Origin of the sequence: Caulobacter segnis (assembly GCF_031454995.1) — a bacterium.
Taxonomy (GTDB): domain Bacteria; phylum Pseudomonadota; class Alphaproteobacteria; order Caulobacterales; family Caulobacteraceae; genus Caulobacter; species Caulobacter segnis_E.
The window spans coordinates 1,018,372-1,073,804 of record NZ_JAVDRV010000001.1; the positions used below are offsets into that span (position 1 = coordinate 1,018,372).

Genomic DNA, 55,433 nt, shown 5'->3' on the forward strand with positions numbered 1-55,433 from the left:
CCGAAGGGCTGCAGCAGGACCATCAGCGGACTCTTCGGCCCCAAGGCGATCAGCAGATAGAAGCCCAGAACCGTCGGCGGCAGCACGATCGGCAGCGCGACCAAGGCGGTGATCGACGTCCGCAGGCTGGATCGCCCCCGCGCCAGCCACCAGGACAACGGCGTCGCCAGGACCAGCAGCAGGATCGTGGTGATCCCCGCCAGCTTCGCCGTCAGCCACAGCACCTCGGCCATGCTCAGCGGACCTCGTAGCCGTAGCGGCGGATGATCGCCTTGGCCTCGCCGCTCTTCAGGAACGCGACGAAGGCCTTGGCGGCCACGCTGTTCTGGCCGGTCTTCAGCAGCACGGCCTGCTGATCGATCGGCGTGTGGTCGGCGGTGGGCACGATCCAGCGCGAACCGCCCTTCTCGTCGATCACTTGGGAAAGCGCCACGAAGCCCAGCTCCGCCGCGCCGGTCTGGACGTACTGGAAGGTTTGGGTGATCGAGGCGCCGGTGACGATCTTGGACTTCAGGGCGTCATGGAGTTTCAACGTGGTCAGGGTCTCGACCGCCGCCTGGCCGTAGGGCGCGGCCTTGGGATCGGCGATCGCCAGCTTGTCGAACCCGCCCTTAGCCAGCACCGCGCCTTTCGGGTCGACGAGCCCGGGAGTTCTGCTGAACAGCACCAGCCGGCCCGTGGCGTAGGTGAAACGCGAGCCGGGAACCGCCAGCCCCTCGGCCTCGGCCTTCCGGGGCCGTTCGACATCGGCGGACAGGAAGACCTCGTACGGCGCGCCATTGGCGATCTGGGCGTAGAACTGCCCGGACGACCCGAAGCTGAGTGTCGCGTCGTGCCCTGTGCGGACCTTGAATCGGGTGGCGATCTCGCGCGCGGCTTCCGTGAAGTTGGCGGCGACGGCGACCTTGGTCTCGCCGGCCAGGGCCGCGCCGCCCAGCATCAGCGACACGCCCGCCATGGCGGCGATCAGCATCGGACGACGGGCGCTCATCTGACAGTCCTGGGTCTGGCGCGACGGCAAGGCCGCCAGACTACATAGCGGCGATGTTCGGAGCGGACTAGGCCAGCGCCCTCAGCCCCGCGCGCAGCTCCTCGATCCCGCCGCCCAGATCCTCGTCCAGCTTGCCGTGCTCGCGGGTCCAGATCGGCAGGGCCTGGGCCAGCAAGGTGCGGCCGTTGGGGGTGAGGCTCAGCACCCGGGCGCGGCGGTCCTTGGGATCGGGGGCGATCGTCAGCAGGCCGCGCCGCTCCAGCGGCTTCAGCGCGGCGGTCAGGGTCGTGCGGTCCATGGCCAAAAGGTTGGCGACGCCGCCCATGCCGACCGGCTCGGGCCGGTTCAGCGACATCAGCAGCGAGAACTGGCCGTTGGTCAGGCCCAGCGGCCGCAGGGCTTCGTCGAAACGTCGCGCCAGGGCCCGGGCGGCGCGCTGGACGTGCAGGCACAGGCAAGTGTCGCGGACATGGATCGTCGTCTCGAAAGGAATCACGACCGGCTTTGACATGCTCGATTTATGTTGATATCAACGTTATTAGTCAAGCGAAAACAGCTCAGCTTACGGAGGACGTAATGCCGCACGCCGTGGTCTCCCGCGAAGAATGGCTGGACGCGCGCCGCGCCCTGCTGATCAAGGAAAAGGCTCACACCCGCGCCCGTGACGCCCTGAACGCCGAACGCCTGGCTCTGCCCTGGGTGAAGCTGGACAAGACCTACGCCTTCGACACCGAGCGCGGCCGCGAGACCCTGGACGACCTGTTCGACGGCCGCGGCCAGCTGATCGTCTACCACTTCATGCTGGGCCCGGATTGGGACGCGGGTTGCGAGGGCTGCTCGTTCATGGCCGACCACTTCGATGGGACGCTGCCGCACCTGAACCACCACGACGTGACCCTGGTCGCCATGTCCCGCGCGCCTCTGACCAAGATCCAGGCCTACAAGCGGCGGATGGGCTGGAAGTTTCCGTGGGTGTCGTCGCACGGCGGCGACTTCAACCGCGACTTCCATGTCTCGTTCACGCCGGAGGAACTGGCCAACGAAACGATCAACTACAACTTCACCGACCTCCCGTCGGCCCAAGGCCACGACGAACTGCCGGGGCTCTCGGCCTTCTATCGCGACGCCGATGGAGCGGTGTTCCACACCTATTCAACCTATGCCCGAGGTTTGGAGGAGGCGATCGGGACCCTGATGCTCCTCGACCGCGCGCCCCTAGGCCGCAACGAGGGCGAGACGATGAACTTCGTCCGCCGTCACGACGAGTACGAGGACGCTCAGCCGAAGTCCGCCTGCTGCGCCGGCGCCGCCTGACGCCCCGCCGCATGATCCGTTCCTGGAACGCCCTCGTCGAGGCCATGCCCCCGGCTGGTCTTTCAACGCCATCGCCACCGCCCAAGGAAACTCAAATGGCTAGCGATTTTGTCTGGTTCGAACTGGTCACGCCCGACGCCAAGGCGGCCGAGGCGTTCTACACGGCCGTCGTCGGATGGAAGACCGAGGCGTCGTCAGGCCCCGCCGGGCCCTACACGATCTTCAAGGCCGGCGACTTCCACGTCGGTGGCATGCTGGAGATGAAGGACGTCCCGGCGGGCTGGCTGGGCTATCTCGGGGTCGATGACGTCGACGCCTTCGCCAAGAAGGTCGAGGCCGCCGGCGGCGCCATCCGCAGGCCGCCGGAGGACATTCCCAACGTCGGCCGCTTCGCCGTCGTCGCCGACCCGCAAGGCGCGATGTTCGTCCTGTTCCGCGGCGAAACCGACGACGCCCCGCCGCGACCCGCGCCGATGTCGCCGGGCTCCCTGGGCTGGTCGGAGCTGCACGCGGCCGACTGGGAGAAGCTCTTCGACTTCTACGCCCCTCTGTTCGGCTGGGTGAAACACGACACCGTGCCGATGGGCGAGATGGGCGTCTATCAGACCTTCGGTCCCCAGGCGGCGGCGATCGGCGGCATGTTCAGCAACCACGCGCCCGCGCCGGCCCCCTATTGGCTCTACTATTTCGGCGTCGAGGGCGTCGATTCCGCGATCGAGCGGGTCAAGGCCAACGGCGGCCAGGTCCTGATGGGTCCGGTGGAGGTCCCCGGCGGCGCCTGGGTGGTCAACGCCCAGGATCCGCAAGGCGGGCTGTTCGCCCTCCTGGGCATGCGCGGATGATCACCGTCTTCGGAGAAGGCCGGGGCTTCCGCGTCGTCTGGTTGCTGGAGGAGATGCGGCTGCCCTACCGGCTCCGGGACGTCGACATGCTGGCCGGGGTCGAGAACGACCCCGAGTTCCTGGCGATCAATCCCGCCGGCTTCATCCCCGCGATCCGCGACGGCGACGTCGTCATGGTCGAGTCGATCGCGATCATGGAGTACCTGTTGGGCCGCTACGGCCCTTCGCCTCTGGCGCCAGATCCGCAAGACGCGACCTTCCCCGCCTACCAGCAGTTCCTGCATCTCGGGGAAGCGGGACTGGCGGCCTCGGTCTTCTTCCTCACGGGCGCCCTACACTTCGCCCCCGAGACCGACCGCGACAACTGGACCGTTCGCCAGGCCATGCACGTGTTCACCAGCCGCCTGGGCTTGGTGACGCGCCGGCTGGCCGAGGCGCCCTACATGGCCGGAGGAGTCTTCACCGCGGCCGACATCTCGGTGGGCTACGCGCTGGAGATGGCGCGCAAGAACATCGACTTCGCGCTCGGCGAGGCCGAGCAGGCGTATCTGGGCCGGCTGCGCCAGCGCGACGGCTATCGGCGAGCGCTCGACGCCTGCCCCGCCACGCGGGGCTGGTGGAGCAGCTAGCCCACGCAGTCGGCGAGGCCGTCCCGACGCACGGCGCCCGAGGCCTTGCCGATCTTCTGGGTGCGCTTGGCGACGTACTTGCCCGGCTTGATCACCCGCCACTTCAGCGGGCTGGGAAGGATCGCCGCAAGCCGCGAGGCCTGGGCCTGGGTCAGCTTGTCGGCCCCGACGCCGAAATAGCGGCGCGAGGCGGACTCGGCGCCATAGATGCCCGGCCCGAACTCGATGGAGTTCAGATAGACCTCCATGATCCGCTTCTTGCCCCAGCCGATCTCGATCAGCACCGTGAACCAGGCTTCCAGGCCCTTGCGGACATAGGAGCGGCCCGGCCACAGGAAGACGTTCTTGGCCGTCTGCTGGCTGATCGTCGAACCGCCGCGGATCTTCTTGCCAGCCTCGTTATTGGCGTAGGCCTTCTGCAGGGCGTCGAAGTCAAAGCCGTGGTGCTCGCAGAACCGCGCGTCCTCGGCGGCGATCAGCGCGCGCGGCAGGGCGGGGGCGACCTCGTCGATCGGCCGCCAGCGGTGGTCCAGGCCCTTCCCCTCGACCGCCCGGATCACCATCAGCGGAGTGACCGGCGGCGGGACGAAGCGGAACAGAATCACCGCCACGACCGGTCCCGCGACCAGGATGATGAACAAAGCCAACGCGATGTTGCGCAGAAGCCGTCGCAAGGAACGCCCCCAAAAGAATCCAGACAGACTTGTCTTTACGCTGCGGCGGGATGCTAGCCAAAGTCGCGGTCGCTCGGATAGCCGCCAAGCCTAGGGAGCCCTCGATGGACGTGATCGACGCCGTCAACCGCCGCATGTCGGTGCGCGCCTTCAAGCCGGATCCCGTCGACGGCGCCCTGGTGCGGGAGCTGCTGGAAGCCGCCGCCCGCGCGCCCTCCGGCGGCAATCTCCAGCCCTGGCGGGTCCAGGTCGTGTCGGGCGCGCCGCTGAAGGCCCTGACCGACGCCATGCTGACCCGCGTCGCCTCGCCCGATCCGACCGAATACGACGTCTATCCCGCCAACCTGTGGGAGCCGCTGCGGAGCCGCCGCTTCCAGGTGGGCGAGGACATGTACGGGGCGCTGGGCATCCCGCGCGAAGACAAGCTACAGCGTCTTCAGTGGTTCTCGACCAACGGCCAGGGCTTCGGCGCGCCGGCGCAGCTGTTCTTCTCGATCGATCGCCGCTGCGGCCCGCCGCAGTGGAGCGACGTCGGCATGTTCATGCAGACCTTCATGCTGCTGGCCGTCGAGCGCGGCCTCGACACCTGCCCGCAGGAGTTCTGGTCGCACTACAACAAGCTGGTCGACGAGCACGTCGGCCTGCCCGAGGGCCACATGCTCTTCTCCGGCATGGCCCTGGGCTATCGCGACGAAGCCGCCCCGGTGAACAACTTCCGTTCGCGACGCGCTCCGTTCGAGGAGTGGGGTGAGTTGAAGGGGTTCGTCTAAGAGCACAGAATAAGCGGATTCACCCTAGGAGATGCATGGTGGCCAACGCTTGGTTCTCAGTAGCGGGACTAGCATTTGACTTCGCAGGCGTCGCGCTTCTGGGCTTCGATCTTGTTAGACTCCAAATCCGACTTCGCAGCCAAGCTCGCAAAAGCCGCGAGTTCCTCGATGAAATTTCAAGCGATTATGGTGGAACTTATTCTTGGGCGCAGGAGATCAAAAAAAGCGCAACTTGGTATCCGGAATCCTCGTACTCCGACTACCATGCCGAGGATGAAACCTCTTTCAACGCCCGAAACACAGTCGAGCAAGTCAGAGAAATTTCCGAATGCACCAGCGGCCTAGCTGAGCACATATCGAAGATCACCACATATTTGGACCAAGGAGCCAGTGAAAATAACCAGACAGCCTTTATGTCGTTCTGGTTAAGTATTGCCGGCCTTTTTATGATCCTAATAGGCTTCGTACTCCAAGTCATAGGCACCTACCCCCAATAATCTAGAGGGATCAGACCTACCCCGCGAACTGGCGAGGGCCGCTGATGTCGGGGATTTCGAGCACCCCGGCCTCGCCGCTCTCGTCGCCCCAGGCCATCAGCTTGCCGTCGGCGCTGACGGCCAGGGCGCTGATCGGGGCGCCCTTCTCGGCCTTCAGGGTCTCGATGCGGCCGTTGCGCATGTGGGCGGCCCAGATCTTGCCGTTGTCCTGGGCGGCCAGGCAGACCGGGTGGGTGTCGATCCCCGCCACCCGCACGACCATGGAATCGCGGGAGAAGCCGATCTCGGCCGCTTCCTTGCCCATCGGCCCGCTGGCGCCGGCGAACGGCCAGATGACCGCGCCATTGGCGCCGGCCGTGACCAGGAGGTTGCCCTTGTCGAAGAAGGCCAGGCTCTTGATCTTGGCCGGATAGCCGCCCATCCGCATGTCCTTGCCGTCCGACAGGCGCCAGCCATGCAGTTGGTTCTCCTGCATCGACGAGATCAGGAACTTGCCGTCGGGGCTGAAAGCCACGGCGATGTGACTGCCGGCCCACTTCAGGAGCTGCGGCTTCTGGTCGGCGATCCGCGCGTACCAGAGATAGGCGCCGCCATAGGTGGCCGAGGCCAGGCGTCGGCCCTTGGGCTCGAAGGCCAGGCCCGACACCGTCTTCTCGTGCGCGAACACGCGCGCGAAGGCCGGATCGGCGGCGTCTCGGACATGGACCTCCTTGCCGGCGGTGAAGGCGATCAGGCCCGAGGCGGCGCTGGTCGCCACGTGCTCGATCCACTTGTTCTTCACCTCGGCCAGCACGGTCGCGGCCACCTCGCCGTTCTCGATTCGAGTCCAGACCACGCGGCCGTCGTCACCGCCGGTGACGATTCCCGCGCCGCTCGGGTGGGCGGCGGCGGCGAGAACGGCGCCGCCGAGCGGACCGCCATGGGCTTCCACGGTGACGAAACCGTCCTCGGTTTGAACGCGCACGGTGCCGTCGCCCAGAGCGAAGGCGGCCCGGCCGGAACGGTCGAAAAGGACGTCGGTGACGAAGGCGTCGAAGGAAAAGATCATGCGCGGGACTTAATGCGCCGAGGCCTCCGGGGCCAGACTCTTTCAAGGCGATGCGTTTCCAGGCGCGTTTGGCCCCAGGCGCCCGTTCGAACGGCGTTCGGCGAAAAGTCGCAAAAAGGGGCTTGCTATTGCGCCGCGTCGTCGGGCTTTACTTCCGCGCCCGTCTGCGCCAGACGTGGCGCGGTAATGACATTTTCAGGCGCGCGCGGGGCGCGTGGCCTTCTGGGAGACAGTCAGGCATGGCGGCTAAACTTGCTGGCGGCGGCGGTGGCCGTTATTCGCTGGGCCAAAATTCCGAAATCAACGTCACGCCCTTCGTGGACATCCTTCTGGTGCTGCTGATCATCTTCATGGTCGCCGTGCCGATGGCCGTGACGTCCATCAAGATCGATCTGCCGCCGGCCTCGCCGCCGCCGCCGAACGCTCCGAAGCCCAAGGAGCCGGTCTTCATCTCGATCCAGAAGTCGGGCGCGGTTTTCATTGCCGACAAGCAAACCAGCCTGGATGGCCTGGAAGCCGACCTGAACGCCAAGTTCGCCGCCAACGGCCAAGCCGGCCCGAAGGACGACCAGCGCGTCATGATCCGCGCCGACGCGGACGTGATGTACGCCGACTTCATGGGCGTGCTGAACCAGCTGCAGACCGCCGGCTGGTACAAGGTCGGCCTGATCAACGAAGACATCCACTAAGGATCGTCCTCGGCGACAGCCAAAACACGAAAGCCCCGGCGCTTCAGGCTCCGGGGCTTTTTTGTTGTCCGGCCCGCCGTCCTCGATCCCGGCGCGATCCTTGCATCACCGTCGTCATCGTTTTCGACGGAGATCAGGCCCATGACCACGATCAGCGGCGGCGCGCTCACTCAGCAGCTTTATGGCAAGCTTTTTGACCGCCTGGATGTCGATGCAAGCCTGGGCCTGACCCAAGACGAACTGAAAGCGGCGGATTCGAGCCGCTCGGACGAGGCCTTCGCCGCGGCGTTCGAGCATCTGGACGCCGACAAGGACGGCAAGATCAGCCGCGCGGAAATATCCGCCGGCCCGGCGCTGTCGCTGGGGGCCGACGCGCTGCTGACCACGTCCGGCGCCGACAACGCGGTGGCTGATCTGATCGCGCGCGCGGATACCGACGGCGACGGCAAGCTGTCGGCCAGCGAGAACGAAGCCGAGGCGGCCTTGCGGCGCGCCAACAACCTGGACAGCGGCTACGTGGGCGGCCCCGTTTTCATGCTTCGGGATCGCGACGGCGATGGCCTCTACGCCGCCAACGAAATCTCGGCGGCGCGGCCCCTGTCTTTGAAAGGTTTGGCGGTGACGTTCCCGGACGAGCTGCCCGACGAGCTGCGCGCCGCCTTGCACGACCTGGACGGCGCCCCGCGCGGCGACGCCCCCAGCCCCGCCAAGACGTACACCGCGGAAGAAAAGCAGGCGATCCGCGACCAAATGGCGGCCGACATGGCCGAGCGGGCCTCGGGCCCGGAAGGAACAATCAAGTTCCTGGATCGCGAAATCACCGGCCTTCGGGAACAGGCGGCCGGCGACTTCGCGAAGCTTGAAATCAGCAAGACGCTGTCCAGCCGCCTGCTAGCGCAGATCCTGGGCCATCTCGACCAGACGGCCTAGGCTCTAGAGCGCCGCCTCAGGCCGCGGTCGCCTCGAAGCCCGCGCGCAGCTCGGCCTCGTCCAGGTCGCGGCCGATGAAGACCATGCGGCTGTAGCGCTTGTCCTTGTCGGTCCACTCGCGCTGGAAGTCGCCCTCCAGGATCATGTGCACGGCCTGGAAGACGAGACGCTTGTTCTCGCCCTTCACGTCGATAATGCCCTTGGCGCGCAGGATGTCCGGGCCGCGCTTGGCCAGGAGGTCGTTGAGCCAGGCGGTGATCTTCTGGCCGTCGACCGGCTTGTCCAAGGTCAGAGAGATCCCCTTCACGCCGTCGTCATGGATGTCGCTTGCGTGGTCATGGTGGTGATGGTGGTGATCGTGGCCGCAGTGCTCGTCATGCACATGACCGTGGTCGTGATGATGGTGATCGTGGCCGCAATGCTCGTCGTGCACGTGGCCCGGTTCCCCGTGGGCGGGATTGAGGAAGTCCGGCTCCAGCTCGGTGATGCGGTCCAGGTCGAAGCTGTGCTTGCCCAGGATCGCCTCCAGCGGGACGTTCGAGCGCTGAGCGCGGTGGATGGGGGCCAGCGGGTTGATCCGGCGGATACGCGCCTCGACGTGGCGCAGGTCGTCCTCGGAGACGAGGTCGGTCTTATTCAGCACGATCTGGTCGGCGAAGGCGATCTGCTCGACGGCCTCCTTGCTGTCCGACAGGCGCAGCAGGATGTGCTTGGCGTCGACGACGGCCGTCACCGAGTCGAGGGCCGTGCGCGCCTTGACGTCCTCGTCGACGAAGAAGGTCTGGGCCACCGGGCCCGGATCGGCCAGGCCCGTGGTTTCGACGATGATGGCGTCGAAGCCGCCCTTTCTCTTCATCAAGCCCTGCAGAACCCGGATCAGGTCGCCGCGCACCGTGCAGCAGACGCAGCCGTTGTTCATCTCGAACACTTCCTCGTCCGCGCCGACCACCAGGTCGTTGTCGATGCCGACCTCGCCGAACTCGTTGACGATCACGGCGTAGCGCTTGCCGTGCTCCTCGGTGAGGATGCGGTTGAGCAGGGTGGTCTTGCCGGCGCCGAGATAGCCGGTCAGCACGGTGACGGGGATCTTGCCGGAAGCGGCGGAGGAAGCTTGGGTCATGGAGCGCTATTTAGGCGCTCGCCCCGGCAAACAAAAGCCGGACGTCCTTAGAGATCCAGGAACGCGACCCCAATGCCCATGGCGATCAGGGCGACGCCCAGGATCGTCGACTCGTAGCGGGCGATCCGCTCCAGCCCTAGGCGCTTGACGCCGGCGAGGCTGAGGGTGGTGAACAGCAGCATGCCGGCGGTCGTCGCGGCCATCAGCACGGCGCTCAGCGCCATGAAGCCGGTCCACCCGTGCTTCACGCCCGCCAGATAGATGGGCAGGAACGCCTCGCAGGGCGAGAGGGTCAGCAGCACCACCAGGGCGACGATCGCCGCGCGATCGGAAGCGTAGCGACGGGTGGTGATGTCGCCTTCGCCGTGCTCGTGGCGGCCGCGCCATAGATAGAAGAGTCCAAGGCCGCCCATCAGCGCCCCGACCACCCATCCGAACACCGCGCCCATATGCGGCTGCACGGCGAGGCCCGCGCCGACCAGGACGACACCCAGCAGGATGGTGAAGGCCACGTGCCCCAGGCCCGCCAAGGCGGTGACACTCAGGGTCTTGCCCGCCGACCAGTGCTGTCCGCGGCCAACGAGGACGAACGGCAGCCAATGGGTCGGCAGGGCCGCGTGCAGGAAAGCGACGGCGAAGCCGGTGGCGGCGATGGGGGCGAGAAGCGACGGATCCACGGGAAGCCCTATATCGTGTTATAAAATAACACACCAGGGGGTAATCGAGAACTTGTCGCATTTGAAGGATTCAGGGCCGGATTCCCGTGGCGACGCCGTTGACTCTCGGGCTCGCGGCTGTATAAGTCGCGCCCTCTTCGCCCGCCGGGTTTCCGAGCGGGCGTTCCCTATTTTGCGAACGCACGTTTTTAAGGCGCTAACCTATGTACGCGGTGATCAAAACCGGCGGCAAGCAGTACCGGGTTCAAGCCGGCGACCTGCTGGTGGTCGAAAAGCTCGAAGGTGAACCCGGCGCTGCCGTGGCCTTTGGCGAAGTCCTGATGCTTGGCGAAGGCGAGGCCGTGACGGTCGGCGCCCCCACCGTGGACGGCGCTGTCGTCTCCGGCACCCTGATCGAAACCCGCAAGGGTGAGAAGGTGAAGATCTTCAAGAAGATCCGCCGCCAGGGCTACCGCCGCACCCGCGGTCACCGCCAGCTGGAATCGGTCGTGCGCGTCACGTCCGTCGCCGGCGCCGGCAAGGAAGCCAAGTGGGAAGGGTCGATCGACCTGACCCCGAAGGTCATCCTGGACGCCCGCGCTCGCGGCCTCGGCGACGCCGCCGTGCCGTTCACGGTTCCGGCCGCGACCGACGCCGCTCCGGCTCCGAAGAAGGCCAAGGCTCCGAAGGCTGCCGAAGCCGCCGCCGAGCCGGCCGCCGAAGCCGCCCCGAAGAAGAAGGCCGCCCCTAAGAAGGCCGCCGCCAAGACGGAGGAAGGCGAAGCCTAAGGGCGACGCCTTCTAAAGGTAGGAGAGCAAGATGGCTCACAAGAAATCAGGCGGCTCGTCCAGCAACGGTCGCGACTCAGAGTCGAAGCGCCTTGGCGTGAAGAAGTTCGGCGGCGAGAAGGTTCTCGCCGGCAACATCCTCGTGCGTCAGCGCGGCACCAAGTTCTACCCGGGTTCGGGCGTGGGCATTGGCAAGGATCACACCCTCTTCGCGCTCGTGCAGGGCGCTGTGGGCTTCGTGACCAAGAAGCACAATCGCACTTACGTGACCGTGACCCCGGCCGCTCAGCCGGCCGAGTAAGCACGAACCAGAGTTTCTTCGGATCGTGCTTCTCCTTCAGAAGACGATCCGGACAGACGATCTCTAGCGGGGAGTCCGGAACGCCGGGCTCCCCGCTTTTGTTTTGTCTCGTCGCCGCAACGGATATCGCCACGGCGGCGTCACGGTCCCGAAAGAAAAGAGGACCGGAGGAACTCTGGGAGGCGCCGATGTGCGTCATCGAAGAAAGACCCGTCATCGAAACCCAGCGGCTGACGCTGCGCGTCCCGGCCAAGGCCGATGTCGAGCGCGTGGCGGCCTTCTGCGTCGATCATGACGTGGCGCGCATGACCACGCGCATGCCCTCGCCCTACACGCGCGGTCACGCCGAGGACTTCGTGGCCCGCTGCGGAACCCAGGATCGGTCGCGCGACAACACCTTCGCCATCGAGCTGGCGGACGAGGGGCTGATCGGCGTCGTGGGTCTGTTCACCAACCCGAACGGTCCGGTCGAGCTCGGCTACTGGATCGGCCGGCCCTACTGGGGCCGCGGCTACGCGACCGAGGCGACCAAGGGCGCCTTGGACTGGGCGCGCGGCGTCTGGAACAAGCGCTACGTGACGGCTGGCCATTTCGCCGACAACGACGCCTCGGGGCGGGTGCTGGTCAAGGCGGGGTTCCTCTACACCGGCGTCGTCGAGCACAAGCCGTCGATCGCGCGCGGCGCCGCGGCGGCCACGCGGATGATGGTCTGGCTGGCCTAGGCGCGGGCTCTAGGCCGCGCGGTGGGTGTGGATCACCTTCTGCGGACCTTCGCGGAAGCGCTTCTCGGCCGTGATGATCCGCTCGCACAGGGCGTCGAGGTCGCTCAGCAGCGAATAGGTGGCGTAGATGGGGATCTCCATCATCGCCACCTGAGCGCGCGGCATGAACTCGGTGTACTTCTTCCACGACGGGTGGCTATCGCGGGCGTTCAGGGCGCGCTGACCCAGCGGGTTCCAAAGGTCCAGATCGACCAAGTCGTCGCGGCACTGCTTCATCACCGGCAGGGCGATGTAGAGGAACAGGAAGGTCGGGGTCGCGGCCTTGGCGAATTGCGGCTGCACCTGCAGGTGCCAGATGCGATAGGCCTCGAAGAAGCCCGCCTTGCGGACCGGATCCGGCGGCAGCCACGAGGCGCTCTCATTGATCAGTTCGCTGGCGGTCGCGGACCGCTTGATCAGTTCGTCGGCGCTGGCGCCAGGGGGCATGGTCTTGGACAGCGCCACGACTGGGATGGCCAGCTTCTTGGCGACGTCGGTATAGGCGACCTGCTTGCCGGCCATCGGCGTCCATTGGCCAAACGATGGCGCGCCCGGCGTGCTGGCGCGCTTGGTCGCGGCGGCCTTGTGCAGCAGCAGCTGCTCCTCGCGCTGCTGTTCGGCGCGCAGGCGGTCGAATTCTTCCTCGTGCGCGGCTTGCTCCTCGGCCGTCATCCAACGGGCGCGGCCAGGACCATAGGTCCGCTCGTAGCGGTTCAAGAGGACAAGGGTGTGATCCGTCGAGGGGCGCCGTCCCACCTCACCGAGGAACGTCTTGAAGTCGCGCCATTGCGGCGCGACGCCGGTCCCGCGTCCGATCAGGATATTGCGGTGTACGGAGGCCTCGGCGCTGTACTTGCGATGAATGTCCTGGGTCGACAGCTCGACCAGGTCCTTCGCCAGGGGTTCGTCGACTTCTACTTCGGTCGCCAAGGTCAGCCTCCCGTTCCGCCGGCGAGAAACACCGCGGTTCGCTAGCCATGACTCTTTGTCGCACAACGTGTTTTAACATTTCGTCACGACGCCGGGCACCCGTCACGCTCTTCTTGAGGTTAACGACCGTGGCCAAGCGTCACGGCGAAAACGGGGTTTTGGCTCGACGCGCGGGACGCCTTGGGACAAAAGGACCGCATGAAATTCTTGGACCAATGCAAGATCTACATCCGCTCCGGTAACGGCGGCGGCGGATCGGTGTCGTTCCGCCGCGAGAAGTACATCGAGTACGGCGGCCCGGACGGCGGCGACGGCGGTCGCGGCGGCGACGTGTGGATCGAGGCCGTCGAAGGCCTCAACACCCTGATCGACTATCGCTACCAGCAGCACTTCAAGGCCGGCACGGGCGTGCACGGCATGGGCCGCGCGCGCCATGGCGCGGCCGGAGATGACGTCGTCCTGAAGGTCCCCGTCGGCACCGAGGTGCTGGAGGAGGACAAGGAGACCCTGATCGCCGACCTCGACCACGCCGGGATGCGCATCCTGCTGGCCAAGGGCGGCAATGGCGGCTGGGGCAACCTGCACTTCAAGGGCCCGGTCAATCAGGCGCCCAAGTACGCCAATCCGGGACAGGAGGGCGAGGAGCGCTGGATCTGGCTGCGGCTGAAGCTGATCGCCGACGTCGGCCTCGTTGGCCTACCCAACGCCGGCAAGTCGACCTTCCTGGCCGCGGCCAGCGCCGCCAAGCCCAAGATCGCCGACTATCCGTTCACCACCCTGACCCCGAACCTCGGCGTCGTGGACCTGTCTAGCAGCGAGCGCTTCGTGCTGGCCGACATCCCCGGGTTGATCGAGGGCGCCAGCGAGGGCGCGGGCTTGGGCACGCGGTTCCTGGGCCACGTCGAGCGCTCGGCCACCCTGATCCACCTGATCGACGCCACCCAGGACGACGTCGCCGGCGCCTACGAGACCATCCGGGGCGAGCTGGAAGCCTATGGCGACGAGCTGGCCGACAAGGCCGAGATCCTGGCGCTCAACAAGATCGACGCGCTCGACGAGGAGACCCTCGCCGAGAAGATCGCCGAGGTTGAAGCCGTGGCCGGCGTCAAGCCGCGCCTTGTTTCGGGCGTCTCGGGCCAGGGCGTGACCGAACTGCTTCGCGCCGCCTACCGGCAGGTTCGTATCCGTCGCGGCGATCTCGAGGAAGAAATCGCCGAGGACGAGGACCACGTCGACGAGACCCCCGGGGGCTGGACGCCGTGAGCCAAGCCGCCGAGGCGTACCGAGCCGCCCGTCGCATCGTCTTCAAGGTCGGCTCGGCCCTGCTGGTCGACGACGCGACCGGCGCGGCCGACCGCGCCTGGCTCGAGGCGTTCTGCGCCGACGCCGCGGCCCTGCGCGACGCCGGCAAGCAGGTGCTGGTCGTCTCGTCCGGCGCCGTCGCGCTGGGTCGCCGGCGCCTGGGCCTGAGCGGCAAGAAGGCGACCCTGCCCGAGAAGCAGGCCGCCGCCGCGGCCGGCCAGTCGCTGCTGATGCGCGCCTGGGAGGAGGCCTTCGAGCCGCACGGCCTGAGCGTCGCCCAGATCCTGCTGACCCGCGACGACACCGAGACCCGGCGTCGCTGGCTGAACGCCCGCGCCACGACCGAAACCCTGATGGGCCTGGGCGTCGTTCCGGTGGTCAACGAGAACGACACCGTCGTCACCGAGGAAATCCGCTACGGCGACAATGACCGCCTGGCAGCGCGGGTGGCCCAGATGGCGGGGGCCGACCTCCTGGTGCTGCTATCGGACATCGACGGCCTCTACACCGCCGACCCGCGCAAGAACCCCAAGGCCCAGCACATCCCGCTGGTGAGCGAGATCACGGCCGAGATCGCCGGCATGGCCGAGGGCGCCAACGCCGCCGCCGGAGTCGGCACCGGCGGCATGGCCACCAAGATCGCCGCCGCCCGCATCGCCCGCGCCGCCGGCTGCGCCACCCTGATCACCCTGGGCTCGCGCCCACGGCCGCTGGCCGCCATCGCCGCCGGCGAGAAGGCCACGCTGATCGAGGCCGGGGCCAGCCCCGCCGCCGCCTACAAGGCCTGGATCGCCGGCTCGCTGGCGCCGCAGGGCTGGGTCACGGTCGACGCCGGCGCGGCCAAGGCGCTGGCGTCCGGAAAGAGTCTGCTGTCGGCCGGCGTCCGCGCCATCGAGGGTCCTTTCGAGAAGGGCGACGCCGTCCGCGTCCGCGACGAGACCGGCCGCGAGGTCGCGCGCGGCATCGTCCGCTACGACAGCGCCGACGCCCAGCGCATCGCCGGCCTGCGCTCGGACGCCATCGAGGCCGAGCTCGGTTTCACCGAGGGCCCGATGATCCACGCCGACGACCTGGCCGTAGCCCACTAGACGTTTCCAAGTACGAGCATCCCCATGGCCTACAGATCCCTCCGCGAGTTCATCGACGTCCTGGAGGCCAAGGGCGAGCTGGTCCGGGTCAAGGAGCCCGTCTCCAGCGTGCTGGAAATGACCGAGATCCAGACGCGCCTCTTGGCGACCGGCGGGCCGGCGGTGCTGTTCGAGCACGTGCTGCTGCCCGACGGCTCGCGCTCGGAGATGCCGGCGCTCGCCAACCTGTTCGGCACGGTCAAGCGCGTGGCCATGGGCGTCACCCTGGGCGGCGAGCCGCGCGAGACGGCCGGCGAGTTGCGCGAGGTGGGCGAACTGCTGGCCTTCCTGCGCCAGCCCCAACCGCCCAAGGGGATCAAGGATGCGCTGGACATGCTGCCCCTGGCCAAGACGGTCATGAGCATGCGTCCCGGCACGGTGAAGAAGGCCCCCGTGCAGGAGGTCGTCCTGACCGGCGACCAGATCGATCTCTCCAAGCTCCCCGTCCAGACCTGCTGGCCGGGCGAGCCCGCGCCGCTGATCACCTGGCCGCTGGTCGTGACCAAGGGTCCCGGCAAGGACCGCGAGGACGACTTCAACCTCGGCATCTACCGCATGCAGGTCCTGTCGAAGGACAAGTGCATCATGCGCTGGCTGGCCCATCGCGGCGGCGCCCAGCACTACGCTCGCCACAAGAAGGCGGGCAACAAGGAACCCCTGCCCGCCTGCGCCGTCCTGGGCGCGGATCCGGGCACCATCCTGGCGGCGGTGACGCCGGTGCCCGACACCCTGTCGGAGTATCAGTTCGCGGGCCTACTGCGCGGCGCCAAGGTCGATCTCGTGCCGGCCAAGACCGTGCCGCTGATGGTCCCCGCCCATGCCGAGATCGTCATCGAGGGCCATGTCCTGTTGGACGAGTTCGCCGACGAGGGCCCCTACGGCGACCACACCGGCTACTACAACAGCGTCGAGAAGTTCCCGGTCTTCCAGGTGACGGCGATCACCATGCGCAAGGACCCGATCTACCTGACCACCTTCACCGGCCGGCCGCCGGACGAGCCCTCGGTCCTAGGCGAGGCGCTGAACGAGGTGTTCATTCCCCTCATTCGCCAGCAGTTCCCCGAGATCGTCGACTTCTGGCTGCCGCCCGAGGGCTGCAGCTACCGCATCGCCGTGGTGTCGATGAAGAAGGCCTATCCGGGCCACGCCAAGCGCGTGATGCTGGGCGTCTGGAGCTACCTGCGCCAGTTCATGTACACCAAGTGGGTGATCGTCGTGGACCACGACATCAACGCCCGCGACTGGAAGGACGTGATGTGGGCGATCAGCACCAAGATGGACCCCGCGCGGGACATCACGGTGATCGAGCACACCCCGATCGACTATCTGGACTTCGCCAGCCCCGAGAGCGGCCTCGGCTCCAAGATCGGCCTCGACGCCACCGACAAGTGGCCGCCCGAGACCAAGCGCGAATGGGGCGAGGAGATTCGGATGGACCAGTCCGTGGTCGACGCCGTCAGCGAGAAGTGGTCGCGCCTTGGCCTGCCTGGGGACGGGACGCCGATCTGGAAGGCGAAATGAACGAACATCCCGACGAGGCGCGGAGCAAGCCGAGTTTGGACCGCCCGAGAGGCTAGGTTCGCGGCGCCGTCGGCTCAGCTTCGCCGAGGCCGGGATGACAAAGGAAAGTCGATGAGAGTCCTCACCCTGGCGGCCCTGGCCGTCACCCTGACCGCGAGCACCAGCATGGCCCAGATCAAAGCGCCTTGGGATGAAGCCTTCCTGCCACCGGCCCCGCATTGGCAGGGCGCCAGCCAGGCGCTGATCCGCGACAAGGCCGATCCGTGGGTGACGCCGTTCGAGGCCGACGCCGAGCACGACTTCTCGCCAACCTACGCCGACACCCGCGCCTGGTTCGATCGCCTGGACAAGGCCAGCAAGCTGATCCGCGTCGAGGACTTCGGCGTCTCGCCACAGGGCCGCGAGATCTTCGCGGTAATCGCGTCGAAGGACGGCGACAAGCTCGATCCCAAGAAGCCGCTGCTGCTGGTCCAGGCGGGCATCCACCCCGGCGAGATCGACGGCAAGGACGCCGGCATGATGCTGCTGCGGGATATGGCGTTCCACGGCAAGGACGGCCTGCTGGACAAGGTGAACCTCGTTTTGATCCCGATCCTGTCGGTAGACGGCCACGAGCGTTCGGGCCCCTATTCGCGTCCGAACCAGCGCGGCCCCCGCATCCAGGGCTGGCGCAACACCGCCACCAACCAGAACCTTAACCGCGACTTCATGAAGCTGGACCAGCCGGAGATGCGGGCGCTGAAGCGCCTGCAGGCCAAGTACAAGGCCGATCTCTATGTCGACGTCCACGTGACCGACGGCATGGACTACCAGTACGACGTCACCTACGGCTTCAATGGCGAGAACGGCGTCTGGAACCGCTCCCCCGCGATCGCCAAGTGGCTGGACGCGGTGCTCAAGCCGGTCATGAACAAGAGCCTGGAGGCCGAGGGCCACATCCCGGGCGAGCTGGTGTTCGGGATCGACGAGCACAATCCCAAGGCCGGCTTCTCGGACGGCGGCCTGGGCGAACGCTTCTCGAACGGCTGGGGCGCGGCCGCCCACGTCCCGACCATCCTGATCGAGAACCATAGCCTCAAGCCCCACGCCCAGCGCGTGCTGGGGACCTACGTGTTCATCGAGACGGCCCTGAAGCTGCTGGCCGACAAGGGCGGAGACCTGCGCACGGCCATCGCCGCCGACAGCGCCCTGCGCCCCGCCGAGATCCCGGCCAATTTCGTGTCCGACGACAAGCCCGCCTACACGCGCGCCTTCAAGGGTATCAAGTACGCGTACTACGACAGCCCCGCCTCGGGCCGGAAGGAAGTGCGCTGGCTGGGCGAGGCCGATCCGGAAATCTGGAACGTCCCGTTCTATGGCTCAAAGCCCTCGCTGACGCTCAAGCGCCCGACCGCCTACTATGTGCCCAGCTACCGCGCCGACCTCATCGAGCGCCTGAAGCTGCACGGCGTGGCGCTGGAGACCCTGCCCGCCAACAAGACCGTCAAGGTCGAGATGATCCGCCTGGTCGATCCCAAGATCGCGACGCGCGCCAACGAAGGCCACGTGCAGATCAGCGTCAACAACGTCACCACCGAGACCCGCGACTGGACCTTCCCCAAGGGCTCGGTCCGCGTGCCGACCGACCAGCCGCTGGGCGACCTCGTGGTGTTGCTGCTAGAGCCGCAGTCCAACGAGAGCGTCTTCGCCTGGGGCATGGTCCCCGAGGTGCTGAGCCGCGTCGAATATATCGAGCCCTACGCCATCGCCCCGCTGGCCGAGAAGATGCTGGCGGCCGATCCGAAACTAAAGGCCGAGTTCGAGGCCAAGCTGGCCGCGGAGCCGAAGTTCGCCGCCGATCCCGACGCGCGCCTGGCTTGGTTCTACAAGCGCACGCCGTTCTACGACGACCACCACCTGCTGTATCCGATCGCCCGCGAGATCGCGAAATAGCGTTGGGTTGCCGTTCCCGGGCGAAAGGTCTCATATGGCCGGCCGCTCGGGGGCGGGCGGCGTCATAGGGTTTTTGAGTCATGGATACGATCGTTTCCGGCCACGCGGCCGCCCTCTGGGCCGGCCTGCACCTCTTCCTTCTGCTGATCCTGTCGGTGCTGGTCGTGCGCCTGCGCCAGAAGCACAAGGTGGCCCTGGGCGACGAGGGCATCCCCGAGCTGGCGCGCGCCATCCGCGCCTTCGGCAACGCCACCGAATATGTCCCGACGGGCATCGCCGCCCTGGCCGTCCTGGCCGTCGCCGGCGCCTCGGCCCTGACCATCCACGTCGTCGGCTTCCTGCTGTTCGCTGGCCGCGTCACCCACGCCGTCGGCCTGTCCAATAGCGGCGGCGTCTCGATCCCGCGCGCGGCGGGCATGATCGCCACCTGGCTGGCCTATATCTTCGCCGGCGTCGCGCTGCTGATTTCGGCCATCGCCTAGACCCCTCACCGCTTGCCCCGGCCCATGCGCGTCGTCCATAAGACCGCATGGACGAAAACCTGTTGCATGACGTGGTCGCCGCCGCGCGCAAGGCCGGGGCCGACGCGGCCGAGGCTGTCTTCGCCGAGCGCCAGTCGCTCTCCGTCAGCGTCCGCTTGGGCGAGCTGGAAGAGGTTGAGCGCGAGGAGGCCCGCGACCTGGGCCTGCGCGTCTTCATCGGCCAGCGCAGCGCGACGGTATCCGGCTCGGACATCTCGGCCGAGGCGCGCGCCAAGCTGGTCGAGCGCGCCGTGGCCATGGCCCGCCTGGCGCCCGAGGATCCTTACGCCAGCCTGGCGCCGGCCGACCGACTGGCCCGCGCGCCCTATCCCGAACTCGACCTCGTCGACCCCTACGAGCCGACCGCCGAGACCCTCGAGACCCAAGCCCGCCAGGCCGAGGAGCATGCCCGCGCCGTCAAGGGCGTGACCAACTCCGACGGCGGTTCGGCGACCTGGTCGTCGTCCCGCTGGGCCATGGTCACCAGCGAGGGCTTCCACGCCAGCCACGCGGCCACCGGCCACTCGGTCTCCGCCTCGGCCATCGCCGGCGAGGGCGCGGGCATGGAGCGCGGTGGCGAGGGCCGCTCGACCCGTCACTTCGGCGACCTGCCGGCCGCCGGCGACATCGGCATGGAGGCCGGCCGCCAGGCGGTGGCGCGGCTGAACCCGCGCAAGATCGCCTCGACCACCGCCCCGGTGATCTTCGAGAACCGCCTGGCCATGAGCCTGATCGGCCCGCTGCTGGGCGCGATCTCGGGCCCCTCGATCGCCCGGGGCACCTCGTTCCTGAAGGACAAGCTGGGTCAGCGGATCTTCGCGCGCGGCGTCCATCTGCTGGAGGACCCGCACCGGGTGCGCGGACTCGGCTCGGCGCCGTTCGACGACGAGGGCGTGGCGACGGAAGCGCGCGCCCTGATCGACGACGGCGTGCTGACCACCTGGCTGCTGAACACCAGCTCGGCCAAGCAGCTGGGTCTCGTCACCACCGGCCACGCCTCGCGAGGCCTCGCCGGCCCCTCCGGCGTCTCGACCCACAACCTGACGCTCCAGCCGGGCGAGAAGGACATCCAGGGCCTGATGAAGGACGCCGGGACCGGCCTCGTCGTCACCTCGATGTTCGGTCCTTCGCTGAACGGCAACACCGGCGACTGGTCGGTTGGGTGCGCTGGGTTCTGGTTCGAGAACGGCGAGAGCACCGGCCCTGTCACCGAGATCACCGTGGCCGGCAATCTGATCGACATCTACGCGCGTCTCGTTCCCGGCTCGGACCTTCAGCTTCGCGGGGCCAGCAACAGTCCGTCGCTGCTGGTCGACGCCCTGGCCATCGCGGGCAAATGAGCGACCTGGACCTGATCCTCGACGCCGCGCGCAAGGCCGGAGAGCTGGCGCTCTCGGCCCGCGAAAGCGGCCTGAAGATCTGGTCCAAGACAGGCGGCTCGCCGGTCACCGACGCCGACCTGGCGGTCGACACCCTGCTGAAGCTGGAGCTGAAATCGGCGCGACCCGACTATGGCTGGCTGTCGGAGGAGACCGCCGACGATCCGGCGCGCCTGACCACCCGCCGCCAGTTCGTCGTGGACCCGATCGACGGCACCGCGGCCTTCATGAAGAACAAGCCGTGGTTCGCGGTCTCGATCGCCGTGGTCGAGGACGGCCAGCCGATCGCGGGGGTGGTTCACGCGCCGGCGCTCTCCGAGACCTACGCCGCCACGCTGGAAGGCCCCGCGACCCTGAACGGCGCCTCGATCGCGCCCAGCGCCACCGACCAGCTGCTTGGCGCGGCGATGCTGGGCGACGCCAAGATGTTCGCCCACCCCGCCTGGCGCGAGCCCTGGCCGGAGATGCGCATCGAAAGCCGCAATTCGATCGCCTACCGCATGTGCCTGGTGGCGTCAGGGGCCTTCGACGCCGCCGTGGCCTTGTCGCCCAAGAGCGAGTGGGACCTCGCGGCCGCCGACCTGATCCTCCGCCGCGCCGGCGCCACGCTCAGCGACCATAAAGGTCAAGGCTTCGCCTATAATCGCCCCGTTCCGCAGGTTCCGAGCCTGGTTTGCGCCAATCGGGCGCTTGCGCCATTGATCCTTAACCGCGTCGGGCATATCGAGCTGCCATAAAACCAATTCCTCGCAGGAACTTGCTCCAAATGCCCGATAAGCAGCTTCTTCATATCGTCATCGGCGGTGAACTGAAGGACGTCGCCGGCATCGAATTCCGCGACCTGTCGAAGGTCGAATTCGTCGGCGCCTATCCGAATTACGACGAGGCCCACAAGGCCTGGAAGGCCAAGGCCCAGGCCACGGTCGACAACGCCCACGCCCGCTACTTCATCATCCACGCCCACAAGCTGCTGGATCCGAGCAGCGAGGGCTGAGCCGCCTAAGTTCCTCCCCCGCGATGCGGGGGAGGTGGCCCGGAGGGCCGGAGGGGGCCAACTCGGCCAAATTCCAGCTTGCCCCCTCAGTCGCTCCGCGACAGCTCCCCCGTGTCACGGGGGAGCATCTTCACTCCCGCCGCAGGATCTTGTCCGTCAGCACCTTGCCCAGCATCCCGGCGCGGAAGGTCTTCTTCATCGCGACCGGATCGTAGTCCTCGCTTTCGACCCACTCGCTGAAGGTCATCCCCTTCGGCTCGCCCCGCTCCAGATACTGCTCGAACACGTAGTCCAGCACGCCGGTGTTGCCGTGCTTGATGTGCAGGTAGCGCGGTCCCAGCTGCTTCATCGCCTCGCGGATCGGCTGGCCCAGGCGATAGTGAGCGTAAAAGACGCTCATGATCCCCGCCCGGTCAGCGCCCGACTTGCAGTGCATCAGGGCCGGATATTCGATCGTCTCGAACAGTTCCTTCGCCCCCCGCACCCGCTCGCGGATCGGGACCTCGCGCGAGGTGATGGTGAAGTCGACGAAGTTCAGGCCCAGGCGCTGGCAGGCGTCCTTCTCCAGCGCGTAAAAGCTGCCGTCGAAGCCGCCGCGCAGGTTCACGATCGTCTTGATCCCCTGCTTCTTCCACCAGGCCAGCTGGAACGGCCAGGGCTGGTTGGCGCGCACCATCTCGGGGCTGATCCAGTGGGCGTTGGAGAAGCCGAGGCGCAGGTAAGCGTGGTCGTTCCACAGATAGTGGAGATAGGTCTTGAACCGGCCCCAGGGCGTGGTGAGGTCGAACTTGGCCAAGCGGGGCGATCCTTGCGAAATGCGCGGTCTAAGTAGGATAGAGCGGTCCGAAAGGCAAAACCGGCCCTTATGCTGTCGCTTTTACGGGCGAGTGCGTCCCGCAGAGCCTACCGGGTTCAGATGGACCATCTGAACCCGATGAGCAGGCTCTGAAACAAAAACACTGGAGCGCAAGCGCTCCAGGGTCCTTGACAGCCTCCGCGCGAAATCCGACCCCTCCCCCATGACCGCCCAGGACACCCCTGAACTCTCGAACCGCGTCATCGCCGCGCGGATCTGGCGCGAGTACCTACAGCCCCGTCGCAACCGGCTGGCCGCCGCCTTGCTCTGCGCCGTCGCGGTCGCCGGACTGAGCGCCGCCCTCGCCTACGTTCTGAAGCCGGCCGTCGATCATCTGATTTCGCATCCGCAGCCCGGCGCGCTGTGGCGCATCCCGCTGCTGATCGCCGTCATCGCGGTCAGCCGAGGCGTGTTCCAGGTGTTGCAGACCACCTCGATCAACCGCATCGGCAACGGCGTGGTCGGCGACATGCAGCTGCGGCTGTTCGGCCGGCTGATGCGCTCGGATCTCGCCCGCCTGCGCGGCGCGCACTCGGGCTCGTACGTCTCGTCGATGCTGTACGACGCGACCCTGATCCGCGAGGCGGCCACCAGCGGCGTGGTCAACTACACCCGCGAATTCCTGACCGTCGTCGGTGCGCTGGTGGTCATGTTCCAGCTGGACTGGCCGCTGGCCTGCGGCGTCCTGATCATCGGCCCCGTCTCCAGCCTGTTCATTCGGCGCTTCTCGAAGAAGACCACCAAGGCGGCCAAGGGCGCCATGGGCGAGACCTCCAACCTCTCCACCGCGATCATGGAGAGTCTGGACGGGGTCAAGATCGTCAAGATGGAGAACCGCGAGGCCTACGAGGAAGGCCGCGTGGCCGCCGTGATCGAGCGCCGCCAGCGACACCTGGTCAAGGGCTCGAACGCCAAGGCCATGGCCGCCCCGGCCACCGAAACCTTCGGCGCCCTGATCACCGCCGGCGTGCTGGCCTATGCCGGCTGGCGCGCGACGATGGGCCAGATGAGCGCGGGGGACTTCTCGGCCTTCCTGGCGGCCCTGGCGATGGCCCTGCAGTCGCTGCGTCAGGTGGCCAACCTGCAGACGGTGTTCAGCGAGGGCTTCACCGGCGCGCGCCGGCTGTTCGCCGCGCTCGACGTCGAACCGACCATCGTCGATCCGGCCGACGCCAAGCCGCTGCCAGCCGGCGACAGCGCGATCGCCTTGAGCCACGTCACCTTCTCCTATGGCGCCGACATTCCGGCCCTGTCGGACGTCTCGATCGAAGCGCGCCAGGGCGAGACCGTGGCCCTGGTCGGCCCGTCCGGCGGCGGTAAGAGCTCGATCCTGAACCTGATCCCGCGCTTCCACGACGTGAACGGCGGAGCTGTGACCATCGACGGCCACGACGTGCGGACGGTGACCCTGTCGTCCCTGCGCGACCGCATCGCCCTGGTCACCCAGGAGCCGTTCCTGTTCGACGACACCGTCCGCGCCAACATCGCCTACGCCCGCCCCGGCGCCAGCCAGCTGGAGATCGAGGCCGCCGCCCGCCAGGCCGCCGCCCACGACTTCATCCTGGCCCTGCCCGAGGGCTACGACACCCCCGTCGGCGAGGCCGGAACCCGCCTGTCCGGCGGCCAGCGCCAGCGCATCGCCATCGCCCGCGCCTTCCTGAAGAACGCCCCGATCCTGCTGCTGGACGAAGCCACCAGCGCCCTCGACACGGAGAGCGAGGCCCAGGTGCAGGCGGCGCTGGAACGGCTGATGGCGGGCCGCACGACGATCCTGATCGCCCACCGCCTATCGACGGTAAAGAACGCCGACCGCATCTACGTCATCGACAAGGGCCGCGTGGTCGAGACCGGCCCCCACGCCGACCTCGTTCGGGCCGGCGGGCTCTATGCTCGCCTGGCCAAGGCCCAGGACCTCGACCACGTTCCAGAGACGCCGGCGCTGGAGGGCGACGCTTGAGGCCCCTGCGTTCGCCGTTCGTGATCTGGCTACTGTCCTCGATCTTCGCCGGCTACTCCAAGCTCGTGTTCCGCACGCTGCGCATGACCGAGGAAGGTCGCGAGCAGGCGGAAACCGTATGGGCGCAAGGCCGCGAGACCGGCGTCGGGGCGATCCTGTGCTTCTGGCACTCGCGCATCCCGATGTCGCCGCTCAGCTGGCCGCAAAGCCCCGAGCGCCAGGACATGCGCGCCCTGATCTCGCGTTCCAACGACGGCGAGTTCATCGCCCGGACGGTCGAGAAGCTGGGCTTTCCGTCGATCCGCGGCTCCTCGGCCAAAAAGACCGATCTGGCCAAGAACAAGCACGGCGAGCAGGCCTTCCGCGACATGGTCAAGTGGGTGAAGGACGGCGGCGGGATCGCCATCACGCCCGACGGCCCGCGCGGCCCCGCCGAGCACATGGAGAAGGGCACGCCATCTCTGGCCCGGGTCACCGGCGCGCCGGTGATCTTCGTCGGGCTCGCCGCCAAGCCCTGTATCCGTCTAGGCTCGTGGGACCAGACCATGATCCCCCTACCCTTCGCCAAGGCCGCCATGGTCTGGGACGGGCCGACCGGCGCGGGACGCGGCGACGACCCCGACCAGTTGGCCGAGGACTGGGCCGCGCGCCTCTCCGCGGTCACCCGCCGGGCCGAAGCCCTGGTCGAAGATTGATCCGGCTCATGCTTGGTGGGATGTAGAGCCATGGCTCACGATCACGCCCGACACGCGCACGACGACAAAGAACATGGGCACGACCATGATCACCACGATCATGATCACGCGCACGGTCACGACCACCATCACCACGACCACGGCCATCACGGCCACAGCCACGCGCCCAAGGACTTCGGCCGCGCCTTCGCGATCGGCACCGCGCTGAACCTGGGCTTCGTGGTCGTCGAGGCGGCCGCCGGCCTGATCACCGGCTCCCTCGCCCTGCTGGCCGACGCCGGCCACAACCTGTCGGACGTGCTGGGTCTGCTGATGGCCTGGGGCGCGGCGGTGCTGGCCAAGCGCGCCCCCAGCCTTCGCCGCACCTATGGCCTGCGCAAGGGAACGATTCTGGCCTCGCTGGCCAACGCGGCCCTGCTGCTGGTCGCCGTCGGCGCGATCGCCTGGGAGGCCGTCCGCCGGTTCGCCGATCCGGAGCCGATCGAGACCGGACCGGTCATGATCGTCGCGGCCGTCGGCATCGCCATCAACACCGCCACGGCCCTGATGTTCATGAAGGGCTCGAAGGAAGACCTGAACGTCCGGGGCGCCTTCCTGCACATGGCCGCCGACGCCGCCGTGTCGGCCGGGGTCGTGGTCGCCGCCTTCGCCATGAGCCTGACAAGCTGGCTGTGGCTGGACCCCGTCGTCAGCCTGGCCATCGTCGCCGTCATCGTGCTGGGCACCTGGGGCCTGCTACGCGACTCGCTGGATCTCGCCCTCGACGCCGCGCCGCGCGGCATCGATCCCGCCAAGGTGCGCGCGTGGCTCGCCGCCCGCCCGGGCGTGTCCGAGGTCCACGACCTGCACATCTGGGCGATGAGCACGACCGAGAACGCCATGACCGCCCACGTCGTCCGGCCGCTGGACGAGGGCCACGACCAGTTCCTGCACGAGGCCTGCGCCGAGCTGGCCAGCAAGTTCAACATCGGCCACGTGACCATCCAGGTCGAGACCAGCCACGGGGCGCACGCCTGCCGCCTGGCGCCAGAAGGCGTGGTGTGACCCTGTCCCTGGGCCTCTACCGGGCCGCCACTGGCCTGCTGGAACCGATCGCGCCCGCGCTGCTGGCCCGCCGCGCCCGCCAAGGCAAGGAAGACCCCGCGCGCCTCGCCGAGCGTCTGGGACGCGGCGAGACCGCGCGTCCCACCGGCGCTCTGGTCTGGCTGCACGGCGCCAGCGTCGGCGAGAGCCTGTCGATCCTGCCGCTGGTGGAACGCCTGCGGCTTGAGCGGCCGGACGTCACGGTCCTGGTCACCTCCGGCACCACAACCTCGGCCGCCCTGCTGGCCAAGCGCCTGCCCGCCGACGCGATCCACCAATACGTCCCCGTCGACGCCCCTGGCGCGGCGCGGCGCTTCATCGCCCGCTGGAAGCCCGACCTCGCCGTCTTCGTCGAGAGCGAGCTGTGGCCTAACCTCTTGCTGGAGGCCAAGGCCGCCGGGACGCGCCTGGCCCTCGTCTCGGCCAAGCTGTCGGACCGCAGTTTCGCCCGCTGGAGCCGGCGTCCGGACGCCGCGAGCCAGTTGCTGTCGAGCTTCGACCTGATCCTGGCCCAGGACGCGCGCGCCCATCGGCGCTTCGAGTCCCTGGGCGGCAAGGTCGCCGGCGAGGCCGACCTGAAGTTCGGCGCGGCGCCCCCGCCCGTCGACGAACCGGCGCTCGCCGTCGAGCGCGCCCGCTTCCCGCGGCCGCCCCTGCTGATCGCCAGCACCCATCCCGGCGAGGACGAGATCGCCCTGGACGCCCTCGCCCTCCTTTCCGACCGGCCGCCGATCGTGCTGGCGCCGCGCCATGTCGAGCGAGGGCCGGCGATCGTCGCCGTGGCTCGGGCGCGGGGCCTCTCCGCCGTCCTGCGAAGCCAGGCCCCAGGCGAAAGCGCCGACGTCGTGGTGGCCGACACCCTGGGCGAAATGGGTCTGTGGTTCCGCCTAGCCGGGACCGCCGTCATCGCCGGCAGCCTGGTCCCCGACATCGGCGGGCATAATCCGCTGGAAGCCGCGCGGCTGGACTGCCCCGTGATCAGCGGCCCGTTCGTCGAGAACTGGGCTTCGGCCTTCGCGGGACTGGAGGCGGCGGAAGGCGTGGTGATGACCCCGCCGGAAGGTCTCGGGGCCGCCATCGCCGCCGACCTCGGCGCGCCCGCCGCCGCTCGCGAACGCGCCGCCCGCGCTCGTCGCTTCGTCGACACCCGCGACGCCGAAGCGCGCGCGGGGCTTTCCCGCATCCTCGAGCTGGTCCCCAAGATAGCCTCATGAAACTCGGCACCCCCCGCTGGTGGTACGTGAGGAGCGGCGGCCCCGCCCCGCTGACCCGCGCCCTACTCACTCCGATCTCGTGGCTTTGGGCGGCCTCGACCGCGCGCCGGATCGCCAAGGCCATACCCACCGAGGTCGGCGCGCCGGTGATCTGCGTCGGCAACGTCACCATGGGCGGCGCGGGCAAAACGCCGATCGTCCGCGAGCTGCTGCTAACCCTGAACCGTCGCGGCGTCGAGGCCCACGGCCTCTCGCGTGGCTATGGTGGCAAGCTGAAGGGGCCGGTCCGCGTCGACCCCACGCGCCACACGGCGGCCGAGGTCGGCGACGAGCCGCTGATGCTGGCTCAGGACTTTCCGATGTGGGTGGCCCGCGACCGCGCGGCCGGCGCGATCGCCGCCTCGGCCGCCGGGGCGGGCGCGATCGTCATGGACGACGGCCACCAGAACCCCAGCGTCCGCAAGGCGCTGTCCCTCGTGGTGGTCGACGGCGAGACGCGCGGCGGCGAGTGGCCGTTTGGCGACGGCCGGGTCTTCCCCGCCGGGCCGATGCGCGAGCCGCTGAAGGTGGGCCTGGCCCGCGCTGACGCGGTGATCGTGCTGCTGCCCGTGGACATGCCGCAACCCGACTTCGATCTCTTGGTGGAGTTCGGCGACATGCCGGTGCTGGTCGCGCGGCTGGAGCCCGCCGCGCCTGTACCCGAAGGTCCTCAGGTCGGCTTCGCCGGCGTCGGCAAGCCCTGGAAGGTGGAAAAGGCCCTGACCGCCGCTGGCTGCCAGCTGGTGGACTTCGCGCCCTTTCCCGATCACGGCGCCTATGACGAGGCGACGCTGAAGATGCTGGCCGATCGCGCCAAGGCCTATGACGCGGGCCTGGTCACCACCGAAAAGGACTGGATCCGCCTGCCGCCCGCCTGGCGCGCCCGGGTGACCCCCTGGCCCGTCCGCGCCCGCTTCGACGACGAGGCGGCGCTGGAGGAGCTGTTGGGGAAGGCGGGGCTCTAAAAATCCTCCCCCCAAGGGGGAGGAGGCCGAAGGCCGGAGGGGGAAGTCCTATTGAGCTTGCCTCTTCCCCCTCCGTCGACTGCGTCGACACCTCCCCCGCTGGGGGAGGATTTTGGGCGTCGCCTACCCCCTTACTTATAAACCACCCCGCCCTTGATCACCGACGTCACCCGCTGGAGCTCGGTGACGTCCTTCAGCGGGTCGCCCTTCACGGCGATCAGGTCGGCGGCCTTGCCAGGCGCCAGGCTGCCGATCTCGTTCGACAGCGAAAAGTGGTCGGCGGCGTTGACGGTGGCGGCCTGGATCGCCTCCAGCGGCGTCAGGCCCGCCTTGACCAGCAGGGCGAACTCGCCGGCGTTGTCGCCGTGGGCGGACACGCCGGTGTCGGTGCCGAACGCGATCTTGACCCCGCCCTCGTGGGCGCGGCGCGCCATGGCCAGCATCTTCGGGCCGGCGTCCAGCGCCTTGGCGGTCTGGGCGGGGGTCAGGAAGTTGTTGGGCCCCGAGGCGATCCGATAGACGAAGTCGCCGGCCATCAGGGTCGGGATCAGATAGCCGCCATTCTTCTTGAACAGCGCCATGCTCTCGGCGTCGAGATAGGTGCCGTGCTCGATCGAGTCGCCGCCGGCCCGCAGGAAGCTGTTGATGCCGTCGACGCCGTGGGCGTGGGCGGTGACCTTGCGGCCCATCTTGTGGGCGGCGTCGACGATGGCCTTCAGCTCGTCGTCCGAGAACTGTTGGGAAAGGCCTGCGGCGGTGTTGGAGAGCACGCCGCCAGTGGCGGTGATCTTGATGATGTCGGCGCCGTGCCAGACCTGCTCGCGCGTCGCCCGGCGGCAGTCGTCGGCGCCCGAGCAGACCGAGGTCGGCCGCAGCACGTGCATGACCTCGTCGGAGAAACCGTTGACGTCGCCATGGCCGCCGTGGATCGACACCGCCGAGCCGGCGGCGAGGACACGCGGGCCGATCACGTCGCCGCGCTTGATCCCCTCGCGCAGGGCGAAGATCGCCTGGTTCTCGGCGCCGAGGTCCGCGACCGTGGTGAAGCCCGCCATCAGCGTCTTGCGCGCATAGCCGGCCCCGATCATCGCCTGGTCGGCGGATGATTGGGTCACCTCGTCGAGGCGCGAGGTCGGGCCCTGCTGTCCGGTCAGGTGGACGTGGCTGTCGATCAGGCCGGGCAGGACGAAGCCGTCCTTCAGGTCGACCACGTTGCCGCCAGGTTCGGCGACATAGCCATCGACGACGCGGGCGACCTTGCCGTTTTCCAGGACCAGGGTCTTGGCCGTCTCGACCTTGCCCGTGGCCGGATCGGCCAGCAGTCGGCCAGCCTGGACGAAGACCGTTTCAGCATACGCGACCCCGCCCAGCGCCCCGGTCAGAGCCAGGACGCACGCGCCAGCCAGAAGTCGTTTCATTTAGCCCCTCAAGCCCCCGCCTTGCGCGCGAAGTCCCAGGCCCCCTTGGCCAGGACCGGCACGCGCGCCTCCATCAGCTGCGCATGGGCGCTGGCGGCGGTGCCGTCGCGGACGCGGCCGACGATGCCCTGGCAGATGCCGGCCAATCTGAAGAGGTTGTAGCTGAAATACCAGTCCAGCTCCGGCAGGCCGTCGCGGCCGGTGGCCTCGCAATAGCGCGCCACCGCCTGGGGGATGGTCGGAATGCCGTAGGTCTCCAGATCCTTGATCTCGGCCAAACCCCCGCGCTGGTCGGACGGCATCACCCAGTTCATCAGGAAGTAGCTGAAGTCGGCCAGCGGATTGCCCAGGGTCGACAGCTCCCAGTCCAGCACCGCGATCACCCGAGGCTCGGTCGGGTGTAGGATCATGTTGTCGAGGCGATAGTCGCCATGGACGATCGAGGTCTGGTCGTCGGCCGGCACGGTCTTGGCCAGCCAGTCGATCAGTCGGTCCATCTCTGGGATCGGCTTGGTCTCGGAGGCCTTGTACTGCTTGGTCCAGCGGTCGATCTGGCGGGTGAAATAGTTGCCGGGCTTGCCGTAGTCAGAAAGGCCCACCGCCGCGTAGTCGACGTTGTGCAGGGCCGCCAGAGTGTCGATCTGCGCCTCGTAGATCGCGCGCCGCTCGGCCGGCTGATAGTCCGGCAAGGTCCCGTCCCACAGGATGCGGCCCTCGACGTTCTCCATCACGTAGAAGATCGTGCCGATGACGTCCTCGTCCATGCAGAGGGCGTAGGCCTTGGCGACCGGGAAGTCGGCCTTGTTCAGGCTGGAGATCACCTTGTATTCGCGGTCGACCGCGTGGGCGCTGGGCAGCAGCTTGCCAGGCGGCTTGCGGCGCAGGACGTATTTCCGCGACGGCGTGACCAGCTGATAGGTCGGGTTCGACTGGCCGCCCTTGAACTGACGCACCTCGAGCGGCCCGGCGTAGCCCTCGACGTTGGCTTCCAGCCAGGCGGCCAGCTTGACCTCGTCGATCGCGTGGCGCGGGTCGACCGGCTTGGTGCCGGAGTTCAAGTCCTGGGCGGACTGTTCGGCGGCTTCAGCCATGGCGCGCTTCTCCCCAACGCTTGTTTGAAAGGGAGTTTAGAGGGTGGCGCGGCGTGTGCAAGACACTTACCCGTCACCCGCGAGGCGTCACGGGCATGAACAGCTCTGGATGTTGCCGCTTGAGATTGGCGCCGACGCGGCGAGAACCCTCGAGCGTGAAGTGGCTTCCGTCGAAGAACAGATACTTGCCGTCATTGGAGATGAGCGGACAGGTCCCGCCACCACATTGGGCGTCCATCGTGCTGATATAGTGGACCTCGGGCATGGACTTGGCGGCGAAGTGGGCCTTCAGAGCCGCGTCGTAAGCAGCCCTCTCCTCGACGCGATAGGCAGTGGCGAACCGGTTGATCCCCGAGACGCTGGCATGACGCCGCGCCTGGGCCGCCTTGGCGATGTTCAAGGCGTTCTCGGAGAATGACATCTTCGGCCCGAAGACATAGATCGGCGCGGCGGTGAGGGCGCGTAGACAGACGATCATGTCGTCTAGACCCGCGAGATCCAGACCGCCCCAGTTGTCATGCAGATAGATGGCGCTGGCGAGCTTCACATCGCTGCTGGTCAGAACCGTCCGCAGGCGCTCCGCGCACACGTCGGTGTCGGCCGGCTTTCCGGCGTCGTGGCCGAAATTGAAGCACTGGTAGTTGGTTTCGATCAGCTTGATCTTGCCCGGATAGCCGTTCTCCATCAGGGCATAGGCCAGATCATAGGCGTGAGAATTACCGACGATCAGGAGCTGGGCTCCCGCGCCCGGCTCGTCGAAGCGTGTGTTCAAGGCTGGCAGTTCGCGCCAGTACCGCCCACGTTCCGCCATCAGTTGATCCTGGGTCAGCATGGCGTAGGGGAAGCGCTCGGGCAGACCCTGCTTGCCCCAGACGTAGCCAGCCCCACCCACCAGCGCGACGGTCACGGCCAGCATGGCTCCCCAGGCGATCCTGTCCTTCTTCTCTAGTCTCGCTCGGAAGAGGCGCTCGATAAGCCACCAGCTGATGAAGCCGGCGACCAGGGCCGCCAGGACCAAGCCAATCTTGGCCCACCGCGTGAATTCGACGTCCGATTGCTTCAGATAGGCGACCATCGGCCAGTGCCACAGGTAGATCGAATACGAGGCCAGGCCGACCGCGACCAGAGGTCCAACGCCCAGGAGGCGCGAACCCAGGCTGGGTCCAAACCGGGGGGCGGCGATGATCAGGGCCGCGGCGAGGCAGGGCAGCAGGGCATTGAGGCCCGGAAAGCCCGAGCGCTCGTCCAGCAACAGGAATGAGGCCAACACCCCCAGCAGACCTAGCCCAGAGCAAAGGTTGGCCAAGAGAGGACTTGGCGCGGACCGTTCGCGCCACAGCAGGTGCACTAGAGCCCCGATTAGAAACTCGAAGGCGCGGGCTGGAGCCAGGAAATAGGCGCCGCCCCAGTTCCTTGCCACGCCGTACTGGCTGGCGAGGAGCGAGACGAGAGCCAGAAGGCAGATCAAGCTGATACGCGCGATCGGAGACTTCAATCGCAGGATCAGAATGAACGCGGCCGGCCAGACGAGGTAAAACTGCTCTTCGACCGACAGCGACCACACGTGCAGCAGCGGAAAAGCCGACGCATCCGGCGAGAAATAGCCCCCTGTGTTGTGCCAAAAGAAATGGTTCGAGAAGAGACCGACGGCCGCCAGGATGCTTTGGCCCATCAGGCTGTAGTCCGCCGGGGTTAGAACCCAGTACCCGCCCACGAGGGTCGTCAGCATCATCGCGTAGAGGGCTGGAAGCAGCCGCTTGGCGCGCCGAAAATAAAAGTCGCCGAACCGGAAGCTGGACGCCGTGACGCCAGCTTGAATGATGCGGGTGATCAGGAAGCCCGAAATCACGAAAAAGACGTCGACGCCGACGAACCCGCCCGAGGCGAGGCCCAGGCCCGCATGGTGTAACACCACCATCAAGACCGCGATGGCCCGAAGGCCGTCTATGTCGCGTCGGTAGTCCAGGCCAGCTGTACCGGGGGTCGGCCTGTGTAAGGCCGATGCGCCCATGTCACTCAACATCTTCACGCCTGGAGCAAAGCATCACAATGCCCGGCTGGTATCCGAAACCTACGTCAGGTTGCAACCCTCGGCGCTTCTAGCTCGTGATTATCGGCGAAATCAGGCCTGCCCCAGCGCCCGCCAGCCGATGTCGCGCCGATAGAAGCCGCCTTCCAGGCTAATGCTTCCCAGCGCGGCGTAGGCGAGGTCGCGGGCCTCGCCCAGGGTCACGCCGAGGGCGCAGACATTCAGCACTCGGCCGCCCGAGGCGACGAGCCGGCCCTCGAACTCGCGCGTCGTGCCCGCGTGGAAGACCACGACCTCGCCGCCGAAGTCCGCGTCGGCGCCCTGGATGCGGCCGCCGGTCTTGGGGGCGTCGGGATAGCCCTCCGCCGCCAGCACCACGCAGATCGCCGCCTCGTCGCGCCACTTCGGCGGTTCGGCCGAGGCCAGCTCGCCCTTGGCCGCCGCCAGCAGGATCGGCACGATGTCGCTTTCCAGGCGCAGCATCAGGGTCTGGCACTCGGGATCGCCGAAGCGGGCGTTGTATTCCACGAGCTTCGGCCCCGTGGGCGTCAGCATCAGGCCGGCGTAGAGCACGCCGACATACGGATTTCCCTCGGCGGCCATGCCCTCGACCGTGGGGACGATGAGCTCGCGCCAGGCCTGGTCGATCAAAGCCTCTGTCAGCACGGGGGGCGGCGAATAGGTGCCCATGCCGCCGGTGTTGGGGCCCTCGTCGCCGTCATAGGCGCGCTTGTGGTCCTGGGCCGCGCCGAACAGCACGGCGGTCTTGCCGTCGGAAATGGCGAACAGCGAGGCCTCCTCGCCGTGCATGAACTCCTCGATCACGACCCGCGCGCCGGCCGAGCCGAAGCGTCCGCCCAGCATGTCCAGCACCGCCGCGTCGGCCTCGGCCCGGGTCGCGGCGATCACCACGCCCTTGCCCGCCGCCAGGCCATCGGCCTTGATCACGAACGGCGCTTCCAGCGTGTCGAGAAAGGCGCCGGCCGAGACCGCGTCCTCGAACACGCCGTAGGCCGCCGTCGGCAGGCCGTGGCGCTGGCAGAAGTCCTTGGTGAAGGCCTTGGAGGTTTCCAGCTGAGCCGCGCGTTGGCTGCCGCCGAAGCAGGGGATGCCGACATCCGCCAGCTTGTCGGCGAGGCCGACCTCCAGCGCCGATTCAGGGCCGACCACCACCAGGTCCGCGCCGATCTCCTGGGCAAGGGCCGTCAGGCCATCGGCGTCGGTCGCCTTGACCGCCTTGAGCTCGGCGACCTTGCCGATGCCGGGATTGCCAGGGGCGGCGACGAGGCGGCCGCACAGCGGCGACTGGGCGATCTTCCAGGCCAGGGCGTGCTCGCGGCCGCCGGACCCGACGAGGAGGATGGTCAGCTTTTCCATGAGCGCGGGGTGTGACGCGCGGGCGACGGCGGGTCAAGCCATGCCTCGCCCCCGCCAGCCGTCATTCGCCCAAATCCTATAGCGAGAGGTGTCGCGCTGTTCGCCATGGATCGCGCCGTTTCTCTCCCGCGCGCGCTTTCTCTGGTAACTTCCTCGTCTTCTTGCCAGCCCCATGGAGCCAGCTCTGGCCGACCTTGATCTTTCAACCGATAGCCGCGGTGTGGATCGTGGTCCCGGCGCGCCGGGAAAGACGCAAGGACTCGCCGCGGCGCGACCGAGGCGGGATCGGACGCGCCTCTGGATTCTGGCGTTCACGGCCTACGGCTGGCTGGCCACCACCGTGTGCGCCGCGTGGTTCGCGCGGCGGTTCGCGGCCGCGCGGCATCAAGCGCTGAGCGTTTGGGACTCCCTGGCCTGGCAGGGATCGATCTACGCCGCCTGGCTGCCGGTCGCCCTCGTCGTGTGGCTGCTGCTGCGTCGGTTCGGTTCAGGATTGATCGGACTGCTCGCCCTCTACCTGGCCGGCGGGCTGATCGTACCGTTGGAAGCGCTGATCTCGGCGCTCATCAACACCACGCACGCCCCCGGTCCGGGGCTCGCGGTAAGCCTGATCGCGCGCCTCCCGATCTGCCTGCTGCTCTACACGGCGATCGTCGCCGTGGGCCTGGCGGCGGCGGAACATCGGCGAGCCCGCGAGGAGAAAGAGCGGTCGCTCGGGCTGGAGGTCGCGCTGGAGGTCGCGCGCCGAGCGCTCGCCCGAGCCGCCAGCCCCGGCGCGGCGCCGGACGAAAGGCTTACCGTGATGAGCGGCTCCCGACGGGTGCCGGTCAGGATCGGCGAGGTCGAATGGTTCGGCGGCGCCGACAACTACGTGGTTGTCCACTGGTCGGACCGGGAAGGGCTGCTGCGCGGCACGCTTCGGACGCTCGAAAAGCGCCTGGATCCCACGCTCTTCGCGCGCTGCCATCGCTCGGCGCTGGTCAATCTGGGGCGTGTCAGGTCCTTCGCCCCGCTGTCCGACGGCTCATGGCGCCTGACGATGGAAAGCGGAGCGGAGGTCGTGACCAGCCGCGCCTATCGACGGGAGCTGCAGGAACGGTTCGGCGCGTGAGGGCTCAGGCCGCGTCCAGGTCCAGCGAATAGCCGGCCGACCGCACGGTGCGGATCGGGTCGCCGTCGGACGAGCCGTTCAGCGCCTTGCGCAGGCGTCCGATGTGGACGTCGACGGTGCGGGCCTCGACATAGACGTCCGACCCCCAGACGGCGTCCAGCAGCTGCTCGCGGCTGAACACCCGGCCCGGATGCTGCATCAGGTAGTCGAGCAGGCGGAACTCGGTCGGGCCGAGGTGAATCTCCTTGCCGTTCCGCTTCACGCGGTGGGCGACGCGGTCGATCACGATGTCCCCGACGGTGATGCGGTCGTCGGCCAGGCCCGGACGGATGCGGCGCATCACGGCGCGGACACGCGCGGTCAGTTCGACCATCGAGAACGGCTTGACCACATAGTCGTCTGCGCCGGTGTCGAGGCCGCGGATACGATCGCTCTCCTCGCCGCGCGCCGTCAGCATGATGATCGGCACGTTGCGGGTCTCGGCGCGGCCGCGCAGGCGGCGGCAGACCTCGATGCCAGACACCTTGGGCAGCATCCAGTCGAGGATCACGAGGTCCGGCGCGCGCTCGCTGGCCAGGGTCAGGGCCTCCTCGCCATCGCCGGCGACCGCGACGCGGTAGCCTTCCTTGTCGAGGTTGTAGTGGAGCAGGGTGGCCAGGGCGTCTTCGTCTTCGACCACCAGAACGTAGGGTGTCACTTCAGATCGCCTCCAGCCTTACTGCGCCACGACGTCGAGCTTGGGGCGCTGGGACACCAGTTCCTCGCCGGTCAGCTCGAAGTGGATGATCTCGGCGATGTTGGTGGCGTGGTCGCCGATGCGTTCCAGGTTCTTGGCCACGAACAGCAGATGGGCGCAGGCGTTGATCGTGCGCGGGTCGCCCATCATGTAGGTGAGCAGCTCGCGGAAGATCGAATTGTAGTGCTCGTCCACTTCCTCGTCGCGGCTCCAGACGCCGATGGCGCGTTGCAGGTCCGAGGTGGTGTAGGCGTCCAGCACGTCCTTCAGACGGCCCTGAACCAGCTTGCCCATGCGCTCGATCGAGCGGGTCAGGGCGGTCATCGGGTCGGCCTCGGTCAGGATCAGCGCGCGCTTGCCGATGTTCTTGGCCATGTCGCCGCAGCGCTCGAGGCTCATCGAGATCTTCAAGGCGGCGACGGCGTGGCGCAGGTCCACGGCCATCGGCTGGCGGAGGGCGATCAGCTTGAAGGCCTTGCGTTCGATCTCGGCCTGCAGGGCGTCCAGGCGCTCGTCGCCCTGAACCACGGCCTGGGCCAGCGGGCCGTCGCGACGGGCGATGGCGGCGATGCAGTCGGCGACCTGGCTCTCGGCGATGCCCCCCATGCGGGTGACTTCCGCGGTCAGGTGGGCCAGCTCTTCGCCGTAGGATTTGACGGTATGTTCGGTCATGTCGGTGTCCCTCCCCGCCGGATCAGCCGAAGCGGCCGGTGATGTAGTCCTGGGTGCGGCTGTCGCGAGGATTGGTGAACATCTCCTCGGTCGGGCCGCTCTCGACCAGCTTGCCGAGGTGGAAGAAGGCCGTGCGCTGCGAGACGCGGGCGGCCTGGGCCATCGAGTGGGTGACGATGACGATGCAGAACTGGCTGCGCAGCTCGTCGATGAGTTCCTCGATCTTGGCGGTGGCGATCGGGTCGAGGGCCGAGCAGGGCTCGTCCATCAGGATCACTTCGGGCGAGACGGCGATCGCGCGGGCGATCACCAGGCGCTGCTGCTGGCCGCCCGAGAGGCCCGTGCCGGGCTGGTGCAGACGGTCGGCGACCTCGTTCCAGAGACCAGCCTTCTTCAGGCTGCTCTCGACGATGGCTTCCAGCTCGGCCTTGCCGGTGGCCAGACCGTGGATGCGCGGGCCATAGGCGACGTTCTCGAAGATCGTCTTCGGGAAGGGGTTCGGCTTCTGGAACACCATGCCGACGCGCGAGCGCAGGACGACCGGGTCGACGCTCCGGGCGTTGACGTCGGCGCCGTCGATCTCGATCGTCCCCTCGACGCGCGCCGAGGGGATCGTGTCGTTCATACGGTTGATGCAGCGCAGGAAGGTCGACTTGCCGCAGCCCGACGGGCCGATGAAGGCGGTGACCGACTTGGCCGGGATGTCCAGGTTGACGTCGAACAGAGCCTGCTTGTCGCCGTAGAACACCTTGACGTCGCGCGCCTTGATCTTGGGCTCGCCGACCGGGGCGGCGGCGCTGGCCGGAGGCACGGCGGTATGGATCACCGGCGTGCCGGCGGTGTCGTCGGGGCTTTGGACGGTCATGGCGTGTCCGCGCAGGAGAGGATGGGCGAGAGGGTTCAGGATCTGGGTCATGTGAAACCTACCAGCGGCGCTCGAAGCGGCGGCGCAGGATGACGGCCGCGGCGTTCATGACGATCATGAAGACGAGAAGGACGATGATGGCGGCGGCGGTGCGCTCGTGGAAGGCCCGCTCGGACGCGTTCTCCCAGATGAACACCTGCACCGGCAGGACGGTGGCCGCGCCGGTGAAGCCTTCCGGCACGCCCGGCACGAACGAGACCATGCCGATCATCAGGAGCGGCGCCGTCTCGCCCAAGGCGTGGGCCAGCGACAGGATGGCGCCGGTCATCACGCCGGGCATGGCCAACGGCAGCACGTGGTGGAAGACGGTCTGGGTCTTGGACGCGCCGACGCCCAGGGCGGCCTCGCGGATCGAGGGCGGCACGGCCTTCAGGGCCGAGCGCGTGGCGATGATCACCGTCGGCAGGGCCATCAGGGCCAGCACCAGGCCGCCGATCAGCGGCGAGGACCGCGGCACGTTCAGCCAGTTGATGAACAGCGCCAGGCCCAGGAGACCGTAGACGATCGACGGCACCGCCGCGAGGTTGTTGATGTTGACCTCGATGATGTCGGTCCAGCGGTTCTTCGGCGCGAACTCTTCCAGATAGACGGCGGCCATCACGCCCACGGGCACCGCGATCAGGGCGGTGATGATCAGCATCATGGCCGAGCCGACCACCGCGCCCAGCACGCCGGCCTGTTCGGGCTCGGTCGAGTCGGAGTTGGTGAAGAAGGCGAAGTTGAACCCAGACTTGATCGCGCCGGCCTTTTGCAGCTGGTCCAGCCAATCAAGTTGCTGGTTGTCCAGCTTGCGGTCCCCCTCGGCGGTCGAGCGCTTCAGCTCGCCCTTGAAATAGAGGTCTGCGTCGGCCTTCAGCGGGCCCGAGACGTCGACGGTCTTGCCGATCAGGCTCTGGTCGGCCTTCAGCTTGTTCAGCAGCTGGAAGCCGAAGTCGCGCGAAACCAAGTCCTGGACCTTGGTCGAGACCGTGCCCAGGTCGTCGTCTTGCACGCCCAGCTTCTTCATCACCGCCTCGGCGACGATGTAGTCGTAGTTGACGCCCGAAAGGTCGGACGTGTCGATGCGGTCGGGGTTCAGATAGACCGGCACGCTCAGGGTGTGGGTCTCGAACGTCGTGTAGCCTTGGGCCACGATCCGGCCGACCAGCACCACCAGGAAGACCATGGCGATGATGATCGCGGCGACGCCTTGGGCCTTGAACAGGCGCTCGGCGCGGTGACGCTTCTTCAGACGGTCGTCGGCGGCCGAGAAGGCCGAGCGCGGGGCGGCCGCGCCGAGGGTCGCGTCAGTCATATTGTTCCCGGTACTTCTGGACGATGCGCAGGGCGATGATGTTCAGGCACAGCGTCACCACGAACAGGGTGAGGCCGAGACCGAAGGCCGACAGGGTCTTGGGGCTGTCGAATTCCTGGTCGCCGGTGAGCAGGGTGACGATCTGAACGGTGACGGTGGTCACCGTGTCGAGCGGATTGGCGGTCAGCTTGGCCTGCAGGCCGGCGGCCATGGTCACGATCATGGTCTCGCCGACGGCGCGGGAGATGGCCAGCAGCATGGCCGCCATGATGCCCGGCAGGGCGGCCGGCAGGACGACCTTCTTGACCGTCTCCGACTTGGTGGCGCCCATGGCGTAGCTACCGTCGCGCAGGCTCTGCGGCACGGCGTTGATGATGTCGTCCGACAGCGACGAGACGAACGGGATCAGCATGATCCCCATCACGACGCCGGCCACCAGGGCCATCTGGTTCTGGACTTCCATCAGGTAGGTGGCGAGCGGGCCGGGCGGCAGGGCCGCGCCGATGGCGTTGAAGCCGGCGCGGAATATCGGGCCGACGGTCAGGGCGGCGAAGAAGCCGTAGACCACCGTCGGGACGCCCGCCAGGATCTCCAGCAGCGGCTTCACCACGCCGCGCACCGTGCGGTTGGCATATTCCGAAAGGTAGATCGCCGAGTAGAGGCCGATCGGCGCGGCCACCAGCATGGCGATCAGCATGATCAGGAAGGTGCCGGCGAACAGCGGCACGGCCCCGAAGGCGCCCGCCGAGGCGACCTGGTCGGCGCGCATGGCGATCTGCGGGCTCCACTCGGTCCCGAACAGGAACGAGATCGGATTGACGCTCTGGAAGAAGCGCCAGCTTTCCCAGACCAGCGACAGCACGATGCCCAGGGTGGTCAGCACCGCGGCCACCGAGCAACCGATCAGCAGCACGCCGATCCAGCCCTCGACCCGGTTGCGGGCGCGGAATTCGGTGGAGATCCTCGGGAAGGCCAGCAGGAAGCCGGCCAGGGCCAGCACGGCCGCGGCGGCCAGGATGCCGACCTTCAAGACGGTTTCGATGCGGCGGGCCTCGGCGACCTTGGCGTCGAGAGCGCCCTTCAGTTCGCCTTCGTAGGTCACCTCGCTGGGCGCCTTGCCGGCGGCGATCGCGCGGGCGTCGCTATAGAAGACGTCCTGACGGTCGACCTCCAGCGCCTGCACGGCGGCCGGACGGCTGGATTGCAGGATCGCGTCCTCGACGCGACCGCCGAACATCACGCCCAGCAACAGCAGCAAGGCGGCGGGCACGCCGGCCCACAGGGCGGCATAGGTCCCATAGTAGTTCGGCAAGGAGTGGAGGACGCGGGCGCGGCCTCCGGCGGCGGCCACGGCGCGACGACGACCGGCCACGAAGGCCGCCCCCGAGAACAGCGCCAGGACAAGGAGCGAAAGCCAGGTCAGCATGCGTGAAGCTAATCTTGCGCCAGTGTTTCGAAGGCTCCGCAGGATCGCGGCCTTCCCCCGGCCCCGATCTATGCCGGGCGGGCGCTGTGCTTATGCGACAGATAGATGACAGTTTGACGACAGCGCCCGGTTAACGCGCCGGAACCGCTCGAATCAGGCTTCGGAAGAGGCGGGGGCGGCGGCGGGCGGCCTGGCTTCCATGCCAGACTTGGACATGGGCAGGTAGACGCCGAAGGTCGCGCCTTCGCCCCGCGTGCTCTCGACCGTCAGACCGCCCCGGTGGCGGTTCATGATGTGCTTGACGATCGCCAGGCCCAGACCCGTGCCGGAGCGGTCGCCGCTTTTCTGACCCTCGACGCGATAGAAACGCTCGGTCAGGCGCGGCAGGTGCTCGCGGGCGATGCCCGGCCCGCGATCGGTCACGCGCAGGACGGCGTAGCGTTCGACTGGATCGTGGTCGGGCGTCAGCAGCGACATGCGGGCCGCCGCCGAGTCGCGCGGCGCCGCGGCGGCTTCGGCCGGCAAGCCCGGGAAAATCTCCACCCGCACCGCGCCCCCCCGGGGCGTGTACTTGATGGCGTTGTCGACCAGGTTCTGGATCACCTGAATGATCTGGTCGCGGTCGCCATCGACCACCGCCCCGCCGCGCGGCGGCAGGACCGGGTCGAAAACCACGGCCTTGTCCTTGGCCTGCGGGGCCAGGGCGTCGATCACGTCGATGGCGGCCATGGCGAGGTCGACGCGGCCCAGCGGCGCGATGTGCTCGTTCAGCTCGATCCGCGACAGGCTCATCAGGTCGTCGATCAGGCGCGACATCCGCTCGGCCTGGGCCAGCATGATGGCCAGGAACTTGTCGCGAGCGCCCGGATCGTCCTTGGCGTGGCCGCGCAGGGTCTCGATGAAGCCCGACAGCGAGGCCAGCGGCGTGCGCAGTTCATGGCTGGCGTTGGCCAGAAAGTCCGCGCGGGTGCGCTCGCTGCGTCGCGCGTCGGTCTCGTCGCGCAAGGCCAGCAGGGCCAGGCGCGATCGGCCAGGGGTCTCCTTCAACGGCCGGACATAGGCCAGCCAAGCGCGTCCCTGCGTTCCGCCGGTCTCGAACTCGACCAGGCCTTCGACGCCGCCGAACAGCGCCTCGTCGACCGCTTCCAGCACGCGAGGATTGCGCACGGCGGTGACCAGCAGCTGCCCGGGGTGCTGAATCTTGAACAGCTCCCGCGCGGCCGCGTTGGCGAACAGGAAGCGCCGACCGGTCAGGTCGTCGGCCTCCTCGGCGGCGATCACCATCAAGGGATCGGGCAGTCGGTCGAGGATGGCGGCGAAGGGCGGGATTTCCTCGCTTATGGCCACCGGCGTGAGCGGGGCGCCGCCCGCTGGAAGGGCTTGCCGCGCCTGATCGCGTTTCGCCAGCCAGTAGCCCGCCCCCGCGGCGCCGACCGCGGTCAGGGCGGCCGGAATCGGTTGCGCCAAGCCAAGGGCCATCAGCCCCAGGATCGCTCCTGGCCCCACCAAAATCGGCCAAAACGCGCTGGCGCGGCGTGTTTCAGGTCCGTCCGGGGACGTGTTCGCCAGCGGCATGGAGTGGCTCATGGTCTCGAGCGTGAAGCGATTCGACGAAGCAGATATGGCGCCCCGCCAAGCCATGCGATAGACGGTTGGCGCCTTAGTACGTGTCGCGAGCGAGACTCACCGCATTTTCGCCGCAACGTGACCCGAATTAGGTGCTCCGGTTTCTATCGAGGTGTCGTTCGTAATGCAGCGCAAGGTCCTGGTCGCGACGGTCGCGACCGCTCCTCTTCTGGCCATGGCTTTCGCCGCGTCGGCGGAAACCTCGGTCTCCACCGCGCGCACAACGCCGATCGCCACGAGCACGGCGACGGGCGCGGCGGCGGACGACATCCGCGTCACGGCGGACGGCTCGATCAAGCCGACCGCCGCCGGCGCGATCGTCACGATCGACAGCAACAACAAGGTGACCAACGCCGGGACGCTCTCGACCAACGGGGTCAACGATAGCGTCGGCGTGCTGATCATCGGCGGCAAGACGGGCGGCCTGACCAACTCGGCGACCATCTCCCTGCTCGAGGACTACACGCCCACCGACAGCGACAAGGACGGCGACCTGGATGGTCCGTTCGCCCAGGGCTCGAACCGCTTCGGGGTCCGCCTGACCAACGCGGGGACCTTCACGGGCAACATCGTCAACGAAGCCGCCGGCTCGATCAGCGTCGAGGGCAACAACTCCGCCGGCATGCTGCTGGAAGGTCCGGTGGTCGGAAACATCACCAACCTCGGCACTATCAGCGTCGTCGGCGACAACGCGCGCGGCGTGCGCATCGCCGCCCCGGTGACCGGCAAGGTCACGCTCGGGGGCGCGATCAATGTCCAGGGCGTCGGCGCGATCGCCCAGGACGTCGGCGCGAACATCAATGGCGCCCTGGTGCTGCAAGGCTCCACCAGCGCCACCGGCTACCGTTCGACCTCTCGCCCGAGCACGCTGGACGCTCTGAACAAGCTGGACGCCGACGACCTGCTGCAAGGCGGGCCAGCCGTGCGGGTGGCCGGCGACGTCTCCGGCGGCGTCCTGCTGCAAGGCTCCAACTATTCGACCAAGGTCGGCGCGGACGGCAACACCGTCATCACCAATGTGACGTCCAGCACCAGCGGCACGTCGAGCATCAGCGTCTTTGGCTCCGCGCCCGCGCTGCAGATCGGCTCGACGACCCAGAACGTGACCCTGGGCGCCGTCGGGACCGGCGACAACGCCTTCGGCCTGGTCGCCAAGGGCTCGATCAGCGCGGCCGGCGTCTATAACGGCGTCACCGCCACCGGCGTTTCGATCGGCGCCGGCGGTGGTCGCACGACCACGCTCGCGGGCGGCCTGCGCAATGACGGGCAGATCACCGCCAGCAGCTATGAGGCCAACGCCACCGGCGTGATCCTCAATAGCGGCGCGATCGCCGACCAAGTGCTGAACCGCGGCTCGATCGCCGCCGCCTCGTCGTCCTTCGCCAGTTCCGGCGTGACCGCCACGGCGCGGGCCCTGGTGTTTGGCGCGGGCTCCAGCGCCTCCACCCTGAACAACGCCGGCACGATCAGCGCCTCGCGCACTGGCGAGACCGGCGACGCCGTGGCCGTGCTTGACCAGGCCGGCACGCTGAAGACGATCACCAACACCGGCACGATCCGCGCCGCCCTCGCCGCGCCGCAGTTCAAGGCCGACGGCACGACGACCACGGTGACGGCGGGCGGCCAGGCGATCGCCCTGGACCTTCGGGCCAACAATTCGGGCGTGACCTATACCCAGGCGGGCCCGTCCAGCTTCACCTCGACGACCACCTTCCCGAGCACCGACACGACGACCAGCGCCGACACCACCACGGCGACCGTGACGCCCACCACCGTGGGCGATGTGCTGTTTGGCGGCGGCGCCGACACGCTGAATCTGTCGAGCGGCACCTTGGTGGGCGCCATGTCATTCGGCGCCGGTCAGGACCGCCTGTCGATCACGGGCGGCGCGGTGGCCCTGGGCAAGCTGTCCGACAGCGACGGCCGGCTCGACATCTCGGTGGCCAACGGCAGCCTGGGCATCCTGAACAGCGAGACGATCAACGTCAGCAGCCTGAACATCGGTTCCACCGGCAAGGTGCTGTTCTCGGCCGACTCGGCTGGGGCGGTCACCAAGCTGGTCGTTTCCGGCTCGACCAACATCGCGTCCGGCGCCGAACTGGGCATCCGGCTGTCCAATCTGGTCACGCAACCTACCAGCTTCACGGTAATCCAGGGTTCGAACATCAGCACCGGCACGTTCGGCAACGGCCTTACCGCGCAATCGCCGTACCTGTACGTCGCCACCACCCGCGCCGACACCAACAATGTCTATATCGACGTGCGTCGCCGCACCGCCGCCGAGATCGGCTTCAACAAGGCCGAGACCTCGGCCTATGACGCGGTGTTCTCGGCCCTGGGCCAGGACTCGGCCCTGGCCGGGACCTTCCTGAACCAAAGCAACCGCGACGGTTTCCGCGACCTCTACGACCAGATGCTGCCCGACCAGGGCGAGGGCCTGTTCGCGGCCCTGCAGTCGGTCAACCAGCAGGTCTCGGCCGCGACCATGTTCCGCCCCGATCCGGGCGACCGCTATGGACCCGACAGCCTTTGGGTCCAGGAAATCACCTCGCTGACCCGCCGCGAGACGGGCGAGACCCTGGGCTCGGACACCCAGGCGTTCGGCTTCGTCGCCGGCTACGAGGCCATGGGCGACGCGGGCGGGGCGCTGGGCGTGACCCTGGCCTACGCCAGCCTCGAGGAGCATGACACCGTCGCCAAGGTGGGCGAGCACACCACCGCATCGTTCGTCCAGACGGGCGCCTACTGGCGTCGGTCGGTGGGCGGCTGGCGCTTCAACGCCGGCGGCGGCGTGGGCTACGGCTTCTTCACCGGCGACCGTCGCTTCATCGCCCCGGACACCAATGGCGACGGCGTGGCCGACCTGGTCCTGAAGAACACCGCCGACTGGAAGGGCTTGACCAGCAACGCCTACGCGGGCGTCGCCTATGAAGCCAAGATGGGCCGCTTCTTCGCCCGTCCCGAAGGCCGCGTGGACTATGTGTGGCTGCGCGAGGGCAAGCGCGCCGAATCCGGCGGCGGCAAGGGCTTCGACCTGACCGTCGGCAAGCGCACCTCCAGCAACCTCAGCGGCGAGCTGGGCCTCGTTCTCGGCGCGGACTTCGGCAAGACCGTTTGGTGGCGCCCGGAAGTGCGCGTCGGTTATCGCCAAACCCTGGCCGGTTCGGTCGGAGACACCGTCGCCAACTTCCAGGGCGGCAATCCGTTCACCCTGGCGGCCCTCAACGACAAGGACGGCGCGCTCACCGCTGGTTTCGCCCTGCGCGCCGGCACGCCGATGTCGTATCTGGCCCTCGAAGGCGGCGTCGAGGCCACCAAGAAGCAAAAGCGCTACAACCTGCGCCTTGCCGGTCGCGCGATGTTCTAGACCCAGCGATTCGGCGATCTCGGATGAAAGGGGCCCGCGGCACGCGCCGCGGGCCCCTTTTGCATTCCCAGCGCTTTGCGCCCCCGAGCGCGCCCTCCCCTTCGCCGCTGGATCGCGGCGACCGGAACTTGTCCGTAAACGGATTATTGTCGCTTTAGGTGCTTGGATTCCCGAGAGGATTCAAAGGATCTTCGGACCACCTGGCCGCGCCTTGCAGAAAAACTCTTGGTCGGCTTTCCCAAATCTCTATTCCGTAACTAGGGATAATGGTTTTCCCTAGCTCGGCAGGTCGGCCCGCCCCGCGGCGCCGAGAGGGGACCACACATGATCAAGCCAACCCAGATCGTCTTCCGCGCCGCGCTGATCGCCGGCGTCTCCCTGCTGGCCACCGCCGGCGCGGCCTCCGCCCAGACCGCGGCGCCCACCCCAGACGAGGCCGCCGCGCGCATCGCCGCGCTCGAGGCCCAGCTCTCCGCGCTGCAGCAGCAGGTCGCCGACCTGAAGGCCGCGACCGCCGCCAGCTTCAAGGACGTGCGCGTGACCCAGAGCGCCACGACCGTCAGCATCGCCGGCGGCAAGCCGACCATCGCCTCGGGCGACGGCGCCTATAGCGCCACCTTCCATGGCGTGATGCAGCTCGACACCGCCCACTACTTCCAGGACAAGGGCCTGCCGGCGGTGATCGGCAACGGCCGAGACCTGAACAACGGCACCAACTTCCGCCGCGCCCGCCTGGGCGTCGACGGCAAGTTCGCCAGGAACTTCGACTATTCGATCCTGCTGGATTTCGGCGGCGCGGGCACGGACGGCTCGGGCGTGCTTCAGGAGCTGTACCTTCAGTACAACTACGCGCCATTCAAGGTTCGCGTCGGCGCCTTCGCCCCGAACCTGGGCCTCGAGGACGCCGCCTCGACCAACGGCTCGCTGTTCCCCGAACGCCCCTCGCCCGCCGAAGCCGCGCGCGGCCTGGCCGGCGCTGACCGCCGGATCGCCCTGCAGGCCCAGACCGTCGGCGAGCGCTGGATCCTGTCCGGCGCCGTGACGGGGGCCAAGGCCGGCGACGGCCAGACCTTCGACGAACAGCTGGGCTACCTGGCCCGCCTGGCGGGCGCGCCGTTCAAGGGCCAGGACTGGCTGGTCCACGTCGGCGTCAACGCCAGCGTGGTGGCCACGCCCGCCCAGACCGCCGCCCTTAGCGGCGCCTATCCGATCAATATCCAGGATCGGCCCGAGCTTCGCGTCGACGGCCAGCAGCTGATCGGCACGGGCGCGATCGACGCCAAGGGCGCCCGACACTACGGACTGGAACTGGCGGTCCAGAAGGCCAATCTCCTAATCCAGGGCGAATATTTCGACTACAAGATCGACCGCCGTAATCCGGCGGCCGGGGTCGGCGATCCCAAGTTCAAGGGCTGGTACGTCGAGGGCGGCTGGGTGCTGACCGGCGAGGCCCGCAAGTACAGCGCCGCCAACTTCGCCTTCGACGCCCCGGCCATCGCCAATCCCTTTGACCCGAAGAAGGGCAAGTGGGGCGCTTGGGAGCTTGCCGCGCGCTATTCGGTGCTTGACCTGAACCACCACGAGAACGCGACATTAGCCGCCGATCGCGTGCGCGGCGGCGAACAGACCATCTGGACGGCCGGCCTGAACTGGTTCCCCAATTCGGTCACCAAGTTCTCGCTCGACTATTTGGATGTCGATATCGACCGCAAGGACCCGGCCGGCGGCCTGTTGCCGCTGAGCCAGAGCTACCAGGCCATCAACTTCCGCAGCCAGTTCGCGTTCTAGTCCAAAGGACCGCCCGCGCCGCAAGGCGAAGATCGCGGAGCGGGCGGTCCCCTTCAACCTCATCTTCCTTAAGTCCAGAAAGGATCGCGCCCATGAGCGACGCCCTCAAAGCTCCCTCTCGACGCGGCTTGATGGCCGGAGCCGGAGCCGGAGCCGCGACCTTGATGGCGGGCGGCCTAGCCCATGCCCAGGCCAAGCCGGTCACCTTGCTGAACGTCAGCTATGACCCGACGCGAGAGCTCTACAAGGACATCAACGCCGCCTACGCGCGCTACTGGAAGGAAAAGGTCGGCCAGACCCTGACGATCAACCAGAGCCATGGCGGCTCGGGCAAGCAGGCCCGCTCGGTGATCGACGGCCTGCAGGCCGACGTCGTCACGCTGGCGCTCGCGTATGACATCGACGAGATCGCGGCGAAGGCCAAGCTGCTGCCCGCCAACTGGCAATCGCGCCTGCCCCAGAACTCCACGCCCTACACCTCGACGATCGTGTTCCTGGTCCGCAAGGGCAATCCCTGGAAGATCAAGGACTGGCCAGACCTGATCAAGCCGGGCGTCGACGTGATCACGCCCAACCCGAAGACCTCCGGCGGCGCGCGCTGGAACTATCTGGCGGCCTGGGCCTGGGCGGTGAAGCAGCCGGGCGGCAATCCGGCCAAGGCCGAGGCCTATCTGCGGAGCCTGTTCGACCACGTGCCGGTGCTGGACACCGGGGCGCGCGGCGCGACGACCACCTTCACCCAGCGCGGCATCGGCGACGTGCTGTTGGCCTGGGAGAACGAAGCGTTCCTGGCGCAGGAGGAGCTGCCCGGCAAATTCGACATCGTCTATCCGTCGATCTCGATCCTGGCCGAGCCGCCGGTCGCCCTGATCGACCGGAACGTCGACCGCCGTAAGACGCGCACGGTGGCCGAGGGATACCTGAACTTCCTCTACAGCCCGCTGGCGCAGGATCTGATCGGCAAGAACCACTACCGCCCGCGCAACGCGGCCGTGGCGGCCAAGTACGCCAGCAAGTTCAAGCAGATTCCGCTGGTGACCATCGACGACACCTTCGGCGGCTGGAAGAAGGCGCAAGCCACGCACTTCGCCGACGGCGGGGTGTTCGACAAGATCTACCAGCCCAAGTAGGCGGGCCTCCAGACAGCGCGGCGGCGGCCTTCCCGCCCTCCACGCCCGACGGCGGGAGTCCCCAGGGGCTCCCGCCGTTTCCGTTTTGGGATTGAACCTATGTTCGGAACTCGACACGATCGAGTACGTTGAGCGTCCACGGGGCGGTGGAGCTGATTGCAGGCATGGACGACTACTCGGAATCGCGACGCGCCGGTGACCGTCTGGCCGCCGGGCACGGCATAGACGATCCTTTCGCGGCCGCGATCCGCGCGACCCGAATGGCGATGATCGTCACCGACGCGGCCCAGGCCGACAATCCGATCATCTTCGCCAACGACGCCTTCCTGAAGCTGACCGGCTACGAACGCGAAGAGCTTATCGGCCGAAACTGTCGCCTGCTGCAGGGCCCCGACACCGACCGGGCGGCCATCGCGACCTTGAGCAAGGCCATCGCCGCCGGCGACGACGCCAATGTCGAGCTGCTGAATTACCGCAAGGACGGCTCGACCTTCTGGAACGCCCTCTACGTCTCGCCTGTCCGCAACGACGCGGGCGAGATCGTCTACTTCTTCGGCTCGCAGCTGGACGTCACCGACAAGAAGACCGCCGAGGCCAAGGTGCGCGAGCGGCGCGACGACCTCGAGCAGGTCGTTGAGTCGCGCACCCGGGAGCTGACCGACGCCCTGGAGCAGAAGACCGCTCTGCTTCACGAGGTCGACCACCGCGTGAAGAACAACCTGCAGCTCATCTCCAGTCTGCTGCTGCTGCAGACCCGCCGCGTCGCGGACCCGGCCTTGAAGGGCTCCCTGAGAGGCATGCTGGGGCGGGTTAACGCCATCGCCACCGTGCACCGCCGCCTGTTCCAGAGCGAGGATGTCGAGCGCTTCGACGTCTCGGCCTTCATCCGCGACATGGTCGCCGATCTGATGGGCTCGGCGGGGCGCGAGGACATCGAGATGCGGCTGGACCTGGAGCGTGTCGATATCCCCGCCGCCAAGGCCGCGCCTTTCGCCTTGGTGGTCAACGAGCTGCTGACCAATTCGCTGAAGCACGGCTTCCCCGAAGGGCGTGGCGGCCGAATTTTCGTCGGAGTCAGCCGCCTGAACGGCGATTTCCGGATCGAAATCACCGACAACGGCGTTGGGATTGAGCAACAGGCCACTGGTTTTGGCCTGACCATCGTTCAACTGCTTTGCCAGCAGCTGAAGGCCAAGTGCGAGACAACCGACGCGGAACCCGGAACCCGCGTGGTTGTTTTGCTGCCGGTGAACGGCGTGCATTGAGTGAAGGACAAGGCTTTGGGAATGAGCGGTCGAGCGCTCGAGGTTCTGATCGTCGAGGATGAGATGCTTTTGGCCATCGAGCTGGAGTATCTGATCGAGGAGGTCGGCTGCCATCCGCTCGGTTGCGCGATGAGCTCGGAAGAGGCCGTGGCCCTGGCCCAGCAGCTTCACCCCGATCTCGCCCTCGTGGACGTCCACCTCAGCGACGGCCCCACGGGCGTCGATGTCGCGCGGACGATCTCCCAGGACTGCGGCGGTGTGGCGCTGTTCATGACCGCCAACGTCAAGCGCCTGCCCGAGGACTTCGCCGGCGCCTGCGGCGTGATCGGTAAGCCCTATTCCGAGCATGGCGTGAAGACGGCGCTTTCCTATCTGGCCCATTGCCTGAGCGAGGGACACGCCCCGGGCCCAACGCCGGTCGGCCTGACCCTGGCGCCGGCCTATGCCGCGCTGTGGGGGTTGGACCAGAACCTGGCCCAGACCGCCTAGATGGCCGTCTCGCCGATCGCCGCGACCGTCGGGACGATCGCGGCCCTGCTGTCGATCACCAGCTTCGCGCCGCAGATCCTGAAGATCTGGCGTGAAAAAGACGCCTCGGCCGTCTCGCTGCGGACCTACGTCGTTACCGTCACCGGCTTCTCCTGTTGGATCGCCTACGGGATCATGATCCGCGCCTGGCCGGTGATCGCATCCAACATCGCCTGCCTGCTGATGTCCGGCGCGGTGCTGCTCATGAAGTGGCGGTTCGACCGGCGAGCCAAGGGCTGAGCGTTTTTGATGACAGGGGGGGCGGGGTCCGCTATCGAGGCCCGCCTAATTTCCCTTCGAGGATCGCCGCCTTGACCGACGCCGCCGAGGAAGCCGGCTGGGCCACCGCCAAGACCCTGGCCGAGGCCCTGCCCTACATCCAGATCTACGACCGCGAGACGGTGGTGATCAAATACGGCGGCCACGCCATGGGCCAGGAAGACGTGGCCAAGGTCTTCGCCGCCGACGCCGTGCTGCTGAAGCTTTTGGGCGTGCATCCGGTGGTCGTCCACGGCGGCGGCCCGCAGATCAGCCGGATGCTCGACAAGGCCGGCGTGAAGTCGACCTTCGTGGACGGCCTGCGCGTCACCGACGAAGCCACCATGGAAGTGGCCGAGATGGTCCTGTCGGGCGCGATCAACAAGGAGATCGCCAACTGGATCACCTTGGCCGGCGCCGAGGCCGACGTGCGCGGCGTGGGCCTCTCGGGCAAGGACGCCCGGATGATCACGGCCGAGAAGGTCACCCGCACCCGCAAGGATCCGGACAGCAATATCGAGCAGGTCGTCGACCTGGGCTTCGTGGGCGAGCCGACCAAGATCGACCCGCACATCATCCAGGCCCTGCTGACCTCGGAAACCGACTACATCCCGGTGATCGCCCCGATCGGCGTCTCCACCCAGGGCGAGACCTTCAACATCAACGCCGACACCGTCGCCGGCGCCCTGGCGGGCGCGCTGAAGGCCAAGCGTATGCTGATGCTGACCGACATCAAGGGCGTGCTCGACGCCAATGGCGAGCTGATCCGCCAGATGACGATCGAGGAGGCCCGCGGGTTGATCGCCTCGGGCGTCGCCACCGGCGGCATGATCCCCAAGCTCGAGAACGCCATCCACGCCGTGGAATCGGGCGTCGAGGCCGTGGTCATTCTCGATGGCCGTCGTCCGCACGCCATGCTGGTCGAGCTCTTCAGCGAACACGGCGCGGGCACGCTCATCTCGAAATGAGCGCCGACCTAACCCACGTCGACACCTGGCTCTTCGACCTCGACAACACCCTGTACCCGCTGGAAAGCGAGTTCATGGGGCTGATCGAGGCCAAGATGACCGACTTCGTCCAGCGCGAGACCGGTCTGCCCCGCGACGAGGCCCGGGCGCTGCAGCACAGCTACTTCACCGAGCACGGCACTACCCTGGCCGGGCTGATGATCAATCACGGCCTCGAGCCCAAGCGCTTCCTGGACGAGGTGCACGACGTGGAGATGGATCGGCTGACGCCGAACCCGGCGCTTCGCGCGGCGATCGCCCGCCTACCCGGCCGCCGGCTGATCTTCACAAACGGCTCGCTGGGCCACGCCGAGCGGGTGCTGACGCATCTGGAGCTACGCGACCTCTTCTCGGAGGTGTTCGCGATCGAGACCGCGGACTATGTGCCCAAGCCGGCCCTGGCGACCTTCGACAAGATCTGCAAGCTGCACGCCATCGATCCGCCGATGACCGCCTTTTTCGAGGACAGCGAGAAGAACCTCGTCCCCGCCGCGCGCATGGGCATGACCACCGTGCTGGTCGGCCCGCACGCGGCGGCCTCGACCTCGGAACACGTCCATTTCCGCACTCCCGATCTCGCCGAGTTCCTGAGCTCGGCCCGCCTGCAAGGAAGTCCCGCATGACCGCCGTGAGCCTCTCTGATCTGCAAACCGAGATCGAAGCCGCCTGGGAAGCCCGCGCCGACGTCTCGGCCGCGACCACCGGCCCGGTCCGCACGGCCGTCGAGGAAGCCCTGCTGCTGCTCGACAGCGGCAAGGCCCGCGTGTCGGAAAAGATCGACGGCGAGTGGGTGACGCACCAGTGGCTGAAGAAGGCCGTGCTGCTGTCGTTCCGCCTGAACCCCAACACCGTCATGCGCGCCGGCACGCTGGGCGGCGGCGTCGGTCCGTGGTGGGACAAGGTGCCGAACAAGTTCGACGGCTGGGACGCCCCGCAATTCGAGGCCGGCGGCTTCCGCGCCGTTCCGGGCGCCATCGTCCGTCGCGGCGCTCACATCGGCAAGAACGTGATCCTGATGCCCTCGTTCGTGAACATCGGCGGCTATGTCGACGAAGGCACGATGGTCGACACCTGGGTCACGGTCGGCTCGTGCGCCCAGATCGGCAAGAACGTCCACCTGTCGGGCGGCGTCGGCATCGGCGGCGTGCTGGAGCCCCTTCAGGCCAACCCGACCATCATCGAGGACAACTGCTTCATCGGCGCCCGCTCTGAAGTCGTCGAGGGCGTGGTCGTCGGCGAGGGCAGCGTGCTCTCGATGGGCGTGTTCATCAGCGCCTCGACCAAGATCGTCGACCGCAAGACCGGCCAGGTTCACATCGGCAAGGTCCCGCCCTACAGCGTCGTCGTCCCCGGCAGCCTGCCCGACCCGAACGGCGGTCCTAGCCTGTATTGCGCGGTGATCGTGAAGACGGTCGACGCTCAGACGCGGTCGAAGACGTCGATCAACGACCTGCTGCGGGACTGATACCCCAAATCCTCCCCCTAGAGGGGGAGGTGTCGGCGAAGCCGACGGAGGGGGAATAAGCCGGGCAGCCCGCACTTCCCCCTCCGGCCTTCGGCCTCCTCCCCCACTGGGGGAGGATTTTATTTCGTCGCCTCGTTCAGCAGCTTCTTGCTCTCGGCCGCGCCTTCCTTGGCGTCCTGCTTCAGGTCCCTGCCAGCTTCCTTGAGCTCCTGGCCCGCCTCGCCGGCGGCCTCCTTCAGCTCCGCGCCGGTTTCCTTGGCGCTTTCCTTGATCGCCGTGCCGGCTTCCTTGACGTCGGGGTCGTTGGCGATGTTGTGAGCCGCGTCCTTGACGTCGGCGGCGGCGGCCTTGGCGCCTTCCTTCACTTCGGTGGCGTGCTCTTGCGAGCAGGCGGCGAGCGAGAGGGCGGCGGCCCCGGCGGCGATCAGCATCAGCTTGGAACGCATGGTCGTGCTCCTTCTTGGTCGGCTGGATAACGGAGCGCCAAGGCCCAGGTTCCGACTCCGGCTTTTCGCGGCGGCCAGAGACGTCTAAACCCCCGCCATGCGCATCGCCTTCCTCGGCACACCCGATTTCGCCGTCACCTGCCTGGCGGAGCTCGTCGCCTCCGGCCACGAGATCGTCGCCGTCTACTCCCAGCCCCCCGCGCCGCGCGGGCGCGGCCAGGAACTGAAGCCCTCGCCGGTCCACGCCTTCGCCGAGGGCCTGGGCCTGCCGGTCCGCACGCCGGTCTCGATGAAGACCCCGGAAGAGATCGAGGCCTTCAAGGCCCTGAACCTCGACGCCGCCGTCGTCGTCGCCTTCGGCCAGATCCTGGTGAAGGACGTGCTGGAAGCCCCGCGCCATGGCTGCTTCAACCTGCACGCCAGCCTGCTGCCGCGCTGGCGGGGCGCCGCGCCGATCCAGCGGGCGATCATGGCCGGCGATCCGGTCACCGGCGTCCAGGTCATGCGGATGAGCGAAGGCCTCGATGAAGGCCCGATCCTGATGTCCGAGCAGGTCGCCATCGCCGCCGACGACACCGCCGCGACGCTGCACGACAAGCTGGCCACGGTCGGCGCGCGCCTGCTGCCCGTGGCCCTGGCCGCCATCGAGCGCGAGGTGGTCCGCGAGACGCCGCAGAGCGAAAACGGCGTCACCTACGCCAAGAAGATCAAGTCGGCCGAAGCCCGCATCGACTGGACCCGCCCGGCCGCCGAGGTCGACCGCCACATCCGCGGCCTCTCGCCCTTCCCCGGCGCCTGGTTCGAGGCGCCTTCGGAGAAGGGGCCTGTCCGCGTGAAGGCCCTGCTGTCCCGCGTCGAGGCCGGGGCAGGCGCGCCGGGAACGGCGTTGGACGACGCCCTGCTGATCGCCTGCGGGGAAGGCTCGATCCGCCTGCTGAAGGCTCAGCGCGAGGGCAAGGGCATACAGGACGCCGAGACCTTCACGCGCGGCTTCCCGGTCCCGGCGGGAACGGTCCTGGCCTGATGCCCCGCTACCGCCTCCTCGTCGAGTATGACGGCCGCCCCTATGCGGGGTTCCAGGCCCAGGCGACCCTGCCCAGCGTGCAGGGCGCGATCGAGGCGGCGGTGAAGGCCTTCTGCGGCGAGGAGGTGCGCATCGCCGCCGCCGGCCGCACCGACACCGGCGTCCACGCCACCGGTCAGGTCGTCCACGTCGACCTCGAGAAGGACTGGCCGGCCCAGACGGTGTTCAACGCCCTCAACGCCCACCTGACCCGCGAGGCGGTCTCGATCCTCTCGGCCGAGGTGGCGGAGGGAGACTGGCACGCGCGGTTCTCGGCCAACGAGCGGCGCTATCTCTACCGGATCCTGAACCGCCGGGCCCCGCCGGCCCTGGACAAGGGCCGGGTCTGGCACATGAAGAAGGACCTCGACCACGAGGCCATGCACGCGGCGGCCCAGCACCTGATCGGCCTGCACGACTTCACGACCTTCCGCGACATGCACTGCCAGTCCAAGAGCCCGGTGAAGACGCTGGATGTCGCCCGCGTGCGCCGCGTGGGCGAGGAGATCCACCTCGATTTCGAGGCGCGCTCGTTCCTGCACCGCCAGGTCCGCTCGATGACCGGGACGTTAGTCGAGGTGGGCGCGGGCCGCTGGGCGGTGGACGACGTGAAGGCCGCGCTGGAGGCCAAGGACCGGCGGGAGTGTGGGCCCGTGGCGCCGGCCGACGGGCTGTATCTCGTCGGCGTCGGCTACGGCGACTAGAGGGCCTTGGCGCCCAGCGTCCTCATCCGGGCCAACCAGTCCGCCCGCCCCTTGGCGCCGATCATCTCGACGCCGCCGATGATACTCGTGCGGATCGGTCGATAGCCGCTAAGCCACAGGACGCCCCTGGCCAGCGCCTTGACGCCGTGGCCGCCGAATACGACGCGGAAGAACGGTCCCGG

Annotated in this window: 56 protein-coding genes and 2 pseudogenes (2 of these 58 only partly in view); 36 read left to right on the forward strand and 22 right to left on the reverse strand. The window is 67.9% G+C overall.

Going from position 1 to position 55,433, the window contains the following annotated elements; all coding sequences use genetic code 11:
• The 3 genes from modB to J2728_RS04690 form a co-directional block, all read right to left on the reverse strand.
• Positions 1-233: the 5' end (the start) of a molybdate ABC transporter permease subunit gene (gene modB / locus J2728_RS04680; RefSeq protein ID WP_309996992.1), read on the reverse strand. 439 nt of this gene lie to the left of the window's left edge; the window shows 233 of its 672 coding nt (coding positions 1-233); its start codon is at positions 231-233; its stop codon lies beyond the left edge, outside the window.
• Positions 234-235: 2 nt separating this feature from the next.
• Positions 236-991: a molybdate ABC transporter substrate-binding protein gene (modA, locus tag J2728_RS04685; RefSeq protein WP_309996995.1), complete on the reverse strand. Its 756-nt coding sequence runs from the start codon at positions 989-991 to the stop codon at positions 236-238.
• A gap of 67 nt (positions 992-1,058) precedes the next feature.
• Positions 1,059-1,502 carry a MarR family winged helix-turn-helix transcriptional regulator gene (locus J2728_RS04690; protein ID WP_309996998.1) on the reverse strand — a complete coding sequence of 148 codons (444 nt, stop codon included), beginning with the start codon at positions 1,500-1,502 and terminating at the stop codon, positions 1,059-1,061.
• A 65-nt stretch (positions 1,503-1,567) separates the two neighbouring features.
• Here J2728_RS04690 and J2728_RS04695 point away from each other — a divergent pair, with 65 nt between their 5' ends.
• The 3 genes from J2728_RS04695 to J2728_RS04705 all read left to right on the forward strand — a co-directional run bounded on the left by J2728_RS04695 (position 1,568) and on the right by J2728_RS04705 (position 3,776).
• Complete coding sequence (locus tag J2728_RS04695; protein ID WP_309997001.1) at positions 1,568-2,305, forward strand: DUF899 domain-containing protein; 738 nt, start codon at positions 1,568-1,570, stop codon at positions 2,303-2,305.
• A 95-nt stretch (positions 2,306-2,400) separates the two neighbouring features.
• A complete protein-coding gene (locus J2728_RS04700; RefSeq protein WP_309997004.1) occupies positions 2,401-3,147 on the forward strand; it encodes a VOC family protein in 747 nt (248 codons plus the stop codon).
• The gene (locus J2728_RS04705) at positions 3,144-3,776 is read left to right on the forward strand and encodes a glutathione S-transferase family protein (protein WP_309997007.1); all 633 of its coding nucleotides are present in this window, start codon (positions 3,144-3,146) and stop codon (positions 3,774-3,776) included. Before J2728_RS04700 ends, J2728_RS04705 begins: the two co-directional genes overlap by 4 nt.
• Here the strand turns inward: J2728_RS04705 and mtgA are convergent.
• A complete protein-coding gene (gene mtgA, locus J2728_RS04710; protein ID WP_309997586.1) occupies positions 3,773-4,477 on the reverse strand; it encodes a monofunctional biosynthetic peptidoglycan transglycosylase in 705 nt (234 codons plus the stop codon). The two genes, J2728_RS04705 and mtgA, sit on opposite strands and share 4 nt — an antisense overlap.
• A 77-nt stretch (positions 4,478-4,554) precedes the next feature.
• On the opposite strand from mtgA, the gene J2728_RS04715 reads away from it, so the two are divergent.
• Complete coding sequence (locus J2728_RS04715; protein ID WP_309997010.1) at positions 4,555-5,220, forward strand: nitroreductase; 666 nt, start codon at positions 4,555-4,557, stop codon at positions 5,218-5,220.
• 35 nt (positions 5,221-5,255) lie between these two features.
• The gene (locus J2728_RS04720) at positions 5,256-5,717 is read left to right on the forward strand and encodes a hypothetical protein (RefSeq protein ID WP_309997013.1); all 462 of its coding nucleotides are present in this window, start codon (positions 5,256-5,258) and stop codon (positions 5,715-5,717) included.
• A gap of 16 nt (positions 5,718-5,733) precedes the next feature.
• Here the strand turns inward: J2728_RS04720 and J2728_RS04725 are convergent, their stop codons facing one another.
• On the reverse strand, positions 5,734-6,765 hold the full coding sequence (locus tag J2728_RS04725; RefSeq protein ID WP_309997017.1) for a WD40 repeat domain-containing protein: 1,032 nt from the start codon (positions 6,763-6,765) through the stop codon (positions 5,734-5,736).
• 239 nt (positions 6,766-7,004) lie between these two features.
• Between J2728_RS04725 and J2728_RS04730 the strand changes: the two genes are divergently transcribed.
• Positions 7,005-7,454, forward strand: coding sequence for a biopolymer transporter ExbD (locus J2728_RS04730; protein ID WP_309997021.1), 450 nt, complete (start codon positions 7,005-7,007; stop codon positions 7,452-7,454).
• 141 nt (positions 7,455-7,595) lie between these two features.
• Positions 7,596-8,384 carry an EF-hand domain-containing protein gene (locus J2728_RS04735; RefSeq protein ID WP_309997025.1) on the forward strand — a complete coding sequence of 263 codons (789 nt, stop codon included), beginning with the start codon at positions 7,596-7,598 and terminating at the stop codon, positions 8,382-8,384.
• 16 nt (positions 8,385-8,400) lie between these two features.
• Here the strand turns inward: J2728_RS04735 and J2728_RS04740 are convergent, their stop codons facing one another.
• Entirely contained in the window at positions 8,401-9,504 is a 1,104-nt protein-coding gene (locus tag J2728_RS04740; protein ID WP_309997028.1) for a CobW family GTP-binding protein, read from the reverse strand.
• A gap of 47 nt (positions 9,505-9,551) precedes the next feature.
• Positions 9,552-10,181 carry a hypothetical protein gene (locus J2728_RS04745; RefSeq protein WP_309997031.1) on the reverse strand — a complete coding sequence of 210 codons (630 nt, stop codon included), beginning with the start codon at positions 10,179-10,181 and terminating at the stop codon, positions 9,552-9,554.
• A 203-nt stretch (positions 10,182-10,384) separates the two neighbouring features.
• Between J2728_RS04745 and rplU the strand changes: the two genes are divergently transcribed.
• The 3 genes from rplU to J2728_RS04760 all read left to right on the forward strand — a co-directional run bounded on the left by rplU (position 10,385) and on the right by J2728_RS04760 (position 11,971).
• Entirely contained in the window at positions 10,385-10,948 is a 564-nt protein-coding gene (rplU, locus tag J2728_RS04750) for a 50S ribosomal protein L21 (protein WP_309997034.1), read from the forward strand.
• Positions 10,949-10,979: 31 nt separating this feature from the next.
• Positions 10,980-11,249: a 50S ribosomal protein L27 gene (gene rpmA, locus J2728_RS04755; RefSeq protein ID WP_010918207.1), complete on the forward strand. Its 270-nt coding sequence runs from the start codon at positions 10,980-10,982 to the stop codon at positions 11,247-11,249.
• A gap of 188 nt (positions 11,250-11,437) precedes the next feature.
• Positions 11,438-11,971: a GNAT family N-acetyltransferase gene (locus tag J2728_RS04760; protein WP_309997044.1), complete on the forward strand. Its 534-nt coding sequence runs from the start codon at positions 11,438-11,440 to the stop codon at positions 11,969-11,971.
• Positions 11,972-11,980: 9 nt separating this feature from the next.
• Here the strand turns inward: J2728_RS04760 and J2728_RS04765 are convergent, their stop codons facing one another.
• Positions 11,981-12,940: a hypothetical protein gene (locus J2728_RS04765; protein WP_309997047.1), complete on the reverse strand. Its 960-nt coding sequence runs from the start codon at positions 12,938-12,940 to the stop codon at positions 11,981-11,983.
• Between the two features lie 198 nt (positions 12,941-13,138).
• Between J2728_RS04765 and obgE the strand changes: the two genes are divergently transcribed.
• From obgE to J2728_RS04805, 8 genes are all read left to right on the forward strand, one after another.
• The gene (obgE, locus tag J2728_RS04770) at positions 13,139-14,203 is read left to right on the forward strand and encodes a GTPase ObgE (protein WP_309997050.1); all 1,065 of its coding nucleotides are present in this window, start codon (positions 13,139-13,141) and stop codon (positions 14,201-14,203) included.
• Positions 14,200-15,330, forward strand: a complete 1,131-nt coding sequence (proB, locus tag J2728_RS04775) for a glutamate 5-kinase (RefSeq protein ID WP_309997053.1) — start codon at positions 14,200-14,202, stop codon at positions 15,328-15,330. The genes obgE and proB overlap by 4 nt, the downstream gene beginning before the upstream one ends.
• 24 nt (positions 15,331-15,354) lie before the next feature.
• The gene (locus tag J2728_RS04780; protein WP_309997056.1) at positions 15,355-16,890 is read left to right on the forward strand and encodes a UbiD family decarboxylase; all 1,536 of its coding nucleotides are present in this window, start codon (positions 15,355-15,357) and stop codon (positions 16,888-16,890) included.
• Between the two features lie 111 nt (positions 16,891-17,001).
• Positions 17,002-18,822, forward strand: a complete 1,821-nt coding sequence (locus J2728_RS04785) for a M14 family metallopeptidase (RefSeq protein WP_404979704.1) — start codon at positions 17,002-17,004, stop codon at positions 18,820-18,822.
• Between the two features lie 80 nt (positions 18,823-18,902).
• Positions 18,903-19,304: an MAPEG family protein gene (locus J2728_RS04790; protein WP_309997061.1), complete on the forward strand. Its 402-nt coding sequence runs from the start codon at positions 18,903-18,905 to the stop codon at positions 19,302-19,304.
• Positions 19,305-19,351: 47 nt separating this feature from the next.
• Complete coding sequence (locus J2728_RS04795; protein WP_309997064.1) at positions 19,352-20,683, forward strand: TldD/PmbA family protein; 1,332 nt, start codon at positions 19,352-19,354, stop codon at positions 20,681-20,683.
• Positions 20,680-21,459 carry a 3'(2'),5'-bisphosphate nucleotidase CysQ gene (locus tag J2728_RS04800; protein WP_309997068.1) on the forward strand — a complete coding sequence of 260 codons (780 nt, stop codon included), beginning with the start codon at positions 20,680-20,682 and terminating at the stop codon, positions 21,457-21,459. Before J2728_RS04795 ends, J2728_RS04800 begins: the two co-directional genes overlap by 4 nt.
• A 20-nt stretch (positions 21,460-21,479) precedes the next feature.
• Positions 21,480-21,716, forward strand: a complete 237-nt coding sequence (locus J2728_RS04805) for a DUF4170 domain-containing protein (RefSeq protein WP_167535143.1) — start codon at positions 21,480-21,482, stop codon at positions 21,714-21,716.
• A gap of 130 nt (positions 21,717-21,846) precedes the next feature.
• Here the strand turns inward: J2728_RS04805 and J2728_RS04810 are convergent, their stop codons facing one another.
• Positions 21,847-22,512, reverse strand: a complete 666-nt coding sequence (locus J2728_RS04810; protein WP_309997075.1) for a tyrosine-protein phosphatase — start codon at positions 22,510-22,512, stop codon at positions 21,847-21,849.
• Positions 22,513-22,735: 223 nt separating this feature from the next.
• Between J2728_RS04810 and J2728_RS04815 the strand changes: the two genes are divergently transcribed.
• The 6 genes and pseudogenes from J2728_RS04815 to J2728_RS04840 all read left to right on the forward strand — a co-directional run.
• Positions 22,736-24,529, forward strand: a complete 1,794-nt coding sequence (locus J2728_RS04815) for an ABC transporter ATP-binding protein (protein ID WP_309997077.1) — start codon at positions 22,736-22,738, stop codon at positions 24,527-24,529.
• Complete coding sequence (locus J2728_RS04820) at positions 24,526-25,224, forward strand: lysophospholipid acyltransferase family protein (protein ID WP_309997078.1); 699 nt, start codon at positions 24,526-24,528, stop codon at positions 25,222-25,224. Before J2728_RS04815 ends, J2728_RS04820 begins: the two co-directional genes overlap by 4 nt.
• 30 nt (positions 25,225-25,254) lie before the next feature.
• Positions 25,255-26,268 carry a cation diffusion facilitator family transporter gene (locus J2728_RS04825; protein ID WP_309997081.1) on the forward strand — a complete coding sequence of 338 codons (1,014 nt, stop codon included), beginning with the start codon at positions 25,255-25,257 and terminating at the stop codon, positions 26,266-26,268.
• Positions 26,238-27,521 (forward strand): 3-deoxy-D-manno-octulosonic acid transferase, encoded by a 1,284-nt coding sequence (locus J2728_RS04830; RefSeq protein WP_404979715.1) that lies wholly within the window; start codon positions 26,238-26,240, stop codon positions 27,519-27,521. Before J2728_RS04825 ends, J2728_RS04830 begins: the two co-directional genes overlap by 31 nt.
• Positions 27,518-28,525: a tetraacyldisaccharide 4'-kinase gene (gene lpxK, locus J2728_RS04835; RefSeq protein WP_309997085.1), complete on the forward strand. Its 1,008-nt coding sequence runs from the start codon at positions 27,518-27,520 to the stop codon at positions 28,523-28,525. Before J2728_RS04830 ends, lpxK begins: the two co-directional genes overlap by 4 nt.
• 8 nt (positions 28,526-28,533) lie before the next feature.
• A pseudogene (locus J2728_RS04840) lies at positions 28,534-28,632 on the forward strand (hypothetical protein); the annotation flags it as partial.
• 24 nt (positions 28,633-28,656) lie between these two features.
• Here J2728_RS04840 and J2728_RS04845 read toward each other — a convergent pair.
• The 4 genes from J2728_RS04845 to purD form a co-directional block, all read right to left on the reverse strand.
• Complete coding sequence (locus J2728_RS04845; protein ID WP_309997086.1) at positions 28,657-29,943, reverse strand: metal-dependent hydrolase family protein; 1,287 nt, start codon at positions 29,941-29,943, stop codon at positions 28,657-28,659.
• An 8-nt stretch (positions 29,944-29,951) separates the two neighbouring features.
• Positions 29,952-31,034, reverse strand: coding sequence for a phosphotransferase (locus tag J2728_RS04850; protein WP_309997089.1), 1,083 nt, complete (start codon positions 31,032-31,034; stop codon positions 29,952-29,954).
• 73 nt (positions 31,035-31,107) lie between these two features.
• The gene (locus J2728_RS04855; protein WP_309997092.1) at positions 31,108-33,057 is read right to left on the reverse strand and encodes an acyltransferase family protein; all 1,950 of its coding nucleotides are present in this window, start codon (positions 33,055-33,057) and stop codon (positions 31,108-31,110) included.
• 99 nt (positions 33,058-33,156) lie between these two features.
• Entirely contained in the window at positions 33,157-34,440 is a 1,284-nt protein-coding gene (purD, locus tag J2728_RS04860) for a phosphoribosylamine--glycine ligase (protein WP_309997094.1), read from the reverse strand.
• Positions 34,441-34,612: 172 nt separating this feature from the next.
• Here purD and J2728_RS04870 point away from each other — a divergent pair, with 172 nt between their 5' ends.
• Positions 34,613-35,551 carry a LytTR family DNA-binding domain-containing protein gene (locus J2728_RS04870; protein ID WP_404979705.1) on the forward strand — a complete coding sequence of 313 codons (939 nt, stop codon included), beginning with the start codon at positions 34,613-34,615 and terminating at the stop codon, positions 35,549-35,551.
• 4 nt (positions 35,552-35,555) lie between these two features.
• Here J2728_RS04870 and phoB read toward each other — a convergent pair whose 3' ends face one another.
• The 6 genes from phoB to J2728_RS04900 form a co-directional block, all read right to left on the reverse strand.
• Positions 35,556-36,248 carry a phosphate regulon transcriptional regulator PhoB gene (gene phoB, locus J2728_RS04875; RefSeq protein ID WP_013080924.1) on the reverse strand — a complete coding sequence of 231 codons (693 nt, stop codon included), beginning with the start codon at positions 36,246-36,248 and terminating at the stop codon, positions 35,556-35,558.
• Between the two features lie 18 nt (positions 36,249-36,266).
• Positions 36,267-36,959: a phosphate signaling complex protein PhoU gene (phoU, locus tag J2728_RS04880; protein WP_309997098.1), complete on the reverse strand. Its 693-nt coding sequence runs from the start codon at positions 36,957-36,959 to the stop codon at positions 36,267-36,269.
• 22 nt (positions 36,960-36,981) lie between these two features.
• Positions 36,982-37,824, reverse strand: coding sequence for a phosphate ABC transporter ATP-binding protein PstB (pstB, locus tag J2728_RS04885; RefSeq protein ID WP_309997589.1), 843 nt, complete (start codon positions 37,822-37,824; stop codon positions 36,982-36,984).
• Between the two features lie 58 nt (positions 37,825-37,882).
• Positions 37,883-39,178: a phosphate ABC transporter permease PstA gene (gene pstA, locus J2728_RS04890; RefSeq protein ID WP_309997099.1), complete on the reverse strand. Its 1,296-nt coding sequence runs from the start codon at positions 39,176-39,178 to the stop codon at positions 37,883-37,885.
• Positions 39,171-40,604: a phosphate ABC transporter permease subunit PstC gene (pstC, locus tag J2728_RS04895; RefSeq protein ID WP_309997101.1), complete on the reverse strand. Its 1,434-nt coding sequence runs from the start codon at positions 40,602-40,604 to the stop codon at positions 39,171-39,173. The genes pstA and pstC overlap by 8 nt, the downstream gene beginning before the upstream one ends.
• Positions 40,605-40,757: 153 nt before the next feature.
• Entirely contained in the window at positions 40,758-42,179 is a 1,422-nt protein-coding gene (locus J2728_RS04900) for a sensor histidine kinase (RefSeq protein ID WP_309997591.1), read from the reverse strand.
• A gap of 163 nt (positions 42,180-42,342) precedes the next feature.
• Here J2728_RS04900 and J2728_RS04905 point away from each other — a divergent pair, with 163 nt between their 5' ends.
• The 9 genes from J2728_RS04905 to dapD all read left to right on the forward strand — a co-directional run bounded on the left by J2728_RS04905 (position 42,343) and on the right by dapD (position 53,038).
• Complete coding sequence (locus J2728_RS04905; protein WP_309997104.1) at positions 42,343-45,597, forward strand: autotransporter outer membrane beta-barrel domain-containing protein; 3,255 nt, start codon at positions 42,343-42,345, stop codon at positions 45,595-45,597.
• A gap of 324 nt (positions 45,598-45,921) precedes the next feature.
• A complete protein-coding gene (locus tag J2728_RS04910; protein ID WP_309997105.1) occupies positions 45,922-47,385 on the forward strand; it encodes an OprO/OprP family phosphate-selective porin in 1,464 nt (487 codons plus the stop codon).
• 92 nt (positions 47,386-47,477) lie between these two features.
• Positions 47,478-48,515, forward strand: coding sequence for a sulfate ABC transporter substrate-binding protein (locus tag J2728_RS04915; RefSeq protein ID WP_309997106.1), 1,038 nt, complete (start codon positions 47,478-47,480; stop codon positions 48,513-48,515).
• 164 nt (positions 48,516-48,679) lie between these two features.
• Complete coding sequence (lovK, locus tag J2728_RS04920; protein ID WP_309997107.1) at positions 48,680-49,780, forward strand: photosensory histidine protein kinase LovK; 1,101 nt, start codon at positions 48,680-48,682, stop codon at positions 49,778-49,780.
• 21 nt (positions 49,781-49,801) lie between these two features.
• Positions 49,802-50,269 (forward strand): response regulator, encoded by a 468-nt coding sequence (locus tag J2728_RS04925; RefSeq protein ID WP_309997108.1) that lies wholly within the window; start codon positions 49,802-49,804, stop codon positions 50,267-50,269.
• On the forward strand, positions 50,270-50,548 hold the full coding sequence (locus J2728_RS04930) for a SemiSWEET family sugar transporter (RefSeq protein WP_309997109.1): 279 nt from the start codon (positions 50,270-50,272) through the stop codon (positions 50,546-50,548).
• A 71-nt stretch (positions 50,549-50,619) separates the two neighbouring features.
• Positions 50,620-51,534, forward strand: coding sequence for an acetylglutamate kinase (gene argB, locus J2728_RS04935; RefSeq protein ID WP_309997111.1), 915 nt, complete (start codon positions 50,620-50,622; stop codon positions 51,532-51,534).
• Positions 51,531-52,196: a pyrimidine 5'-nucleotidase gene (locus tag J2728_RS04940; RefSeq protein WP_309997113.1), complete on the forward strand. Its 666-nt coding sequence runs from the start codon at positions 51,531-51,533 to the stop codon at positions 52,194-52,196. The genes argB and J2728_RS04940 overlap by 4 nt, the downstream gene beginning before the upstream one ends.
• Positions 52,193-53,038, forward strand: a complete 846-nt coding sequence (gene dapD / locus J2728_RS04945; protein WP_309997114.1) for a 2,3,4,5-tetrahydropyridine-2,6-dicarboxylate N-succinyltransferase — start codon at positions 52,193-52,195, stop codon at positions 53,036-53,038. Before J2728_RS04940 ends, dapD begins: the two co-directional genes overlap by 4 nt.
• Here dapD and J2728_RS04950 read toward each other — a convergent pair.
• Together J2728_RS04950 and J2728_RS04955 are read right to left on the reverse strand one after the other, a co-directional pair.
• Positions 53,028-53,150, reverse strand: a pseudogene (locus J2728_RS04950) (hypothetical protein); the annotation flags it as partial. The gene dapD and the pseudogene J2728_RS04950 overlap by 11 nt on opposite strands.
• A gap of 7 nt (positions 53,151-53,157) precedes the next feature.
• Positions 53,158-53,484 carry a cell surface protein gene (locus tag J2728_RS04955; protein ID WP_309997116.1) on the reverse strand — a complete coding sequence of 109 codons (327 nt, stop codon included), beginning with the start codon at positions 53,482-53,484 and terminating at the stop codon, positions 53,158-53,160.
• Positions 53,485-53,581: 97 nt separating this feature from the next.
• Here J2728_RS04955 and fmt point away from each other — a divergent pair, with 97 nt between their 5' ends.
• Entirely contained in the window at positions 53,582-54,508 is a 927-nt protein-coding gene (gene fmt / locus J2728_RS04960) for a methionyl-tRNA formyltransferase (protein WP_309997117.1), read from the forward strand.
• Complete coding sequence (gene truA, locus J2728_RS04965; protein WP_309997119.1) at positions 54,508-55,251, forward strand: tRNA pseudouridine(38-40) synthase TruA; 744 nt, start codon at positions 54,508-54,510, stop codon at positions 55,249-55,251. Before fmt ends, truA begins: the two co-directional genes overlap by 1 nt.
• Here the strand turns inward: truA and J2728_RS04970 are convergent.
• Positions 55,248-55,433 carry the final stretch of an NAD(P)H-dependent oxidoreductase gene (locus J2728_RS04970; RefSeq protein ID WP_309997122.1) on the reverse strand. It continues 393 nt past the right edge of the window, so only the last 186 of its 579 coding nucleotides appear in the window; the start codon falls outside the window, past its right edge — the gene reads right to left on this strand; it ends in the stop codon at positions 55,248-55,250. The two genes, truA and J2728_RS04970, sit on opposite strands and share 4 nt — an antisense overlap.

Bases quoted from the DNA above. Each gene is read 5' to 3' on its own strand.
- modA (WP_309996995.1), bottom strand. From the start codon at position 991: ATGAGCGCCCGTCGTCCGATGCTGATCGCCGCCATGGCGGGCGTGTCG.
- J2728_RS04690 (WP_309996998.1), bottom strand. From the start codon at position 1,502: ATGTCAAAGCCGGTCGTGATTCCTTTCGAGACGACGATCCATGTCCGC.
- J2728_RS04695 (WP_309997001.1), top strand. From the start codon at position 1,568: ATGCCGCACGCCGTGGTCTCCCGCGAAGAATGGCTGGACGCGCGCCGC.
- J2728_RS04700 (WP_309997004.1), top strand. From the start codon at position 2,401: ATGGCTAGCGATTTTGTCTGGTTCGAACTGGTCACGCCCGACGCCAAG.
- J2728_RS04705 (WP_309997007.1), top strand. From the start codon at position 3,144: ATGATCACCGTCTTCGGAGAAGGCCGGGGCTTCCGCGTCGTCTGGTTG.
- J2728_RS04715 (WP_309997010.1), top strand. From the start codon at position 4,555: ATGGACGTGATCGACGCCGTCAACCGCCGCATGTCGGTGCGCGCCTTC.
- J2728_RS04720 (WP_309997013.1), top strand. From the start codon at position 5,256: ATGGTGGCCAACGCTTGGTTCTCAGTAGCGGGACTAGCATTTGACTTC.
- J2728_RS04725 (WP_309997017.1), bottom strand. From the start codon at position 6,765: ATGATCTTTTCCTTCGACGCCTTCGTCACCGACGTCCTTTTCGACCGT.
- J2728_RS04730 (WP_309997021.1), top strand. From the start codon at position 7,005: ATGGCGGCTAAACTTGCTGGCGGCGGCGGTGGCCGTTATTCGCTGGGC.
- J2728_RS04735 (WP_309997025.1), top strand. From the start codon at position 7,596: ATGACCACGATCAGCGGCGGCGCGCTCACTCAGCAGCTTTATGGCAAG.
- J2728_RS04740 (WP_309997028.1), bottom strand. From the start codon at position 9,504: ATGACCCAAGCTTCCTCCGCCGCTTCCGGCAAGATCCCCGTCACCGTG.
- rplU (WP_309997034.1), top strand. From the start codon at position 10,385: ATGTACGCGGTGATCAAAACCGGCGGCAAGCAGTACCGGGTTCAAGCC.
- rpmA (WP_010918207.1), top strand. From the start codon at position 10,980: ATGGCTCACAAGAAATCAGGCGGCTCGTCCAGCAACGGTCGCGACTCA.
- J2728_RS04760 (WP_309997044.1), top strand. From the start codon at position 11,438: ATGTGCGTCATCGAAGAAAGACCCGTCATCGAAACCCAGCGGCTGACG.
- obgE (WP_309997050.1), top strand. From the start codon at position 13,139: ATGAAATTCTTGGACCAATGCAAGATCTACATCCGCTCCGGTAACGGC.
- J2728_RS04780 (WP_309997056.1), top strand. From the start codon at position 15,355: ATGGCCTACAGATCCCTCCGCGAGTTCATCGACGTCCTGGAGGCCAAG.
- J2728_RS04785 (WP_404979704.1), top strand. From the start codon at position 17,002: ATGAGAGTCCTCACCCTGGCGGCCCTGGCCGTCACCCTGACCGCGAGC.
- J2728_RS04790 (WP_309997061.1), top strand. From the start codon at position 18,903: ATGGATACGATCGTTTCCGGCCACGCGGCCGCCCTCTGGGCCGGCCTG.
- J2728_RS04795 (WP_309997064.1), top strand. From the start codon at position 19,352: ATGGACGAAAACCTGTTGCATGACGTGGTCGCCGCCGCGCGCAAGGCC.
- J2728_RS04800 (WP_309997068.1), top strand. From the start codon at position 20,680: ATGAGCGACCTGGACCTGATCCTCGACGCCGCGCGCAAGGCCGGAGAG.
- J2728_RS04815 (WP_309997077.1), top strand. From the start codon at position 22,736: ATGACCGCCCAGGACACCCCTGAACTCTCGAACCGCGTCATCGCCGCG.
- J2728_RS04825 (WP_309997081.1), top strand. From the start codon at position 25,255: ATGGCTCACGATCACGCCCGACACGCGCACGACGACAAAGAACATGGG.
- lpxK (WP_309997085.1), top strand. From the start codon at position 27,518: ATGAAACTCGGCACCCCCCGCTGGTGGTACGTGAGGAGCGGCGGCCCC.
- J2728_RS04845 (WP_309997086.1), bottom strand. From the start codon at position 29,943: ATGAAACGACTTCTGGCTGGCGCGTGCGTCCTGGCTCTGACCGGGGCG.
- J2728_RS04850 (WP_309997089.1), bottom strand. From the start codon at position 31,034: ATGGCTGAAGCCGCCGAACAGTCCGCCCAGGACTTGAACTCCGGCACC.
- J2728_RS04855 (WP_309997092.1), bottom strand. From the start codon at position 33,057: ATGTTGAGTGACATGGGCGCATCGGCCTTACACAGGCCGACCCCCGGT.
- purD (WP_309997094.1), bottom strand. From the start codon at position 34,440: ATGGAAAAGCTGACCATCCTCCTCGTCGGGTCCGGCGGCCGCGAGCAC.
- J2728_RS04870 (WP_404979705.1), top strand. From the start codon at position 34,613: ATGGAGCCAGCTCTGGCCGACCTTGATCTTTCAACCGATAGCCGCGGT.
- phoU (WP_309997098.1), bottom strand. From the start codon at position 36,959: ATGACCGAACATACCGTCAAATCCTACGGCGAAGAGCTGGCCCACCTG.
- pstB (WP_309997589.1), bottom strand. From the start codon at position 37,824: ATGACCGTCCAAAGCCCCGACGACACCGCCGGCACGCCGGTGATCCAT.
- pstA (WP_309997099.1), bottom strand. From the start codon at position 39,178: ATGACTGACGCGACCCTCGGCGCGGCCGCCCCGCGCTCGGCCTTCTCG.
- pstC (WP_309997101.1), bottom strand. From the start codon at position 40,604: ATGCTGACCTGGCTTTCGCTCCTTGTCCTGGCGCTGTTCTCGGGGGCG.
- J2728_RS04900 (WP_309997591.1), bottom strand. From the start codon at position 42,179: ATGCCGCTGGCGAACACGTCCCCGGACGGACCTGAAACACGCCGCGCC.
- J2728_RS04910 (WP_309997105.1), top strand. From the start codon at position 45,922: ATGATCAAGCCAACCCAGATCGTCTTCCGCGCCGCGCTGATCGCCGGC.
- J2728_RS04915 (WP_309997106.1), top strand. From the start codon at position 47,478: ATGAGCGACGCCCTCAAAGCTCCCTCTCGACGCGGCTTGATGGCCGGA.
- lovK (WP_309997107.1), top strand. From the start codon at position 48,680: ATGGACGACTACTCGGAATCGCGACGCGCCGGTGACCGTCTGGCCGCC.
- J2728_RS04925 (WP_309997108.1), top strand. From the start codon at position 49,802: ATGAGCGGTCGAGCGCTCGAGGTTCTGATCGTCGAGGATGAGATGCTT.
- J2728_RS04930 (WP_309997109.1), top strand. From the start codon at position 50,270: ATGGCCGTCTCGCCGATCGCCGCGACCGTCGGGACGATCGCGGCCCTG.
- J2728_RS04940 (WP_309997113.1), top strand. From the start codon at position 51,531: ATGAGCGCCGACCTAACCCACGTCGACACCTGGCTCTTCGACCTCGAC.
- dapD (WP_309997114.1), top strand. From the start codon at position 52,193: ATGACCGCCGTGAGCCTCTCTGATCTGCAAACCGAGATCGAAGCCGCC.
- J2728_RS04955 (WP_309997116.1), bottom strand. From the start codon at position 53,484: ATGCGTTCCAAGCTGATGCTGATCGCCGCCGGGGCCGCCGCCCTCTCG.
- fmt (WP_309997117.1), top strand. From the start codon at position 53,582: ATGCGCATCGCCTTCCTCGGCACACCCGATTTCGCCGTCACCTGCCTG.
- truA (WP_309997119.1), top strand. From the start codon at position 54,508: ATGCCCCGCTACCGCCTCCTCGTCGAGTATGACGGCCGCCCCTATGCG.